This window comes from Caloramator sp. CAR-1 (assembly GCF_030546345.1).
Classification (GTDB): domain Bacteria; phylum Bacillota; class Clostridia; order Clostridiales; family Caloramatoraceae; genus Caloramator; species Caloramator australicus.
Genome location: NZ_JAUONW010000003.1, coordinates 1 through 52,051, shown reverse-complemented (window position 1 = coordinate 52,051; position 52,051 = coordinate 1). Strand labels below are relative to the sequence as shown.

Below are 52,051 nucleotides of genomic sequence, written 5' to 3'. Positions count from 1 at the left end.
GCCTTATCTTTACTTCTTTATCCACCTTCTCATGTTTCCTTATACCTATAACATCATCAAGTAAATATCTATATTCTCCGCTCTTTCTTGATTTGTAGTATGTTCTTGAATATTCTATTCCTCCTAGGAGCGTAATAATACTTTTCTTGTCTTTTCTTTCAACTATCCATTCCTTTTTTCTCTTATCATCTTCTTTAATCGCTTTATCTAATTCTTCTAAAAAGTCTTTTATTATATTCCTTCCAAGTTCATCAGTCGATTCTTTAACTACCTCAACAAGTTTTGTAAAATCCCATTCTTTTGACAGCATTTCTTCTACATTTTTTATTAATTTAGTAGTGAAATTTATTAAATGTTGTTGTATAATATCATGTTGTATAATATTATTCAAAAGAGACACCCCCTTATTGATTTGTGTTTTTTCCACTTTTTATTTTACCACAGGGGTTGTCTCTTTTAAATTTTTGTCCTTTTTCATCCTACAATAATTTTACACTATGACCTTTTTAATAATATAATATATGAGTTGGTTTTGAAATATCACTCAAAGCTTCTCCTGCATCATCTGCAAGTTTAGATTCAACTGCTATGTCTCCTATTGCGAGCATTCCAACTAATCTGCCATTTTCCACAACTGGTAATCTCCTTACTTGCTTCTCCGCCATTACCCTTGCAGCATCATGAATATCCATATTAGGATTTGCTGTTGTTACTCCAACCGTCATAACATCCTTTGCTAAAACTTCATTAGGATTTTTACCAAAAGCAATATCCCTAAGAACTATATCCCTATCTGTTACAATACCAACAACTTTGTCTCCGTCAAGAACTGGAACAGAACCAACATTTTTATCTTTCATGATTTTTGCTATTTCTACAACTGGTGTATTGGGTGTTACATAAGCTACATTGGTAGTCATAAAATCTTTAACCTTCATTTATTGCACCTCCTAAATTATAGTTTTCCCCATAGTTTGTTAATAATTCTTTTAAAATATTGTAAAATATATTGTAATTTTATATAATAACTATAAAAAGGCTTAAAGGAGACGTGATTATGAAACTAAAAATTAGACCTGAAAGTTTTCCCTACGCACTTATTCTTTTTATAGTTTTTGTTGTTTTTTATTTTATTAACAAACTTTTATCCATCCTGCCACTTTTATTGATATTATTCGTTTTATTCTTTTTTAGGGACCCTGAAAGAAATATAACTATAGATGAAAAATGTTTTCTATCGCCAGCTGATGGTAAAATAATCGAAATATCAGAAATTTATGAAGATCAGTTTTTTAAATCAAAAGCTATTAAAGTTAGCATATTTTTATCATTATTTAATATCCATGTTAATAGAAGCCCTATAACTGGCAAGGTAACATACAAAAGCTATAGACCTGGTAAATATCTTCCAGCATTTAAGAGCCATGCATCTGAAATTAACGAAAGAAATACAATTGGTATAGAAAACGAATACACAAAAGTTCTAGTTCATCAAATTACAGGATTTGTGGCAAGGCGTATAGTTTGTTGGAGCAATATAGGAGACTTTTTAAAGCAGGGTGAAAGATTTGGGCTCATAAAGTTTGGTTCCTGCACAGAAATCATTGTGCCAATTGATACTGAAATAAAAGTAAAAGTAGGTGACTCCGTAAAAGGAGGATTAACTGTTATAGGAGTGATAAAATGAACGTAAAAATAAACAAAAATATTATTCCCAACGTATTTACTTTTTTTAATTTAACATGTGGTATGTTATCAATTATTTTTACATTAAATTCCAACTTTAAAATAGCCGCATTAATGATCATCCTCGCTGCATTTATGGATAGATATGACGGACGTATAGCAAGGCGATTTGACGCTGTATCTCCTCTTGGTAAGGAGCTTGATTCCCTTTGTGATTTAATTTCCTTTGGTGTTGCACCTGCTGTTCTTTCATGGAGCAACTTTTTGATAAATTTTGGAATTATAGGATACATTATTTCAATAATATTCCCAATAGCTGGGGCATATAGATTGGCAAGGTTCAATGTAACACCCTTTAACAACTATTTTATTGGGGTCCCAATAACTTTCGCAGGTTTTTTTCTTGCAGTTGATAATCTAATTGCTATATCACTGCCTCACAATATTTTATCTGCAATTATCATGTTGCTTTTATCCTATCTTATGGTATGTAAAATCAAATTTAAAAAGTTCTAAGAGCCCATGGGCTCTTTCAGATTGTAGACAAACCCTAATTGGTATTCAGGCTTTACAAGAGCCCCGTGAATGGATTTCAAAAAGGCATCTCTCATGAGCTTTAGCAATTCTTGCTTTTCGACTTTTCAAAAGTCGTAATTCTGCACACGGACGTGCAGAGCCGAGTGGCCGACACGGATGTCGGCTCACGAGAGTAGGACTTTTGAAAACAAAGAAAAGCTTAGAATTGCTTAGCGAAATGAGCGAATGCCAGGGAAATCCTTCACGGGGCTTATCAAAAATAACTTTTTCAACAGTCTTTAAGAGCCCATGGGCTCTTTTTTGTGTCAAAATTATAGGTGCTGCATATTATGTTATTGTAGTTTATTTTAGGAGTGGTTTGATGAATCTTAAGGGGAGCAAAACAGAGCAAAATCTATTAAAAACATTTGCTGGTGAGGCAAGAGCAAGAAATAAATATTCCTTCTTTGCAGAAAAAGCAAAGGAAGAGGGGTATGAATTCATCGCATCCGTTTTTAACGAAACATCTGATAACGAAAAAGCCCATGCAAGAAGGGTTTTTAATGATTTTTTAAAGCTTAATAAGTCTACTTCAGAAAATTTACTTGAAGCCGCAATGGGAGAAGCTTATGAGAGTGAAAAAATGTATAAGGAATTTGAAACAATTGCACGCCAAGAAGGATTTAGTGAAATTGCTGATTTTTACAAGGAACTTGCTGAAACGGAAGAATATCATAGAGAAAGATTCAATACAATCCTTCAAAATTTAAAGAGCGGTAAAATATTCAAAAGGGATAAGGAAACAAAATGGCATTGCAGAAACTGCGGTTATATCCATGAGGGCTTAGAAGCACCTGAGCGCTGTCCTCTTTGCGGATTCCCAAGAAGCTATTTTGAAATTTATTGTGAAAACTTCAAATAGGAAGTGATTATATGAAAAGATGCATGATTGCATGGGTTCCAATCGAATTATTGCTAAACGATGAAGTAGATACTTTTGAAAGTTTAACAAGAAACTCACAAAAGGAAATTGAAGAAGATTTGTTTAAAGAAATAGATGAAGAATATATTGAAGAAGAGATTAATAAATGAAAATCATGTCCTTGTGTCTTTTGGGCACAAGGCATCTTTTACTAATTTAAGCGGTGATAATATGAAAAAAATAACTCTAATAATCTTATTAATTATTTTTATTTTTTCAATGTTAAATAATATATTCATTTTAAATCTCATAACTACATTTTGCTTTCTTATTATAGTAGCTATAAAGCTAAGCAGGGAAATTAATGTTCTATCCTATTGGTTTGGTGATAAGCTTGGTGGTTTTATAAGCTCAACTTCCGGAAATTTGCCAGAACTTTTTATTAGCATCTTTGCCCTAAAAAGCAATTTAATCGAACTTGTGAAAAGTGGACTACTAGGCTCTATAATTGGAAATATGTTATTAGTATTGGGACTAAGTATTTTATTTGGTGGAATCAAATATAACGAACAAATATTTAATAAAATAATTGCAAGGACAAACTTTTCTTTGTTGTTTTTGGCACTTTGCAGCCTAATCATCGCCTCTACAATTTCCTTTCAAGGGAAGCTAAACACTCATAAATCATGTATTTTTAGCTTTTATATAGCAATAATTTTGTTGCTCATATATGTATTAGGTCTTATATTTTCGTTAGTAACACATAAAAATCTTTTTTTGGTTCATTCCGACGAAAACAATAATGAGAATAACATTAAAAAAACAAATTTTATTTTAATTATCATTCTTCTAATAATAGCCTACACTTTAAGTGAACACCTAGTAAGTTTAATAAATACAGCAATTACAAAATTCAAAATTCCAGAAAAAATTATGGGGATAATTATAATGCCTTTAATAGGCAATGTTGCAGAATATATAACTGCTATATATGCTTCCCTTAAAAATAAAATTAATCTATCTATAGAAATATCAATAGGTTCAAGCATGCAGTTATTATTATTTACTCTTCCTACAATTATTATTATTGCGTTTTTATTGGGACTTCCTTTAACTTTAGTGTATAGCTTCTATGAGCTTATAATATTAATAATTTCCATAGGATTAGCATTTTTTGTATTCCAGGACGGAAAAAGCTATTGGCTGGAAGGTGCAATTTTATTAGCTTCTTACTTAATTATAATATTAGGATATTGGTTAATATAAAAGGCATGGAAATCCCATGCCTTTTACTGTTGCTTTTCAATTTTATCCTTTGGTGCACCACACTTTGGACATTTTGCAGGTTTACATCTTCCTTCCTTTGTTTCTCCACAAACAGTGCACTTAAATATTGCCATAAAAATCCCCCTTCATCTTTTGTTAAATAAATTTTACCATATCAAATCAATATTTGTAAATATTTATTCTCCAAAAATATTTTTCATTAACTTTTGACCGGTAGGCGTTGAAGCAATTCCACCCAAAGCTGTTTCCCTTAGTTCAAAGGGAAGTGACTTTCCAACTTTATACATTGCATCCACAACCTCATCAAAGGGTATAATGCTTTTTACACCGGCTAAAGCTAAATCAGCAGAAGTTAAGGCATTAACGGCACCAGAAGAATTTCTCAAATAACAAGGTGCCTCAACAAGCCCTGCCACCGGATCGCATACTAATCCTAAAATATTTTGAATAGCTATTGAAGCTGCATGTATAGCTTGTTCTGGAGTCCCTCCGGCCATTTCCACAACAGCTGCAGCCGCCATTGCAGCAGCTGAACCACATTCTGCCTGACATCCTCCCTCAGCACCTGATACTGTTGCATTTTTTGCAATTATTTGGCCTATTCCTGAAGCAGTAAAAAGGGCCTTTACCATTTCGTCTTCATTTTTTTCTAAAACCTCTGCTGCTGTTATCATAACTGCCGGCAAAATACCTGCAGAACCAGCTGTTGGAGCTGCAACTATCCTACCCATTGATGCATTGACTTCAGACACAGATAATGCTCTTGCCATAGCTTTATTTATTATATCTCCTGATATGGTTTTTCCTCTTCTATAATCTTCAACTTTTTTTGCGTTTCCACCGATGAGCCCGCTAATGGAATTAACTTCTTCATTTAATCCTTTATTTGCAGAATCCATCATAACCTTTAAAACGTTCCTCATTCCTTCAAATACTTCTTCTTTGGTTTTTCCTGTTCTTTCGCATTCAAAATCTAAAACTATTTCCCAAATTTTTTTATTTGATTCTTTAGTTAAGTTTAATAAATCCTTCCCTTTAGTATACATAAAATTATCCTCCTTATACCGGATTTATTGCTACGACATTAATCATATCTTTTATATTTTTAATTTTTTCTATTACTTCATCATCCAATTTGGCATCTAATTCTATAATTGCAGTTGTAATCTTTTGAGGATTTCTTGTAACCTTCATATTTGCTATATTAGCATCTACTTCTAATATAAATTTTGATATATCTGCTATCATACCCTTTCTGTCTTTATATTTAGTAATTATAGTTGGATATTCTCCAGTAAATTCTACTTTCTCACCATCAATCTCGGTTATTAATATATTTCCCCCACCAATTGATGAGCCCATTACTTCTATTGTTTTTTCATTATCCTTATAAAAAACAAATTTAACTGTATTAGGGTGTTGATCCCCTAAGTCAGTAGGAATAAAAATTATTTCTATCCCCTTTTCCTTTGCAATTTCTAAGGAGTTTCTTAGTCTTTCATCATAGGGTTCCATACCTAAAACTCCTGCAACAAGGGCTCTATCAGTTCCATGCCCTTTATATGTTTTTGCAAAGGAGCCATGAAGGTAAAATTCCACCTTTTTAAAATCCTCTCCTGCAATTTTACCTGCTACTTTGCCAAGTCTTGCTGCACCAGCTGTATGGGAACTTGATGGTCCAATCATTATAGGTCCTAATATGTCAAAAACACCGTAAAGTTTCATCTAAACACCCTTTCTATATTGTATTTTTAAATCCCTTTCCCTGAACTTCAGCTGCATCTATTATAGTAACAAATGCTCTAGGATCAATATCAAAAGTAATGGATTTAATTTTTACTAGTTGATTTAAAGTTATAATACAATATATTACTTTCTTATCATCGCCTGTATAAGCTCCTTCTCCATGCAAAAATGTTACACCTCTACCTAGTTCATTCAATATGTGTTTAGAAATTTCCTCGGTTTTATTCGTTATAATCATAACCATTTTCTTTCTATCAAATCCCTGTAGAATTGCTTCAAAAACCCTTGAGGATATAAACATTGAAATCAAAGTATAAAGTCCAGCTTCAATATTGTTAATTAAACTTCCAGCTAAAACTATAAAAAAATTTATTCCAAATGCAATAGACGAAATGTTTATTCCTAATTTCTTTTTTAATGCTACAGCAACAATGTCAGTACCTCCCATAGACCCTTTATTTTTTAGAACAATACCTAATCCTATACCATTCAGAACACCACCATATATAGAGGACAATAATATATCTTTAATAAAAAAAGTTTTATTTATTTCCCTCGTTAAAATTAAAAAGAGGGAAAGTAAAAATACGCCTAAAGCACTAAATAAAATAAAATCAAAATCAAGCTCCTTCATTCCATAAAGGAAAATAGGGATATTTAATGTTATGACTAAATATCCTGAAGGGATTCTTGTTAAGTATTGCACAATTATAGCAATGCCAGAAACTCCTCCACTTAATAGCCTGTGGGGAACTATAAAAGCATTTATCCCCACAGCTGAAACAAAACACCCAAAGGAAATAAACATGAATTTAATAAGAAAATTTATAGCTTTATTCTCTTTTATCCAATTTAAATTATTCTTCAAAACAGCTACCCCCAATAAATTCTCTTAAAATTGAATTTTTAGGTATTAAATCTTCAATATTATTATCTGCCTCAATAAAATATTCAAGGAATAACATAAGTCTGTAAGCTTCTAAATATGCAGGGCTATCCTTTGGAATTTCTTTTAAATGCTTATAAGCATACTTTTTTAATATTGGCATTTCATAAGCTAATGTAGAATTAAACATTACATCTGCTTCCTCTTGGAATGGGAAAATATTTTTTTCTTCACCCATTCTTACTTTAGGCCAAGACAAAATTGTATCTTCTGGACTCTTTCCTCTATATTTTGCATCTCTGACTATTCTTCTTAAAAGTCTAACGTCAGTTGTAGGAATTCTATTATGATCGTCTAAATTAAGTTGAGTTAAAGCGCTTATATAAATTTTAAATTTGTTCTCCCTAGGAATAGAATTAGTCAATAGCTCGTTTAATCCATGGATACCCTCTATTACTAAAATTGTTTTTGAATCTAGTTTTAATTTCTTCCCTGAGTTAACCCTTTTCCCAAGAACAAAATCAAACCTTGGAAGTTCAACCTCTTGACCCTCAAGGAGCATACTTAAATGCTTATTGAAAAGCCCTATATCTAATGCATAAATTGATTCAAAATCATAATCTCCATTTTCGTCCTTTGGAGTATCCTCTCGATTAACAAAATAATCATCTAACGATATTGGATAAGGTTTAAATCCATGTATTCTAAGTTGTATAGAAAGCCTTTTAGAAAAAGTAGTTTTTCCTGATGATGAGGGCCCTGCAATTAACACTAATTTAATTTTATCCCTATTTTCATATATTTTGTCTGCAATATAGGCAAGTTTTTTTTCGTGCAATGCTTCAGAAACTAAAACTATGTCTTTTATATCCCCATCGATTACCTTTTCATTCAAAGCTCCAACATCAGCAACATCCAAAATCTTAGCCCATTCCTCAGTTTCTCTAAAAATCTTGGCAAGCTTTGGCACATCTTTAAATTTTAATATCTCTTTTGGATTTTCTTCGTTTGGATAGGTTATTAAAATTCCAGGATCATAAAATTTAACATCAAACAACTTTAAATATCCAGTTGAAGGAACTAATGGGCCATAAAAGAAATCGTATAAATTATCAAGTTTTCTAAGTTCTATAAATTCTTTATTTATATTCTTAAAAAGTCTTATTTTATCACTCATTTTTAAGCCATTAAATATTTCCATGGCTCTCTTTTTATCAACTAATTCCTTTTCAAAAGGAATATTAAGGTCAACTAATTCCTTCATTCTTAACTTTATTTTTTCTACTATATCAGCATCTAATTTTTTGTCCAGATGAATCTCGCAATAAAGAGCTTTGTTTAATGAATGTTCTATCGTTACTCTAGAACCACTAAAGACATCTTGAGCAGCCTTTATAAGTAAAAAGGCTAAGCTCCTAACATAGGTTCTAACCCCTGCTGTTTCCTTTAAAGTAATAGGTCTTATTATAGCATCCTCATAAAGCGGGGTATTCAACTCCATATAACTTCCGTTTACAACTGCAAGAACTGCTTCAATATCCCTAAAATTTCCCCTAACAATATCTTCTACTGTAACACCTTTTGGGTATAATTTGCTTGTTTTGTTATCAAAACTTATTCTTATTTGTTGGAGCATATAATGCACCTTCCTTTAAAAAATTAGAGGATATCTTTATTATATTCAAATTTTATTCAATAGCTTCTAAATATTTCTTACAATTTGTTAATCTCCTAATCGTTGAATCTTTTCCAATTATCTCAAAGGTATCGAATAGTGGCGGTGAAACTTTTGACCCAGTTTCTGCAATTCTTAAAAGCATGAATAAAATTTTAGTTTTAGTTCCTATTCTATCGCAAAAATCGCGCATTCTCTTTTCCAACTCTTCAGCGTGCCAATTGTCCTCCATCTTTAATTCTTCAATAGTCTTTTCTAATAAAAATACCATATCTTTTACCTCTATCTTTTTAACATTTTCTTTTATTAAATTTATGTCATATTCTGAAGGTTCAACAAAAAACATTTTAAAAGCCTCTTTAACCTCATCTAATCTTTTTATTCTTTCCTGTTCTACCCTCATAATGCTAAATAATTTTTTATAGTTTTCTTCATTCATTTCAAAATAATCAGTTTCCATTAAAAAGGGGACCGAAAGATCTACAAGTTCCTTAATATCCTTCCTTCTTATATAAATTCCATTAAACCATTCTAATTTTTTAAAATCAAAAACAACATTAGAATTGTTAATTCTATCAAAGGAAAACTTATTTATCATATCTTCAATAGATAAAATTTCTTCTCCATCACCTGGATTCCACCCTAAAAGAGCAATAAAATTAAGAACAGCTTCCTTTAAATATCCCATTTCCTTATATTCTCCAATATATAAAGCTCCATCACGTTTAGATATCTTGCTTCTATCTTCATTTAAAAGTAAAGGCAGATGAACATATTGTGGTATTTCTGCATCTAATGCTTCCAAAATAAGAATTTGCAAAAATGTATTAGGAATATGCTCTTGACTTCTTAATACATGGGAAATTTTCATCTTCCAATCGTCTATTGCTGTGGCAAAATTATATGTAGGAAGTCCATCTGATTTTCTTATAACAAAATCTCCTATTAAATTTCCATCCCATTTTAATTCTCCTCGAACCCCATCGTTAAAGGATATTATTTTATTTGGAACTTTAAATCTAACCGTTGGTTTTAGTCCTGATTTTAATTTTCTATCTATTTCTTCCCTTGTAAGATCTCTACATTTTCCCGAATATTTAGGTGGCTGCTTTTTTGCAATTTGTTCTTTTCTTTCCATTTCAAGTTCTTCTTCTGTGCAAAAACAATAATATGCGTCCCCTTTATCTATTAAATAATCTATGTATTTTTGATATATTTCTATTCTTTCTGATTGTCTATATGGTCCATAAGGTCCTCCAACGTCAGGCCCTTCATCCCAATCAAGTCCTAGCCACTTTAGCCCCTCATATATCCCCTTTTCTGATTCTTCGCTATTTCTTCTCATATCGGTATCATCGATTCTCAATATAAAATTTCCGTTATTTTTTCTTGCGAATATATAGTTATATAGCGAATTTCTTGCAGTTCCAACGTGAAAATTTCCGGTTGGACTCGGTGCAATTCTAACTCTTATTTCCTTCATAATAACACCTTCCTATCTTAAATGTTTTAAATCGCTTTCTATTAATCTAGAAAGATATAAAAGTCCACCCTCAACAGTGTCTTTATGTGCGTTAATTAAAATTTCTTTTATTAATTCTTTATCTTCTGTGCAATATAGTGCATTATTGTATTCTATCATAGCCTTATCATATTCATTCTGTTTTACATAATTTTTAGCTAAATAAATTCTATATTCAGCATCATAAGGATCGTATTTTATTTCTTCTTCTAAATAAATCAAAATCTCCCTATGAACATCCTCAGGAATTTCTATAAAATCCTCCTCCCAATAGCTAAAACCTGTTAAATCTAATGAGGTTTTTAAGGCATTTTTAAAATAAGATTTATAATTTTTTCCACTCAAAAGATAATGTTTGCCTAAAATATAGTATGGAGCGGTATAATAAGGAACAGTTTGGATTACCTTTTCTAAATAACCTCTTGCATCTTTAAAATTATCAAACAAATAATGCCTTCCTAAATAACATAAACTCTGGATTGCTCTATTATCAAATTCAACCATTAATTTATGATAATCCAATTCACTTTGTAATTTCATAGCCTTATCAAAATCAAAACCATATTCATCTTTTAAAATTCTTGCTCTATATAGTATTTCATCAGAAGTTATCCCATAATCCTCATCATCTTGAATTAAATTAATGGACATAATATCATCTAACATACATTTAAATAAAAATGATTTAAAGGATGAAGCCAGTAAAATAAAATTTCTTGTTTCATGAAGCCATATTCCTATATAGTAATCATTAATTCCTGATCCGTATTTGTAAAAACAATAGTAATCTCCGTTGCCAATATCCCCAAAAGGAAGCAAATTAAAATTCATTTTACCTGGAATCCTTAACAAATTATTAACTATATTTTCAGTATACTCAAATCTACAACTTCCAAACTGAGTATCTCCACCGAATTTTTTAATAAATTCTTTATATTCATTTGGCAAAAAATAACCATATTTCATTTCAAATTTCTCAATTCTTGTCCTCATGTCCCAATTCCTTTCTTTAAGTTATGCTAAAAAAATTATACCCCTTCTTTAACAACATCTCAAGTAATTAAATTTTAATTAACTTGAAATAATAATAAACGAGGTGAACTTTATGATAGTTTTTATAAGAACTATTGTTTTGTATTTTTTTGTTGTGATTGTAATGCGAATTATGGGCAAAAGGCAAATAGGTGAACTTCAGCCCTTTGAACTTGTAATTGCTATTATGCTTTCGGAACTTGCAGCTATACCAATGCAAGAACCAGGAGTTCCTCTTTTAAATGGTATAATTCCTATACTTACCTTAATGATACTTGAAGTAACAATATCTTATATCTCTTTAAAATTTAGGCCCTTTAGAAAAATCGTTTGTGGAGAACCCAGCATTTTAATTAAGCATGGTAAAGTAGTTGAAGAAGAATTAAGAAGACAACGATTTAATTTAGATGATCTTTTAGAAGAGTTAAGATTGCTGAACTATTTTAATATAAGCGATATAGAATATGCAATATTAGAAACCAACGGAAAACTCAGCATAATTCCTAAACCCGACAAAGCTCCCTTAACTAAGAAAGATTTAAATATATTTTCTCCTCCAGAGAAATTACCAATAAGCTTAATACTTGACGGTGAACTTCAAAAAGTAAATCTTTTCATTGCAGGATATGATGAAAATTGGTTAAAGGAACAGCTGAAATTTTATAATATTGAAAAATATGAAGATGTTTTTATAGCCATGCTAGATACAAAGGGGCAATTATTTGTGCAAAGGAGGTAATGCTTTGAATTCAGGTAAAATTGTTCTTACAATAAATTTTATAACCCTTATCCTAATAATAATCCTTGGTATATATGAAATAAGAACCATCGAAAGGGATACTATCTCCTTTATGGAAAATCTAAATGATGTAAAAAAATCGGTTGAAGCTTCTAATTGGGATGATGCATATAAAAATATCGAAATTCTAAATAAAAACTGGGAAAGAAAAAAACAACTATGGTCTTTTTTTGTTAATCACAATGAAATAGATAATATAAGCATGTATTTAAAGCAAAGTATAGAATATATAAAGCATAGAGACAACATTGAGGCAATGGCTAGCCTTGCAATTTTAGAGCACTATCTAACTCATATATCAGAAATCGAAAAACTAAGAATAGAAAATATTATTTAATTCAAAAAACTTGAAATTATTATCTAATAGTATATAATAATAATTAGACATATTTTGTCCATATGGGACTCATTTTGTCCCATATATGTATATACATATTTATTTTTTTGTGTTATAATTTTTTTATGAATTTAATATATTAGTATAACACAAATATTAAGGAGGATTTTTTATGCCACTTGTAACAACTAAAGAAATGTTTAAAAAAGCCTATGAAGGCGGCTATGCAATTGGTGCTTTTAACATCAATAATATGGAAATCATTCAAGGCATTGTTGAAGCTGCAAAGGAAGAAAAAGCCCCAGTTATACTACAAGTTTCAGCCAGCGCCTTAAAGTATGCTAACCCTAAGTATCTTATTAAAATGGTGGAGGCCGCAGTTGAAGATTCTGGTCTTCCAATTGCTCTACACCTTGATCATGGTGAAAATTATGAAATCTGCAAAACCTGCATCGATCTTGGTTTTACTTCAGTAATGATTGATGCTTCCAAGTATCCTTTAGAAGAAAATATAAAAATCACAAAGCAAGTTGTAGAATATGCACATTCAAAGGGTGTAGTTGTTGAAGCTGAGCTTGGTAAATTAGCAGGAGTTGAAGACGAAGTAAAGGTTTCAGCAAGGGAGGCAACCTTTACTGATCCTGAAGAAGCTTATGAATTTGTTCATAAAACTGGTGTAGATTCCTTAGCAGTTGCTATTGGCACAAGCCATGGAGCGTATAAATTTAAGGGTGAAGCAAAACTTGACTTCGAAAGATTAGAAGAAATCCAAAAGAAACTTCCAGGTTTCCCACTAGTATTACATGGTGCTTCTGCTGTTATGCCTGAATTCGTTGAAAAATGTAATAGATATGGTGGAAAATTAGAAGGTGCTCAAGGTATCCCTGTTGAAATGTTAAGAAAAGCTGCTTCTATGGCTATATGCAAAATTAACATGGATACAGATTTAAGACTTGCCATGACTGCAACAATAAGAGAAGTATTTGCGACTAAACCTGAAGAATTTGACCCAAGAAAGTATTTAGGTGCTGCAAGAGAAGCTATAAAGCAAGTTGTAAAGGATAAAATAGTAAATGTATTAGGCTGTAGCAATACAATATAAAGCTGAGGGTTAGCCCTCAGCTTTATATTTAACTACCTTATTTTTACCAGTCCTTTTAGCTTCATAAAGCATCGCATCAGCCTGTTTTATTAGCTTTTCTGAATCAGTTAAAAAATTGTCCTTTGTTATTGTTCCTTGGCTCAATCCAATACTTACAGTCCATTTAAAGCCGCCCGTTTTGTCCTTTTCACATTCCCTTCTAATATTTTCTGCTAAAAAGGAGGAATCAACTAATTTCGTTATTATTATTAAAAATTCTTCCCCACCAAATCTAACAACAATACCATAATCGTTTATTGTATTCTTGCAAATATCTACTAATCTTTTCAAAATCACATCGCCCGTTAAATGTCCATATGTATCATTTATTAATTTAAAATTATCTATGTCAATAATAAAACAACTAATTATATAATTATCATGTCCTTTTGCATACATTTCTAAATATTCTCTTAAATATAGCCTATTATATGCTCCTGTAAGCATATCTTTAGTAGCTAAATCTTTAATTTTTTTATAAGCAATTTCCAGTTCTTTGTTTCTTTCCAATAATTCAAGCTGAAGTCGCCGTGTTCTTATCTGAACTTTAATTCTTGCAAGCAATTCAACTTCTGAAAAAGGCTTTTTGATATAATCATCTGCCCCCATATTCAATGCCCTTGAAACGGACTCTTCTTCTACTACTGAAGTTATTGCAATAATTGGAAGATAAGGATAAGCCCTTTTTATTTTTTGGGCAAAAGCATATCCATCAATTCCTGGTAAAATTAAATCTAGCAAAATCAAATCATAATCATACATTTTTTCCTGTAGAGCCTCTTCAGCAGAACTTGTCCACTTGACTTGGAATCCATATTTTATTAATATATCTTGTAGAACCTTACCATGAAAAGCCGAATCCTCTACTATTAATATCCTATTATGCATATTTGCCTCCTATTCGTTTGGTCAACTTTTCTTTTTACGATTCATACTTATATATTAATTTTATAATTTCAAATTTTAAAATTCAAGCTGTTTAAATCTTCATTGGAGGTGTTCTGATGGGGAGATTAAATGGCGTAAATATCATTAACTTTGATAACACCTTAATTTATGAAAGCGAATTAATTGCAAAGGCAGGAAAGGTGTTGGACTTTACAAATATATCCGGACTAAAATTGTTTTCATCCCTCGATAAGTTACAAAAATTAAGTAAAAAATTGCTTCCCACTATGAAAAGCATTAATTTCATAGGTTCTGGAGATTACCATCACATAACCTACTCTATCATATCAAATATTCCATATGAATTTTCCCTTATAGTTTTTGATAACCATTGTGATTGCAATGATATGCCTAATGGAACTATAAGCTGCGGTTCGTGGATAACTCAAGCATCTAAATTACCAAATATCTACAAAATTCTTGTTTTAGGAGTATCAAAGATTAACGCAAAATGCTTGAATAAGAATATTACTTTTCTTGAATACAATGAAAATTTTCTCAAAAAGGCTTTATCATTACTTAAAAGTTTTTCAATTTCAAAAGTATATATAAGCATAGATAAGGATGTATTAGACCCTAAATACGCTATTACAAATTGGGATCAGGGTAAAATGAAATTAAGCGAACTTTTATATATTTTAAATTATATTAAAGAAAAATATACCATTATTGGAATTGATGTTTCTGGTGAAAGCAAGCCCTACAATCCTTTATCCTTAATTCTACCAAGGGAAATTAAATTAAATCAAGAAGCAAACTTGAAAATACTAAACTCTATAATGATGAATTAATATAGGGCACCTTTTGGTGCCCTATATTATTCTGAAGGAACAATAACTTCAGAATTGTTATTAACATTATTATTACTACCAGGATTTATAATGCTTTCTTCAAGTTCTGTTTCATCTTCATTAATCGTGGGTGTTAAATCTTCCTTAGGAATGACTATTTTTATAACATTTCTAACCTTTCCCCTGTTATCTATCGGCTTGTCATTAAAATGAAAGTTATTAGCCATATATGAAGGCAAATTTGAAAATGCTATTCCTTGTGATGATAAAAACTTTTCTAAATAAACAACATTATTTTCTAAATTCGGAACAAGAACAGCCATTCCTTTTACCCTCATATTTTCAAACATTCCATCAGCGGGAATCCTTATAGTTTCTACAGGTGTATTACCAAATCTATATACAGTATATGCAAGGTTCATAAGCTTTCCAGTAGGAATATTTGTCTTTATATAATTTAAAGCAGTAGAAGCAAGATCTGGAATTTTAAATATGCTTACGCTTCTTGCTTTGTTAATCAAAATAGTTAAAACCCTTCTTTGTCTTTCCGTTCTTTCAAAATCTCCATTACCAACCTTTCTTATTCTACTATAGGATAGTGCCTGCTGTCCGTTTAGTTTTTGATATCCAGGTCCACTTAATAATGTTGCCTTTGAACCATTTACTTCTTTAATATACTTATTAATTTCCTTGACTTCATAATCCTTAACTTCAACATCTATACCGCCTAATTTATCAACTAAATCTTGAAAGGCCCTAAAATCGATGGACACATAATACTGAACATCAATATTAAAATCCTGCTGAAGGGTTTTCATTAAAAGTTCAGGCCCACCTAACGAATATGCAGCATTAATTCTGTTAAGTCCATGCCCCGGAATTGGGACATACATATCCCTCATAAAAGAAACAAGCTTTATTGTCTTTGCTTCGGTATTGATATTTGCTAATATGATTGAGTCTGTTCTTCCAATATCATTTTCACTACGTTTGTCCAAGCCAACTAACAATATATTAAAAATACCCTTCTCTTCATTATAATTAAGATTGGCACCTTGTCCATCGTTATGCTTAAAAAAATCTTTAGGAGATGGAACATAAATTTTTTTGTTTATATAATAAAATGATCCTAATGCAATACCTGCCATCACCGTTACAGCAATTAAAACAACAGCAAGAATTTTTTTCAACTTTACCACCTCAAAATTTTATAGATGCTGCATATTATTATCCCATAAAAAAAGAAATATTACAATTTATAACTAAAATTATTAACAAAAAATTTTATTTTATTATTACAGTAGAATATGGTTTTAAATTTATTTTTATTTTGTTATCTTCTATTCGAACAATTCCATCCCCTTTAAGCGTCTCACCTTTTAATTTATCATTTTGATCCAATTTCAATTCAGTATTTACTAAATTGCCCGTTAAATTATGGACTATAAATAACTTATCATTATTTATTGCTCTATAATAAGCCAATATCTCAGGTTGAGTTTCTATGATGGTTATGTCTCCCTTTGAAAGAATGTCATTACCTAATCTGAATTTAATCATGTCTCTATAAAAGTTTAACAATGACTTAGGATCATTATCCTGTTCTTCCACCGATGGTGCATAATCTCCAACATTATATTCTGAATCTATCCATTTAGTTTGACCAGGGACATATTCTTTCCCCCATTTAAAGGGTTCCCTTATATATTCATCAGGTTTTTCGCCCTTCATCCCTATCTCTTCCCCGTAATAAATAAATGGGTTACCAGGCATAGTCAATAATATGCTCGCTGCAAGCTTCATTTTATTTGCATCATTGATCTTACTCATTACTCTATCCATATCATGGTTAGTCAAGAAAGGTGCATCCACGTAATCTTTATAGGAGTTTTTATATTCATCATATATAAAAGGCAAATTATATTGTAATTTTGATGAATCTCCTTTTATAACTGCATCAATAATTCCTTCCGCAAGTTTAAAATTAAAGCAAGAATCCAAATATTTAAGATATGGTGCAATAGCCCTTTCACTACTCCAAACTTCACCGACTAAATATACATCTTTTTTTATACTCCTGCAGTAATCTCCAAATTCCTTCCACCAATTTAATGTATCCTGAACCCTATTAGGTGGATATATATGCATTGCTGCATCTAATCTAAAGCCATCTACACCCTTGTCAAGCCAATATTTGGCTATTTTCTTTATCTCTTTTCTGACTTTTTTATTATCAAAGTTTAAATCCGGCATCTCAGACCAAAAAATAGCATTGTAAAATCCGCTTCCTTTATTATACCACTGTTTTGTTCCAAGAGCCGAAGGTTCGTTCAATTTTGTATCCTGTGTGGCCCAAATGTAATAGTCCCTGTATTTGCTCTTTGGTGAGGAATCCGCATTTAAAAACCAAGGGTGTTTACTGCTGGTATGATTTACAACAAGATCTAATATAACTTTAATACCGAGTTCATGTGCTTTATTAATAAAATTTTCAAAGTCTTCATTTGTCCCATATTCAGGATTTATATTATAATAATCAGAAACATCATAACCATGATAGCTTGGGGATTTAAAAACAGGCATAAGCCAAATAGCATTAACTCCAAGTGATTTAATATATGGCAATTTTTGTATAAGTCCCTTTAAATCCCCTATCCCATCACCATCGCTATCATAAAAAGCCCTAACAAAAACTTCATAAAAAACCATTCCGTCTTGTTTTGTTCTTTCTACACTCTTTTTTGAACAGGATGAAAAATTTAATAATAAAACTATAATTAAAAATATTATCGATATTTTACCCCTAATCCCCTTCATTTTACCATCTTCTCCTCACATTATACAGATTAATTAGCCTTAACATCTCTTCATCGGGTGCTATATAAACAGCCCTCTTTCCACTAGCAAGAAATACATATATTTCTGATTTACAGTCAAAAGGAAAACAAAATATTTTTTTATAATCATCCGGAACTTTTATTTCATCAGCCCTGCCAAAAGCATCAAAATTTTTTACATCTTCATCTATTAATGTTTTGCGTTTTGATTTATTATAGATTGTGTCTATTTGAAGGTTACCATTAGTAAAAATATATTCGTATTCTTTATACTGTCTGTTTCTAAATATTCTAAAAACAAATCCCAATATTAATACTATTGCAGCTGCAATAAAATAAAGCATGCTAAACAAAAGAGCAGCTAAAAGAAAATAAAAAACTGCAAAAATAAAGGAGCAATACATTAATAAATTCAAAAACTTGTAAACAGCACTTTTTGATGTCGTTATTAATTGTTCATAAAATTTGTCCATAAAATTCCCCCTTTTAGTTGTCTTATGCAATATTTTACAATATAATCAAAATAAATTCAAAATGAAAAGGAGAGAAAATATGAAAGAAATAGAAGTAAAAGTTATTGATATCGATGTCAAACAAATAAAAGAGCTACTAATAAACCTTAATGCAAAAAAAATTAAAGAAGAATTTCAAGAAAATTATTTTTTTGATCTGCCCATCCAAAATGATGGATATATAAGAATAAGAAAAACAAAAAATCTAATTGATAATACTGAAAAAATAATTTTAACTTCCAAATTAATCATTTCAAAGAATTTAACAAGGCAAACAATTGAGAAGGATGTTGTAATTAATTCAGTAGAAGCCGGCATAAACTTTTTAAAAAGCATAGGCATTAATTTTTTGAAAAAAGCAACTAAGCACCGTGAAAGCTTTTTATTTAATAACTGCATTATAGATTTTGACACATGGAATAAAGAAGAATTCCCCTTTCCGTATATTGAAATTGAGTCGGAGGATGAAAGCTTCATTTTAGAAACAATAAAATTGCTTAAAATAGATCTATCTAATGTCACCTCAAAAACCCTCAATGAAATCAAAAAAGAAAAGGGATTAATTTAGCATCAACATAACTAAAGGAATAGTTAATGTTGATAAAATTGTAGTTAAAAAAACGCATCTTGATGCTAAATTGGTATCAGCTTGATATTTTTCCGCAAACAAAGCAGTATTAGCTGCTGCAGGCATAGCCATTATTAAAACAGGAATTCCTAATAAAAAACTTGAATAATTCAAAAGTTTTAATAAAGTTAATGTAATTAAGGGGACAACTATTAGTCGTAAAAATGTAATATAATAAAGCTTTTTATCATTAAAAAGCTTTTTGAATTCAACCTCTGCTAACATAGAACCAATAATTATCATCGATAATGGTGTTGTCGTTGAACCTACCATTTCTAAAGTTTTTTGAATTGCAAATGGTAGTTTAATTGAAAATATAAACAAAATTAGCCCTATTATAACTGAAATCAATCCTGGATTCAAAAAGGCCTTTTTAAAGTTTTGTTTTTCACCTTTGGAATTAAAGAGCATAACTCCTATTGTCCAAATAAATATATTGAAATTGATATTAAATATTGCAGCATAAAATATACCTATCTTCCCAAAAACGCTTTCAACGACTGGATACCCCATAAATCCACAATTAGAAAATATTATGGCAAACCTTAAAACGCTTTTTTCATTTTCATCGTATTTATAAAAAATATATTTGCTTATCAAGACCAATGATAAATGTAAAACTAAAGATATCATATATAATTTTGCTGCATTTAATAGCATTTCCTTTGAAAATTCATAATTAAAGGAGGATACTATCATAAAAGGCAATGTAATATTTAATATAAGCTCCGTAATGCCTTTATTTAAACTCTTTTCTATTATCCCTTTTCTTCTTGCTACATAGCCTACAATCATAATAAAAAATAACACCAAAACCTGATTAAAAATTCTGCTAATATCCATAATGTCCCTCCTAACAACCTTATATCTAAATTATATCAGCTTTAACAGCAAAAAAATATCCCCCAATTGGGGATATTTTGCCTACTTTATTTCAAAGCCATTTTTGGTGATAACATACTTTATTTTTTCATCTATCACCTGGTTTTCATCATAAAAGACATTAACTGTTCCACTTTGAAAATCCACATTTACGTCCTCAATACCTCTTATACCTTCAATAATACTTGCAACCTTCTTAGCAGACATCTCATCATGCATAGAAGGAATCCTTAAGTTTAATTCTTTCATCGCTGATCCCTCCTATAATTATTTTGTCCACATTTTTTTAAAATATCCTAATTGGATCAAAATTAATTATGTCTGCAGATGCACAAATATATTCTATTCCATCGACAAATCCATTAACACAAATGTGGCGTGCATCATAATGAATATGACCGTAAATGACTTTCTCTACCTTATATTCTTTTAAGACATCTATAAACTCCTGTGCAACACTTATTTTAGTTATTGGAGGATAATGCATAATAACTATTTTATTGTTATAACCTTTTGCACTTTCTAATGACAGTCTTAACCTTATAAGTTCTCTATTGTAAACCTTTTGATTTTTTTCGTCATCTTCATTTATGTTTATCCAGCCACGAGTTCCACATATAGCATAATCTTCGTAAGAATAAAAATTATTTTGTAAAAAAAACATATCTTCATATAAAGAATTAAGCTTAGAAATAGAACTCCACCAATAGTCATGATTTCCCTTTAACAAAACCTTTTTACCATTTAAATTATGAATGAATTCTAAGTCTAATAATGCCTCTTCGAATTTCATGGCCCATGATATATCACCAGGAATAAGGACAACATCATCTTCCATAACTTTTGAATTCCAATTATTTAAAATTTTTAAATGGTGATTTTCCCATACTTCCCCAAAAATATCCATTGGCTTATTTGATGAAAAAGATAAATGTAAGTCCGATAATGCGAATAACGCCATATCTTCACATCCCATCTTTATTTTTTTATTATTTTTCCGATAACATATAAAGGTGATAAACATGAAAATAATTAACATTAAGAGCCTTAACTATAAAACTTCGATTGAAAAAATTCAAATTGGAAAAACCTTATACGCAAAAATATTAACTAAAGATAACGGCATAGGATATTTGCAGCTACCTAACGGTCAAACTTTACAGGCAATTATACGAAACATATCAAATATAGAATCTAACAAGTTTATAAAATTTTATATTGAAAATATTGAAGATAACGTTCTTTTATTACGACCTTATAATGTTATTGAATCAAATAAAAATGATTATTTAGATATTCTAAACAAGCTTAATATCCCAAAAGAAATAGGCAAAGAAATAATCGAAACTTTAGTTAAATTTAATATTCCTGCAAATGATTTTTATATTTCATTAATTTATCAGTATATTAATTTTTTTAAATCTCTAAAAAAATTAGATAATGATAAAATTCTTTCCCTTATAAAAAAGTTTACCACAGAAAATATAACACATGCAGAGGAAACATACAAGAACATTAGCAATGTTTTGGATAAATTAAGGGAAGTAAATATAAATCATCTATGTTTTCTTATAGAAAATGATTTGGATATTAATATCGACAATGTATTTAATATTCTAGCTTTTATTGATGATATTGATTTAAACGAAGTAATCAATTCATCCGAAGAAAAATCAAAAAACAAAACCGTTGATTTTAGTTCTTTTATAAGTAAAATTAATTTGGAAAGCTCAAGCAATTGTTTAGAACAACTAAAAAGTTTAGTTGCTCTAAAAGAATTATTTGAAAAAATATGTTTAAATTATGACATTTACTACTTCAATTTCTATGATAATGATAATGTGTTAAAAAATTTACTAATTCAAAAAAAAGATAAATTTAAAAACAACATAGATAATAATGACTCCAAATTTTATTTGAGAATTTCCTCTGAAAAATTTGGGGATATAAATATATTTATAATCAATAATCTTCAAAATCTGTCAATAAAATTTTTTGTTAATAAAGAATATAAAGATATTTTTATAAATAACATTGATGATTTAGTAAATAAACTAAAGATTAAGGGGCATAAAAATACTATTATTAAAATAACTGAAAATAACAAACGAATATCAATAGTTGATTTAAATAATTTTTTTATTGATAATATAGTTGAATTGGATGTGAAGGTATGAAAAAGAAAGCAATAGCTCTAAAATACGAAAAAACATATAAAGCTCCTGAAATTGTTGCTCAAGGTTCTGGCTTTATAGCTGAAAAAATATTAGAATTAGCAAAAAAATCAAATGTCCCAGTAGTTGAAGATGAAAATTTAGCCGATGAATTATCAAAACTACCTTTAAATAAGCCTATCCCAGTTGAATTATATGAGGCTGTTGCTGAAATAATAGCATTTGTTTATAACCTTGAAAAAAAGCATACGAAAGGATGATATTATGCAGGAAATATTTTCTGGTCTTGAGGAATTTGGCTTTAATAATCTTAATGAAATAAAACTTTATGATGATGAAAAAAAAGATGAAAGTCAAATAAAAAAATCCGAAGAAATAAATGAAGAAAATTTCCTTTATGACAAAACCTATTCATGTCCAGTTTGTAATCGTTCCTTTAAAGCAAGAGCTGTAAAAATAGGAAAAATAAGATTATTAGGTAAAGATACGGATTTAATGCCCCTTTATGATAATATAAATCCTCTCTTTTATGATGTAGTAATTTGTCCTTATTGTGGTTATGGTGCAATGATAAGTTATTTCGATAAAATTAGAAGCTATCAGATAGAACTCATTTTAAAAAATATTACCCCAAAATTTAAACCTAAAGCTTATCCTAATATTTATAATGTTGATATTGCTATAGAAAGATATAAATATTCATTACTAAATTGTGCTGTAAAAAATTCAAAAAGCAGCGAAAAGGCATATAATTGTCTTAAATTAGCCTGGATGTATAGATTAAAAAAAGATTCTGAAAATGAATTAAGATTTCTTGAATTTGCATTAATTGGTTTTAAGGAAGCCTTTGAAAAGGAAAGTTTTCCAATTTGCAATTTGGATCAGCATACTCTAATGTATTTAATAGGAGAAATTGCAAGAAGACTAGGCAAAAATGATGAGGCATTATTATGGTTTGGAAAAGTTATTGTTTCAAGAAGCGTAAAACCACGCATAAAAGACATGGCAAGGGAGCAAAAGGAACTAATAAAGCAAGGCCAGCTTTAGCTGGCCAAATCTTTTAACAGTTCTATTATCTCCTTTTCAATAAGCTTTACATATTTCCCCTCTCGAAACTTTAGTATATACTGCTTTTTTTCATCATCCTTTAAATCTGTAAGTTTTTCTTTAAATTCCTTAGGAAATTCAATATAAAAGCTTCTTGGTTGGAAATCTTTGTCAAATAATAGAATAGTAGGAATTCTTGCCTCTCCCACCATATCCAAAAGCATTTTTTCATTACCATTTCTTTTAAATAAATAAACATTGATTTTTTTATTTATTTCCATTATTCTTTTTAATATAGGCAATGTTACTAAACAGTCGGGGCAATAACCTTCAGAAAAAACAATTAAGTTTACAGTTTCTTGTATTTTTTCAATAAAAGTAATATTATCTTCATCTAAAAAAATGTTATTATAAAAGTTAAATAATACGTTTTTCTGTTCCTCTGTCAAATCGTTTAAATATTCTTCAAAGCTTAATGCTTTAGTTAAATCCATACTACTCCCCCTTTCTAGCCTATAACAAAATCATAACACAGAATTGTCCATCTTTCCATAGCCTAGCTGTAATTATTAAGCTTTGAAAGTATTTATTTTACCATTTAAGGAAAAATAAATATGAGATATCCAAAGGAGTGAAAAGAATGGCAAGTTATGATTTTATATCATATACTATCGGCAACGAAATAAATCTTAATGAAATCGCCGGTCACTTCGGTATAAATAAAAAATTCAAATGGGAAGAACCTTTAATTCTAAGGGAAAGAAATCTTAAAGGTATATTAGCAAAACCCGATGATAAGCTCGTTTTTATATTTTCTTTTGGTAGCATTGTTTGTGTCAATATGGCCTTTCATGAGACACAAGATGTCATTAATTATCTAAAAAAAATAGACAAAAATCTAAGGAATAATCCTCCTTCCATGATTAAAGAGGACTTTAAATTGATCGTTAATCCCAATGCTAAATTCGAAGTTACCTACAACTCTATAATCATCAACAGAATCCAAGACTATCACTTTAATATAATAGCAACTATTTTAGCAAAATCCGTTGCTCTAGAAAAGATAGAAGAAGACATTGATATTCTTCTTGATAAAATTGAAGACATCGTGAATTTCTTAGAAAAGGGGAAATTGAATATAAGCGATGAAAACTTAGCAAAAATGTCAAGTAAAATTTTAAGATTCAAATATAACACTATATCATACATAATGCTACTTGATAAGCCTCAAATCGTATGGGAAAATGAAGATGCAGAAAAATTCTTTACCGAGCTTTCTGAGCTTTTTGAACTAAACGATAGATATGAAAAGATTAAACATAAAACTGAACTTCTACTAGATATAACAGAAATATTTTCAAGCTTAACTCAATCAAAACGAGGTGCAAAGCTTGAATGGATGGTCATAATATTATTTTTGATAGATATACTTTTATCAGTTTTAGAAAAATTACTATTTTAAAAGGGGCAATATTTGCCCCTTTCAGATTGTAGACAAACCTCCTTTTGGTGTTGAAATTTTGCAAGAGCCCCGTGAATGGATTTCAAAAAGGCATCTCTCATAAGCTTTAGCAATTCTTGCTTTTCGACTTTTCAAAAGTCCGTAATTCTGCACATGGACGTGCAGAGCCGAGTGGCCGACACGGATGTCGGCTCACGAGGGTAGGACTTTTGAAAACAAAGAAAAGCTTAGAATTGCTTAGCGAAATGAGCGAATGCCGGGGAAATCCTTCACGGGGCTTATCAAAAAATAACTTTTTCAACAGTCTGAAAGGGGCAATATTTGCCCCTTTTAAAACCTATATAAATAAATTAGTATCTGATTTTTCCGCTTCTGCTAAGAAGGAAGCTACTCCTCCAATTTCGATTCCATCGATCAATTCTTCCCTTTTTATTCCCATAACATCCATAGACATTGAACAAGCAACAAGTTTTACGCCGTTTTTCTTTGCCTGTTCAATAAGCTCCTCTAAAGATGCAATATTTTTCTTTTGCATAATACCTCTTATTAGTTTTGCTCCAATTCCGCCCATATTCATCTTTGATAAACCAAGTTTCTTGCTACCCTGAGGCATCATCTTTGCAAACATTCTTTCAATGAAGCTTTTATCAACTTTAGGAGCTACATCTTTTCTCAATATATTTAATCCCCAGAAGGTAAAGAACATCGTTACAGGTCTTCCCATAGCTGCTGCACCATTTGCAATAATGAATGAAGCTATAGCCTTATCTAAATCTCCGCTAAAAACTATTATGCTCTTTCCATTTCTCAATTCATTTGAAGAACAGCTTACAGCTTGTGCTTTCCCCTTTCTAATAAAGGCTACATAAGAGCCTTGCGTCCTATCAACCTTAATTAAGGTATTGCCTGTTCTTTCACACCATGCTTTAATATCGTTTGAAAAGGCTGGATCAGTAACATGAACTTCCAGAACTTCTCCTTCCTTTATCTTTTCAATTTCATTTTTAACCTTCATAATTGGGCCAGGGCATTGAAGTCCGCAAGCGTCGACCTTAATAACGTTTTCTTTTAATTCAGTTTTTTTTTCATCTTCCTCTATTTTTGTCATCTCATCGTTTAACTTTATACCTTCACCATATTTTTTCCTAGATGCTTGATAAATATCATATCCTCCACTTAAATTATAAACATCGTATCCATGTTGTAAAAGGATTCTATATGCTATATACCCTCTTAATCCTACTTTACAATATACAATTATCTTTTTATCCTTTGGCACTTCCTGTAATCTGCCTCTTAATTCGTCTACAGGAATATTTACTGCTCCTTCTATGTGACCTGTTTCATATTCAAGATCTGTTCTAACATCTACAATAAAATATTTATTTTTATCTAATTTATCAATTTCATCCCAATGGACGATTTTCATATCCCCCTTAAGAATATTTGCTGCAGTAAATCCCGCCATATTTACAGGATCCTTTGCTGAAGAATAGGGTGGAGCGTAAGCTAATTCTAATTCTTCTAAATCATAAACGGTTAAACCATGTCTTATTGCTGTAGCTATAACATCTATTCTTTTATCTACTCCGTCCCGTCCAACTACTTGAGCACCTAAAACTTTTCCATCTTCAGGTGAGAATAGCAACTTTATTGTCATTGTAAATGCACCTGGATAATAACCTGCATGGGATCCTGAATGAGTATAGGATTTTAAGTAAGGGATTCCCATTCTCTTTAATGTTTTTTCATTTGCTCCAGTTGAAGCAGCCGTCATATCAAAAACCTTTAAAATCGAAGTTCCTTGTGTTGCTGTATATTTTACATTTCTACCACAAATATTATCAGCTGCTATTCTTCCTTGCTTGTTTGCTGGTCCAGCTAGCGGAACTAATGTCCATACACCAGTTACTAAATCCTTTACTTCTATTGCATCCCCAACGGCATAAATATAAGGGTCGCTTGTTCTTAAATACTCATCAACCTTTATACCGCCTCTTTCTCCAATCTCAAGCCCAGCTTCCTTTGCAAGCTTAGTCTCTGGTCTTACACCTATTGCAAGTATTACCATATCTGCCTCTAGGGCCTTTCCACTTTTTAATGAAACTATTAGTCTTCCTTCACCTTCAAATTTTTCTACTCCATCCGAAGTTATAACCTCAACTCCATGATCATTCATTTCCTTTTCAAGTATCCTTGCCATTTCAATATCAAAAGGTCCTAATATTTGGTCCATGGCTTCAACAAGAGTAACTTCTAAACCTGCGTCTTTTAGATTTTCCGCCATCTCAACACCGATGAAACCTCCACCTATTACAACAGCCTTCTTCGGAGATTTTTCGTTTATATAGGATTTTATCCTATCAACATCAGCCATATTTCTTAATGTAAATATGTTGCTCTTTTCAACTCCTGGGATTGGTGGCACAAAGGGAGCAGCACCAGGTGAAAGAATTAAATAATCATACTTTTCCCTGTATGTTTTTCCCTCAGATACAACTTCAACTGCCTTTGTATCTCTAAATATTCTCGTTACTTCACTTCTTACTCTAATATCAATATTAAATCTTTTTTCCATTCCTTCTTCTGTTTGAACAAGCAAGTTTTGTCTTTCTTTTATAGTGCCTCCTATATAGTATGGCAATCCACAATTTGCAAAGGATATATAGTCTCCTCTCTCAAACATAATTATTTCAATATTTTCATCTAATCTCCTAAGTCTTGCTGCTGCACTAGCGCCTCCTGCTACTCCTCCAACTATTATAACTTTCTTATTCATTTTATCCTCTCCTTGTTAAAAATTTAATTTTTTAACATATAATAATTATATTATAATGATATAATAACCTTATACAATTGTCAATATACCTTACTATGGTAGTGTAATTTATAATAACTAGTTTGATTGAGAAAGCGTCCTTACTTGTGACTTTAGTCATGAGTAAGGACGCTCTAATAATAACATATATTATTTGTGTATCATAACTTATATTAGTTAAAAGTTTGTTTTGTGTAACAACATATGTTACAATAATTATGAGGTGAAAGTATGGAAAAAGCTTTTAAATTTAGGCTTTATCCTAATAAACAACAAATAGAGCTTATAAATAAAACCTTTGGTTGTGTTAGATTTGTATATAACTATTATCTTGCAAAACGAGAAGAAATATATAAAACTCAAGGTATAACATTTAATTATAAGGATTGCTCAGCTGACTTAACTAAACTTAAACAAACTAATACATGGCTAAAAGAAGCAGATAAGTTTGCACTTCAAAATTCGCTCAAAGACTTAGACAAAGCATTTAAGAATTTTTTTGAAGGTAGAGCAAATTATCCAAAGTTTAAGTCAAAGAAATGTAAATATCAAAGCTATAGAACAACATTTACAAATAACAACATTGAAATTAAAGGAAACAAAATCAAACTACCCAAATTAGGCTGGGTAAAGTTTGTAAAATCAATGGAAGTAGAGGGTAAAATACTAAATGCAACTATAAGTAGAACTCCAACAGGGAAATATTTTGTTTCAATTTGTTGTAGGATAGAAAAAACTATAGAAAAGTCTAAAACTAACAAAGTAATAGGTATAGATTTAGGAGTAAAGCATTTTCTGATAGATAGTGAAGGTAACAAAATATCCAATCCTAAATATCTTATAAAGTTAGAAAAAAGACTTATTAAGGAACAAAGGAAGCTTTCTAAAAAACAATTAGGTAGTAGTAACTATAAAAAACAAGCTAAGAAAGTAGCCAAAATACATGAGAAGATAAGAAACCAAAGGGAAGATTTTTTGCAAAAGCTGTCCTCTAAAATTATAAACGAAAACCAAGTTATAATTTTGGAGGACTTAAAGGTTAAGAATATGTTAAGAAATAACAAACTATCAAAGTCCATATCAGATGTAGCATGGTCAAAATTTGTAAACATGCTTGAATATAAAGCATTATGGTATGGAAGAACAATAGTAAAAATAGATATGTTTTATCCATCAAGTCAAATATGTAATGTATGTGGTTATAAAAATGAAGAAGTAAAAGACTTAAACGTAAGGGAGTGGGAATGTCCAATATGTAGAATAGTTCACGATAGAGATGTAAATGCAAGTAAAAATATATTAAAAGAAGGGAAAAGGATATTAGGTATAGCATAAGTAAAAACATTAGGGTAGGGACTACCCGAATTAACGCCTGTGGAGATAGTAGGTAAAAAGGTCAATGAAGCAGGAATCCCGCGACTTTAGTCGTGGGAGGTTCAAAAACTATTTTAAATTATGTATAATTTTATATATACTTTTTCCAAAGCGAGGTGTTGATATGCTAGACAATATTAAGGCAGTAATATTTGATCTTGATGGCACTTTAATAGATTCTCTATGGGTATGGAAGCAAGTAGATATAGAGTATCTTAAAAAACATGGCATTACTCCACCCCCTGACTTACAAAAACATATAGAGGGTTTAAGTTTTATTGATACTGCACTGTATTTTAAAGAAAATTTTGGTATTAAAGATTCTATAGAAGAAATTATGTCAGAATGGCATAAAATGGTATCTGAATACTATTCATCTGTAATTGAAGTTAAAAAGGGCGTCAAGGAATTTTTGGAATATCTTAAATCAAATAATATAAAGATAGGTATTGCCACCAGCAACTCCCATGAACTTGTTGAAAGAGTATTAAAGCGTAACAATATACTTAAATATTTTGAAGTAATCGTTACAACTGAAGAGGTTTCTAATTCAAAAACTGAGCCCCATGTTTTTCTTGAAGTTGCAAAACGTCTAAATGTTCAACCAGATGAGTGCCTTGTTTTTGAGGATACAATTTCTGGCGCTATTGGAGCAAAAAAGGCAGGAATGAAGGTAATAGGAGTGTTCGATGAATATGGAAGCTGCACACCTGAAGAATTTGAAGACTATGTTGAACATATTATCCATGATTTTGAATACATAATAAACAATTATTGTAAATAAAGCACGCCCTCAGCGTGCTTTTAAATTCTTACATATTTTTCTAAATACGGATTAATGCAAAATCTTTTCTTTAAATCCTCATATTTTTTCCATGCAAATTCATCCTTATCTTTAAGCTTTAAAGCTCTTATCAAGAGATTTTTAGGGGTTTCAAGGGGTGATATGTATTCTACAATTGATACTTTATATCCAGCAGCTTCTAAAAGTAATCCTCTTATTCCATCAGTTAATAAGTCAGAAAATCTTGCCTTTAAAATTCCATGTTTAAAAATTTCCCCTAAATCATCGAATTTTATCTGTTCAAGCAATTCCCGATGACAGCATGGAACAGCAAAAATTGCCTTTGCATTAAAATTAATAGCAGCTCCAAGTGCCATATCAGTTGCAATATCACAGGCATGAAGGCTTATTACAATATCTATTCTTCGATCTGGGTTATAATTTTTTATATTATCCTTTATAAACATCATATTTTTATATCCTAATTCCTTTGCAATCTTCTTAGAATTTTCAATAACAACCTCAGATGTATCAATGCCAATAAAGAAGCAATTCTTTTTCTTTTTTTCTTTGATATAGTAATTTAATACAAAGGTTAAATATGATTTTCCACAGGCACAATCAAGAACATTTATTGTATCATAATCCTGAAATTCATCGATATATGAATCAATTAGTTCCACAAAATGGTCGATTTGATTGTATTTCCTTATCATGTCGTTCTTTAGCTTCCCATCCTTTGTTAAAATACCTATTGCCTTTAATAAATCATCTGCTTCTCCAATTTTTATATAATAGCTTCTTTTTAAGTTTATTCCCGTCCTTTCATGCCCATCATAATCCTCTAATGCCTCTTCATCGATATTTTTAATTTTAACATTTTTATTATCGGCAGATAAAATAGTTGTTTTTCCTCTTTCTAATAATCTTAATTCTAATGAATCATATTTTATTGATTCGTCCGCTATGAAATTTCTTAAGTCATTTAATTTGATATTTAAATTTTGTCCATTATAACAAAGCATATTCTTATCAATATCGTAAACTCCCTTAAATTCTTTTCCTCCGGATTTGAATGTAAAATCTATTCCTTTGATGAAATCCGAGTTTTCCTCAGCTCTAATAATAATTGCCGAGAGCATAAATTTTATTTTTTCACATGTTTGTTTGTTCATTAGTATCACTCCCTGCATCTCTTTTTAATTTAAATAACGTTTAATAATTATAGCAAAAAATTATATGGGGGGGAATTCCCCCCATCTATATTAAACGGCCAAATATTCAACTTCAACATTAAATTCTTTGTCCTTAGGTGCACGTATACCAAGAATAAAGTTAATGCCGTATTTTTCCTCAGCAAATTTAAGAGTTTTAATAAAATGCTCAATTTGCTCAAAATTGTCCTTAAATATGTTGTTTACATTATCGATAAAAATCGTATCGATATCATAATCCTCTGAAATTATACCAAAGACAAAGCCAATAAAGGAATCGATGGAAGAAATGGGAAATTGAGAAGAATCAACTAGTCTTATATGAGAGTTTAAATCAAACATATGCTCTGAATTGTTGCTGATATAAACAATATGGCCCTTTGAATTTGAAACCATTTCATTTGCCAATGAAATGAGTTTCTTTGTCTTGCCGGCACCCTTTTCGCCGGTGATAACTTGAACCATTTTTATCACCTCATTTATTTTTATTGTTAAAATAATCATACTATATTCAGAAAATTTTTTCAATTTTTATTTTTCCGTAAATTTGACCTTCAAATCTATTATTTGTTTAAATTTTACTTTTATACGTAATTTTTATCAAAAAAATAGACCTTAGCAAAAATTGCTAAGGTCATTCACCATTAACAATATGAAATTGAATTCCCGGAAGCAAACTTTTAAGCTCTATTATAATACTATTATTTCGATAATCCAAAGGCGAAGAACCCAACACAATATCAGATACATTATTTGTTCTTGCGAATTCTGCAATAGTCTTTGCAATTAAATTTGATCTTAATACAATCATAGAAGCTCCATATTCCTTTGATATATCAAACAAATATTCTAGCGCATCATCTTGAAAGGGATTGTTTAAAAAATTATCGCCTTCTTTAGCTACGTGTATAACATAAAGTTCGGAATTTTCATTGTTTCTTTTTAACTCAGCACCTTTTTTAATAAGTCTTTCACAGGTTTTTTGTTGTGTAACACATACTAAAATATTTTGTATATTATTCACCAATAATTCCCCTTTCTGGGTATATTATTCTATATATATAATATCACATTTTACATTTTAAGGAAAGAACATTAATCCTCTTTTATAATTTCATCCAATTTTATTTTTCCCAAGGTTGATAACTTTAACCCTATTATATCTTTTTGGTATGCTACACCAGATTGTGGATGATATAAGAATATCCATGGAGCATCGTCAACTATTATTTTTTGAATTTCCTTATATATCTCTAAGCGCTTTTGAGGATTTATCATTTCTCTTGCTTCCTTCATTAATCTTACAACTTCTTTATTATCATATCCTGAAAAATTAGTAACATTATCTATATTAAACAAAGGCTCTAAATAATTATCAGGGTCTCCTGTATCCGCAATCCAACCGCTAATGAAAATATGACACTTTGCTATTGTTTGAGGTTTTAAATATTCTTCCCTTGGGACTTTATTTATCTCACACTTAAATCCAATCTTTTCAAGATCTTCTTTTATCATTTCGGCAATCATTTCGTAAGTGCTATTTCCTGTTCCTATTCTTGTTTGAATAATTATTGTTTCTCCTTTTAGGTTCTTACCCACCAACAGTTCTCTAGCTTTGGAAGGATTATAGCTATAGCCCATCAAATAGGAATTATCTATCATACCTGGCGGGATTGGTCCTTTCGATTCTTCCGCCATACCCTTCATCAAGGTATCTATTATTCGTTTTTTATCTATTGCATAATTTATAGCCTTTCTTACTTCTTTATCCGCTATAAGAGTAGATTTTGATCTTAAATTAAAACCTGCATAAGTAGTCGAAAGCATGTTTTGCATAATAATGTTCGATACATTATATTCTTTTAACTTTTCTAAAGTAGCTTTGTCTTCAAAATATATAAAATCGAACTTTTTATTTTTAAAGCCTTCAGCAATATCATTATCTTCAAATGAATATTCAACTATATCTACGTATGGGGCCCCTCCAAAATAATCCTTAAACGCCTTTAATAAACATCTTCCCTCGTCAATATAATCAATATAATATGGGCCACAGCCAACTATTTTCCCTTTGCTGAGCTCTTCAGTAGCAATAACAGCGCATGCGGTTTGAGCAAGGTTTAATAAGAATCCAGTATAAGGTGATTTAAGTTTTATTGACAATCTATACTTATCTAAAACCTTTATGCCCCTTACTTCCCTCGACATCCCTTTTTGATACTCATCACTACCTTCTATTAAAGATAAAAACCATGCATTTGGCGAATCTAACTCTGGACTTAAAAGCCTTTCAAAGGATTTCTTTACATCTTCAGCCGTAATTTCCCTTCCATTGTGGAACTTAGCACCTTTTCTTAAGTTGAAAACCCACGTTTTATTATCTTCCTCAACGTTCCAACTCTTTGCTATTCCAGGGAATACCTCAGTTGAATTACCTTGTATTAATAATCCCGCATGAACATTTGAAAGAATCCTTGCTGTTGCAGAATCAAAGGACATAGCAGGATCCAAATTATCAGGCTTTGCATGTAAATTAGTTTTTAAAATTACATCATTATAAAAGCTATCATTAACTCTTTTAACTAAAGAGTTACTAATTAATTTTAAATCCTTAGATGTTTCATAAAGTGCATCTATGGAATTTTTTGTATAACCTGCATTTAAAAGGGCATATTCTGTTTTTTTCATGAGGTTTTGTGAGTTTTCGTTTAATATATTTGTCGCTTCAATGACTTTTTCGAAACTTTCAACCTGCTTTGATATACCTTGATTTATTTCATCAGCAGCGGTAACTGTAGTTTTAACAGCTTCAATTATTTTATCGAATACCGACTTAGTATCATCAGCAATGCTAACCCCAAGATCAACCATTTCTTTACTTTTTATCATAGCATCTTTCGTTTTGTTGATAGTTTCATTTATTTCTCTTATTGTTTGGGATATCTTTTCTGCAGATTCACTACTTCTTTGTGCTAATTTTTTAACTTCAGACGCTACTACAGCAAATCCCCTACCTACTTCGCCAGCCCTTGCAGCTTCTATTGATGCATTAAGGGATAATAAATTCGTTTGTTCTGATATTTCTTTTATAATGTCAAGCATTTCATTTATTTTTACAGCTTTTTGACTTAATACATTAACTATACTTACTATCTCTTCCACTGAACTTTCTATTCCTCTTATTGCATTAACTGATTTGTCAACAGCTAATGAACCTTCCTTGGCTACGTCTAATGTTTCAAAGGCAGTTTCCTTAGACTGAGATGTGTTGGCAAAAACCTGCTGCGCAACTGCAGAATAACTATTTATCTCATCCAAGACATTGTTTAATGCTTCAAGATTATGTTCTACATTGCCATATATACCATTTATTGTATCTATAAGATTTTGAGTTGCAAATTCCATCTCTTCTATTCTATTTATCATTCTTTCCACTAATTTATCTTCATTTTTAAGTCCACGTTTTACATTTTCATCAAATAACTGCTTTTCTACTTTTTCATCTAATGTAACAGATATTTCATCCTTCTTGTTTTTTCGAAAAATGTTTATCATCTTCTCACCCTTTTCGTCAAAATTTCAGCAAATATTCAGCAAATATACTACAATAAGATTATATTATATCTATAAGAAATATTCAATTTTTTACACAAAATCGATGCAATATTTATTGAAAAAGATGCCGATGTATTATAACATAATTTATAATCAAGCATGTTGTCTACAAATAAGGCCATCAATTCATATAATAATATAAAAGATATAAAGGGTGACTAAAGTGGATTTTCAAAAACTTTTATCTCTAATTTCAAAGGAAGAAGGATTAAAATTAGATTTTAAAGAAAAATTAAATATCGATACCGAATCGGGCAAAAAAGAACTTGCAAAGGACATATGTGCAATTGCCAACTCAAAGGGTGGTCGAGGATATTTAATATTTGGTATAGAAGATAAAAGCAAAAAAATTATTGGTATTAACAAAGATTTATTTAGTGAAGAAAAAATACAACAAATAGTTTCTACGCGAATAGAGCCACCAGTTCCTGTATCAGTAGATAAAATAGATATCGCTGGAAAAACAATAGGTATCATAACTATCTACAATACAGAGCAAAAGCCATTTCAATTAAGGGAAACAGGGGCATTTTATATAAGAAGAGGCTCAACTACTGACTATATGAGAAAGGAAGAAATAGCCTCTATTTTGCATTATACAGGTCTCTTCCACATAGAACAAATTCCTATAATTAAAGCTAATTTAAAGGATATTGATCTTAACAAAGTCGATGACTTTTTTAAAATGGCTGGTATAAATCATTCTGTTGATAATCATCTTCTTATATCTGCTGGTTTTGCCATTAAAGAAAAAGATAATAATGAAATTCATCCTTCCCTTGGTGCTATGCTTCTCTTTGGTAAACATCCAGATATCTTCTTGCCACATGCCATTATACTTATTCATAACTATATAAATAATGAATTTCCTAAACTTCATATTTCAAAAGGAACGATAATCGACATGCTTGATGACGCAATCCAGTTTATAAATAAAGTTATACCTTATAATTCACTGGTAAAATCTGCTATCCAAGAACATATTGGTAAAGCAATTATTTACAGAGACTATTTTTGTATCAACAGGTTCATTGAAGTTTATATTAAGAATAACAAAATCGAAATAGTCAATCCCGGCGCTGCTTTAAAAGCAAACAATGATAAATATGTAAAACGCAATTTATGGTTATATTCTAAAATTATTACTCTTGATAAAGATAAGAAATTTTTTAATAAAGAATATAACAAACAAGAGTTTGAAAAACACTATTCTAAAATCAAATATTATAATATCCCCTCTGAAAACTTATATAAAGTAATAATTCCATTAGAAGATAAAATTTAAAACTGGATTGCTTATAAAAGCAACCCAGCAATTGCAGCATTTAAAAGTCCTACTAATGTTCCACCTATAAGAGCTTTAATCCCTAATTTAGCTATATCAGAACGTCTATCTGGTGCAAGCCCTCCAATACCGCCAATTTGTATAGCTATTGAACTAATATTGGCAAAACCACAAAGGGCATAAGTTAAGAGAGTTATTGTTCTTTGTTGTAAAATTCCACCCTTAATTAAGTTTGATAAATTAGCAAAGGCAAAAAATTCATTGATAACTATTTTTTGTCCTAATAGACTACCTGCATTAATAACATCTTTAAGCGGAACTCCAATTATAAATGTTACTGGAGCAAATAGTCTTCCTAAAATCCATTCAAGGCTAAAATCACGAATGCCTACTAAATAGCCAACTTTTGCAATGAGATAATTTATCAAATATATAAGTGCTATAAAGGCTATTAGCATCGCCCCTACGTTGAGACTCAGTTGTAACCCTTCCGATGCACCACGTGCTGCAGCATCAATTACATTTGCATCCACTTTTTCAAATTCAATATTTACTTTGCCTTTGGTTTTAGGTTCTTCAGTTTCAGGAAGCATTATTTTTGATATCATTAAACTTGCTGGTGCTGCCATTAAACTTGCAGCTATCAAATGGCCAGCATCAATCCCCATTGCTATATATCCAGCCATAACACCTCCAGCAACAGTTGCCATACCGCCAACCATAATAGTTAATAATTCTGATCTTGTCATATCATTTACATAAGGTTTTATCAAAAGTGGAGCTTCTGTTTGACCTAAAAATATATTAGCTGTATTTGACAGAGATTCAGCCCCTGAAGTTCCAAGAATTTTTAACATAATTTTAGCTAGAAAAGATACTACAGCCTGCATAATTCCTAAATAATATAAAATACTCATAAGTGCGGAGAAAAATATAATAGTAGGCAATATTTGAAGTGCAAATATAACTCCAAACTTATTTGAATCGATTAAATCCCCGAACAAAAATGTAGTTCCAAACTTTGTAAAATCCAAAAGTTTTGTAACTCCCCTACTTATTATATTAAAAATTCTTTGTCCAACAGACCACTTAAGAACTATAAGAGCAAAAATAAACTGGATAGTTATTCCCTTTGCAACTAAAACCCAATTAACTTTTTTCTTGTTCTCAGATAATAAAAATGCGATTCCTAGAATAACTGCTATTCCCAATAAGCTAATCAGTTTCTCCATAATAATCTCCTTTCATTTCTTATTATTGCAGCAAAATTAAATTTAATACAAAATGTCAAACAATGCAATATAAATGAAAATAGTTCTAAATTTAAAATAGTTTTAAATTGTATATTAATTAAAAACAATTAAACAAAACAAAAAAGCCATAATTTTAGACCTTTAGCAAGTCTAAAATATGGCTTTTAACTTATTTTAAAATTATTCAATTCCTGATTTTTTGTAAATCTCATTTATTTGCATCTCATGATGGGAGACTATTAAATTTAATTTATCCTCCATGTATTCATAATCATCTTTAAATTCAAATTTTATAAGCCAAGTTGGATTATACTCTTCAACCTCTTTAATCTCAAACCCAAAATTTTCAAATAATTCCATATCGTATAAATCAAATATTTCGTTATATTGTTCATCTGTTACATCCCTATCAGTTGATAAGTAGATATAACAAATATCATTTTCTACATAAGCCTTAGTAATGAATTGTAATCCCGTCTCAACTTCATAACTTCCAAGTTCTTCAGCCAAAATATTATTTTCCCTTTTATAAAGGACTAGTGCCCTTCCTTCCATAGGATCACTCCTTAAAATTTTAATCTTTCTAGAATGTAGTTCTTAACTTCATTTATTGGAATTCTAACCTGCTGCATTGTATCTCTATCTCTTATTGTAACCATATTATCACTAACTGAATCAAAGTCGTATGTTATGCAGAAGGGTGTTCCTATCTCATCTTGTCTTCTGTAACGCTTTCCTATGCTACCTGTCTCATCATAATCAATCATAAATTCCTTTGACAAATCTTCATAAACCTTTCTTGCACCATCAGCTAATTTTTTAGAAAGTGGAAGAACAGCAGCTTTAAATGGCGCAAGGGCTGGATGGAATCTTAAAACTGTTCTTACATCGCCATCTTCCAATGTTTCTTCATCATAAGCATCAATTAAGAAGGCAAGCAGAACCCTATCAGCTCCAACTGATGGTTCAATACAATATGGGACAATTTTCTCATTAGTTTCAGGATCAAAGTAAACCAAATCTTCACCTGAATGTTCTATGTGCTGCTTTAAGTCAAAATCAGTTCTGTCTGCAATGCCCCAAAGTTCTCCCCAGCCAAATGGGAATTTGTATTCTATATCAGTAGTAGCATTGCTGTAATGGGAAAGCTCTTCCTTCTCATGATCTCTTAATCTTATATTTTCTTCCTTAATTCCAAGGCTTAAAAGCCAATTTTTACAGAAGTTTTTCCAGTAATTAAACCATTCTAAATCCTCACCGGGCTTGCAGAAAAATTCAAGCTCCATTTGTTCAAATTCCCTTGTTCTAAATATAAAATTACCCGGTGTTATTTCATTTCTAAAGGATTTACCAATTTGGCCTATTCCAAATGGAAGCTTTTTTCTTGTAGTTCTTAATACGTTTTTAAAATTAACAAATATTCCCTGTGCAGTTTCAGGTCTTAAATAAACTAAAGCCTTTGAGTCTTCAGTTACTCCTTGATATGTTTTAAACATTAAATTAAACTGCCTTATATCTGTCCAATTGAAAGCTCCGCAGTCTGGGCACTTTATCTCATGTTCCCTTATGTAATCCATCATCTTTTCATTGCTCCATCCGCTAACATGGGGTTCTAAGCCGTTATTTGTCATATAATCCTCTATAAGTTTATCTGCCCTAAATCTTGATTTACAGCTTTTACAATCCATTAAAGGATCGCTAAATCCTCCAACATGTCCTGATGCTACCCAAACCTGTGGATTCATTAAAATAGCACAGTCAACACCAACATTATATGGGGATTCTTGAATAAACTTTTTCCACCATGCTTTTTTAATATTATTTTTAAGCTCAACTCCTAGAGGACCATAATCCCAAGTATTCGCAAGACCGCCATAGATCTCAGAACCAGGAAATATAAATCCCCTACTCTTACATAGTGCAACTATTTTATCCATAGTTTTCTCTACTGCCATATTATGCCCTCCTTTTAATAAATTCGCAATATAAAAAGCCCTTCATCCCGCAAGGGACGAAAGGCTTAGCTTCCGCGGTTCCACCCTAATTGGTCGTATGACCCACCTCGTTTTAATTACTCCAGGGCGCCCTTCGTTGAAACTCAATGCCAGTCTTCCACCCCCACCGGCTCGCTATGATTGAGGCTATCAACTACTCCTCCCCTTCATTGTATAAATATTTACTTTTAATTGTTATGATAACAAATTATAAAAATTTGTCAAGGTTTTCTACCGCATCCATTACATTTTGAACATCCTTTATTATACTTTGGATATCCTTTAATGACAAATCCTTCCTTTGGTTTAAAAATATAATCTATTTCTAGTTCATTATGATATTTATTCAGTTCTTCATCTATAACTAACTTAATTGGTCCAACGATTTTATGGATTTTTTCGTTATTATCCCCAAAAGCCAAACCATATTTTATAGAATTACACATAACTCTATCAATATAAATATTTATCACAGTGTCTTTATTATTATTTTTTGCGTTTTCTATCATTTTTTTCATCGCTATATCCGTAATTTTTATTAACACTTCTATCACCTTCCATAGTTTATATCTTTATTTTATACCTAAAGGATGTTATAATTCAAATAAATATTTATAGGAAGGTGATATTTTGCTAAGAATTTGGGGTAAAGTTATAAAAAATAATAAGATTATAATGCATGAAGAAGCTATAAATAATGAAAATATAAGTTATCAAGAGCAGCTTAAAAAATGTATAGCAGAAATAGCTCAAAAACTTGATATTCAAAAACCATATTGGCTTCCACATAATCTTGAAGAATTTAATAAACTTAAAAAAACAATTTTCACACAGGATAACTTTATAGAAGAAATCAATTTTGACAAGTTCGAAATAATCGTATTAGAGGAATAACCCCAAGGTATCCCTTGGGGCTATTATCTTCCTAATCTTTCTTCAAGTCTTTTTCTTTCCTCCTCATATCCTGGTTTTCCTAAAAGAGCAAACATGTTCTTTTTATAAGCCTCAACTCCAGGTTGATCGAAAGGATTTACTCCTAACATATAGCCGCTAATTCCACATGCCTTTTCAAACATATAAACAAGCTTTCCAAAATAATAGGGAGTTAACTCTGGAATATTTATTATTATATTCGGAACATTTCCATCTGTATGGGCAAGAACAGTTCCTTCAAAGGCCTTTTTATTAACAAAATCCATTGTTTTGCCAGCTAAGAAATTAAGACCGTCTATATTATCCTTATCTTCCTTAATCTCAACATCGTATCTTGGTTTTTCAACATTTAAAACTGTTTCAAATATATGTCTTAAACCATCTTGAATATACTGTCCCATAGAATGAAGATCTGTTGTAAAATCAACTGAAGCAGGATAAATTCCCTTTCCGTCCTTACCTTCACTTTCTCCAAAGAGCTGTTTCCACCATTCTGCAAAATAATGTAATCCTGGTTCATAGTTGGCCATTATTTCAACTGTCTTTCCCTTTCTATATAGAGCATTTCTTATTGCAGCATAAAGATAGGCTGGGTTATTAATGACATCTAAGTTTGAATATTCCTTCGTTCCGTCCAAGGCACCCTGCATCATTTCCCTTATATCAACTCCGCTTACCGCAATTGGAAGTAATCCAACCGCTGTTAAAACAGAATATCTTCCTCCTACATCATCTGGAATTATAAAGGTTTCATAGCCTTCCTCTTCGGCAAGTTTTCTAAGGGCACCCTTTGCTTTATCGGTTGTTGCGTATATTCTTTCCTTTGCACCTTCTTTGCCATATTTATTTTCCATATATTCTTTAAATATTCTAAAAGCAATTGCAGGCTCTGTAGTTGTTCCTGATTTTGATATTACATTAACAGATATTTCCTTACCTTCTAATACATCAAGTAAATCACGCATATACACAGGGCTTATGTTGTTTCCAACAAAATATATTTCAGGAGTTTTTCTTTTATTTTTAGGAAGGACATTATAGAAGGTATGATTTAACATCTCAATAGCTGCCCTAGCTCCTAAGTATGAACCACCTATTCCTATAACAACAAGGGCATCAGAATTTGTCTTTATCCTTTCTGCAGCATTAATAATCCTATCAAATTCTTCTTTATCATAATCTTTAGGTAACGTAACCCAACCTAAAAAGTCACTTCCAGAACCAGTTTTATTATGTAACTTCTCATGTGCATCCCTTATTTGCCCCTCTAAACCTTTAATCTCTTCCATGTTAACAAAACCTAAAACTTTCGAATAGTCTAGAGTTATGTTTGCCATAATTATTACCTCCATTAGCAAAATTTATATTAAATTTTATAACATTACCTTCAATAATTCAACGACAAATTGTCCAATATTCTTTGTTGATATACAATAAATCGATATATTACCTTTAGTATGAACTCTACTTATCTAGTTTTATACTTAATAAAATTAGAGCTAATAGTAAAGTCTATTAGCTCCTTTCATATTTTCCTTTAAGCTCTCTAAAAAATTTAAGGTGCAATTTTTCATCTTCTATAATTCTGTTCAATAACTCCACAATGTATTTATCCTTTATTAATATCTTATGATTCTCGTATTGTTTAATGGCATCAAGCTCAGACTGTATATCTATATCTATCATCTTATTAATATTTGTTGAGTAGTCAATAAGTTTTGAATTCCAAGGATAATAAAGCCCCATATGCGGGATAGCATACATCGGTTTTAAGCCTAATAATTTAATTGTTTCTCCAAGAAGTTCTAAGTGTTTCATTTCAATAACCGCTATCCCTGCCACCGCTTCAGCATAATCCTCATATTTTCCATCAGATATTAAATGTTGATAAACATAAAGTAATGTTGCAGAAAGTTCGCTAACAAGGCCTGAATAGTCAAGCAGCAGTAAATTTGCATAATTAATACTTTTCTTTTCAACCTTAGGTTCTGGATAATTGATATTAACAGAAAATTTTGCTGCCTTTTTTACATCCCCCGGCATATTATCCTCTAAAAAGAGTATTACAATTAAATAATATGAAACCAAAAGAAATTTGCTACAAAAATTTTATTCTAAATTATTTGGCACTAAATATTTAAGTATATCAATTGCGGCCTTTATATCCCTTTTATCAGCCATTTCACTATGGGAATGAACATATCTTGTAGGAATTGATATTACTCCTGTTGGAACTCCCGTTTTAGTAGTAAAAATTTCTGCAGCATCTGTTGTTCCCATCTCTAATATTTCAAATTGATATTTAACATTATTTTCCTCTGCAACCCTAACAAGAAGATCTTTTACCTTAGGATGAACTATAAATGCCCTATCCATTATTTTTATTGCTGCACCTTCTCCTAATTTAACAGCCATTTTATTACAATTCGGTGTGTCTCCAGTTGCAGTAACATCAACAGCTATAGCAAGATCAGGCTCAATTCTAAAGGCAGAAACCTTAGCTCCCCTTAACCCAACCTCCTCTTGAGTTGTAAATACAAAATAAATATCATTTTCACTATCCTTAATCTGTTTTGCTACTTCTAATAAAACATAGCACCCTAATCTGTCGTCAAAGGCAGCACCAACTACTCTGTCGCCAAAATCTTGAAAATCCGACTTAAATACTCCAAAGTCCCCTATTTGAACCTTTTGGCTTGCCTCATCTCTTGTAGATGCTCCAATATCTATGTAAAGTTCCTTAAGTGTAAGTTCCTTAATATCTGCCTTTTGTTCCTTTGATATAATTCCTTCAACTCCATTTTTAAATATAACCCTCTTATATAAAAGGGAATATGGATTTAATCCTCCTATGTTAGAAAATCTCAAAAATCCATTTTCATCAATAAAGGTTACCATAATTCCGATTTGGTCCATATGGGCAGCAAGCATAACCTTCTTACTTCCCTTACCCTTTTTCATAGCAATGACATTGCCTAAAGCATCCTTTTGAACCTCATCAACATAATCCTTTATTTGCTCTATTATAAAATCAGCAACCAAATCTTCTCTTCCCGATGGGCCATATATTGAAACTAAATCCCTTAATAATTCCATCATAACTCCTCCTCTTCTAGACTTTCTAAAACTTTTTTAGTTAATTTTAAAGTATTTTCATAGTCTTCCTTATGAATCATGCTTATGGGTGAGTGTATATATCTTGTAGGAACAGAGATGCTTGCAGTTTTACAGCCAGTTTTTGCTTTATGAATAGCGCCTGCATCATTTCCGCCCACCGTTCCTCTTCTCAGTTGATAGGGTATTTTATTTTCTTCTGCTACTTTAATAATCAACTTAAGAAGTTTTTCATTAGCAATGGATGAGGAATCCATAACCGATAATGCCGGTCCCTTTCCTGTTTCTGTTACAAAATCCTTTTCATCCTTTACAAAATCAGCACAGGTCGTTCCTTCAATAGCAAGAGCAATCTCTGGTTCTATGCTGTATGCTGCAACCGTGGCCCCTCTGAGCCCTACTTCCTCCTGAACAGTAAATACACAATATAAATCTAAGTTATAATTCTCCTTTAATACATCAATTAAAACAGCACATCCTACTCTATCATCTAAAGCCTTTGCCTTTATGTATCTTCCCATATCTACATATTCACTTTCAAAGGTAGTATAATCACCAAGCTTAACATGCTTTAAAACCTCTTCCTTGCTTGTTGCACCAATATCGATAAACAAATCCTTTATATTTACTGGATTTGACCTTTCCCCTTCGTTTTGAAGGTGAATCGGTTTATATCCTATGATACCCTTTATTTTGCTTCTTCCAAATACAACCCTTTTTGATATTAAAATTCTAGGGTCTATTCCACCAACGGGTGAAAACTTAATTCTACCATCATCCTTAATTCCTGTTACAATAAATCCTACTTCATCCATATGGGCAGCAAGCATAACCCTTTTACCGTTACCCCTCTTATGAACTATTAAATTACCAAGCTTATCTATAAATACTTCTCCAAGATCCTTAACTTCTTCCTTAATAACTTCCCTTACTTCCTTTTCATAACCTGAAACACCAAAGGCATCTGTTAATTTTTTAAGCATAAATATCACCCCAATTCTTCAAAGAAGAAATAAACAAAGCTAATAGTCTTCCAGCTCTAACGATATCTTTATAATTTACAATTTCCGTAGATGTGTGCATATACTTTATAGGAACAGAAACTAAAAGAGTTGGAACACCTTCTCTTGTCACCTGAAGATTCCAAGTTTCTGTCCCTGTTCCTCCTGGTGCAACATCAATGGTATATGGTATACCATATTCATCAGCAAGTTTAATAAGTTTTTCAGAGAGCTCTGGGTGAATATTGGGTCCTATAGTAATTTCAACTCCCTTCCCACATTCAAGCTGAATATCAGGATTTGCATATTTATCTCCAAAGGTTACATCAACAACTATTCCAATATCAGGATTTACTTCATAGGTAGTTGTTTTAATCCCTAAAAGACCCCTTTCCTCTTGAGTTGTAGCTGCAAAATAAACATCAGCAGTATGTTTTATTTTATTCAATTCTTTGGCACATTCATAAAGTGCCATTATACCAACACGATTATCAAGGGCTTTTCCTGTAATGAAATCACCTAAAAGTTCCAACGACTCTTTCTTTATTGTAATGTAATCTCCAATTTTTACTAATTCTTTTAATTCATCCTTTGTCATCCCACAATCTATTACCATCTCATCCATTTTAATTGCCTTTTTTCTATCCTTTTCAGTTAAAACATGTGGTGGTTTTGCTCCAATTACTCCATATACATCCCTTAAGCCATGAATTATAACCTCTTGGGCAGGTAAAGTCTTTGAATCTACTCCACCAACATTTGTAAAAGAAACAAATCCACGTTCATCGATATCTGTAACCATAAGGCCTATTTCATCTACATGGGCAGTTATTAATATTTTTAATCTATCCTCCCCTTCTCCCCTTTTAATAGCTATAAAGTCTCCCATTTTCCCCTTTTTAATTTCATTTACATAGGGTTTAAATATACATTCCAAATCATCCTGCAATAAATATTCACTACCTGAAACCGCATTTAGATCACTTAATTTCTTTAATATCTCCTTTCCTTCCATCTTATCCCTCCTTTTCATTCACATTACTAATTTTAAACTATTTTAGTAGAAAGTTAAAGAATTTTCTAAAATATTTTTCATTTGACACTTATACCCCGTATAAGTATAATAAGTAATAGCTTATGTTACGAAGTTTTAACAAAAATAGTTGCTAAAGGGAGGGAAGTATATGAAAAAGAAAAGTCATCAGCACTGGTCATGGATAATATTAGCATCCTTCGTGATACTTGGTTATTTTTATCCTGTAATAGGGCTTTCAGGAATAATATGTATGATAATGCCTCCATTTCATGCTTTTTTAGGTAGAGGTAAAATTCATTGTTCCCATTATTGTCCTCGGGGTTCTTTATTAGGTAAATTTTTAAAATATGTATCGTTAAATAATCCACTTCCTAATGTTATGCGAACAAAAGGTGTAAAAAATATATTGTTACTCCTTATGCTTTCACTCTTAAGCCTATCTTTGTTCCATTCAAAGGGAAACATCCTCAAAATTTCCTTTTCAATTTATAGATTTATGACTCTTTCCCTTTTAGTAGGTATAACTCTTGGAACAATATTTAAGCCAAGAAGCTGGTGCCAGATTTGTCCAATGGGACACTTAAGCGACCTTGTAGATAAAGCAGTAAAAAATGGATTCCAAATATCAAAAAAATTAGAGGGAACAAATTAGTTCCCTCTTATATTTTTCCTCCTTTAACTCCTAAACTAGCCTTTTTAAGCAATGGAGTATCAAATACGTATATATTTTTATTATACTCTTGATTTCTCAAAATTGCATATTCTATGAGTTTATTAATTAAATCTTTAAACTTTAGCCCTGTTGGTTCCCAAAGATAGAAGGATATAGACCCTGGCATAGTATTTATTTCGTTTACATAAACCTTCATAGTGTCCTTTTCAACAAGAAAATCAATTCTTGAAATTCCTGAGCAGTCTAAAATTTTAAATACCTTTATAGCAAGGTCTTGAATTTCTTTAGTTTTATCTTCTGGAATTGGTGCAGGAATTCTCCTTGCTGCACTTTTCATACCTGAGTTTTTATTTCCCCTTAAATATTTATCCTCAAAACTCAAGAATTCCTGCCAAGATACAGGCTCCTCTAAAACTGATGCATTATATTCATTATCAAAGCCAATTACAGAGCAATTAATCTCCATTGGATTTTCAACAGCCTCTTCAATTATAATCTTTCTATCATAGTTTATTGCAATTTCTATTGCATTTATTAGCTCATCTCTATTTTTCGCCTTTGAAATACCTATACTTGAACCTAAATTTGCTGGTTTTACAAACATAGGATATTTTAGTTTATCTTCAAGATAATTTAAAACCCTTTCGCTGTCATTTACATAATCCCTTCTTAAAAACCATGTATAATTAACTATTGGAATATCGTTGGCTTTGAAAATATCCTTCATTATGATTTTATCCATTCCAACCGCAGAACCTAAAACTCCGCTTCCAACATAAGGAATATTACAAAGCTCTAAAAGGCCTTGCATTGTTCCATCTTCACCATGTGATCCATGTAATGCTGGAAAAACAACATCTATTTTTATTGGTTTGGGTGTTTTTTTAAACAAACCCTTTTCAGGATAAAACTTTAAATAAGGATTATAAGGAATAGGCTCAAGATAAACTTTTTTGGCCTTGCTAAGAAGAACATCTAAATTCTTATAATTTTTTATATCTAATAACTCATCCCCAGTATACCATTCGCCTTGTTTTGTAATAAAAAGCGGAACAACATTATATTTTTCCTTGTCGATATTTTCAGCCACCTGAAGGCCTGTTATAACAGAAACTTCATGTTCAACGCTTCTTCCTCCAAACATTATTAAAACATTTTTCTTAATCATCTCTATCCTCCTTAATTTTCATTATAATTATCAGGCAGATCGTTCTCAAATAATACGATATCTCCAACAACTACTATTTTACTTAATTCTTTTGTTGCTTCATCAAGACTATTTACAATGATAATCCTATCCTCTGGGAAGTTTTCCTCCTTTAAGCCATCAACTATAGGAATACTTCTTTTTCTTCCAACTAATATAGCATAGTCACAGGTTTTTGCAATTCTTTGGCCAAATTTTTTGTTTTCTTCATACTCAACTTCTCCAAGTTCAATCATTCCAGGAGTTACAATAATTTTTTTGCCTCCATCCATTTCAGAAAGTGCTTCAATGGCTAAGGCTGAACCTTCAGGATTTGAATTAAAGGCATCATCTATTACTGTAACTCCATTGTTAGTATCGAGGATTTGAAGCCTATGTGGAACCGGCTCTATTTTTTCAATCCCCCTCTTTATTTCTTCCTCAGAAAGACCAAGCTTTAGGGCGATTGCGACTCCTGCTAAAATATTATTAACATTATGTTTTCCTAAGAGTTTTGTTCTACATTCAAATTGCACTATTTTACCATCAACATCTCCATGAACAGTAAACTTTAAACCTTCCCTAGTATTTTTTATGTCTGTTGCATATACATTTATGCCTTCTTTTTTATTTGTTCCATATACATAGGTTTCTATATTTCTCCTTTTGGAAAGTTCAAAACAAATATCGTTATCTCCATTAAAGAAGGCGACACCATCATCTGGCAAGGATTCTATTAGTGCATATTTTGTCTTTTTAATGTTTTCCTGTGATCCCATTGTTTCAAGATGCTGAAGGCCAACGGCAGTTAATACTCCCATTTTAGGATAAACTATATCGCAAAGCTCCTTTATATCTCCAACATATCTTGCTCCCATTTCACATACAAAAATTTCATGTTCATCCCTTAATTGTTCCCTAACTACCTTTGTAATTCCCATTGGAGTATTATAACTTTCAGGCGTCATTAGGGTATTATATTTTTCCGAAAGAATTGTTTTTATAAAATATTTAGTGCTTGTTTTTCCGTAGCTTCCTGTGATGCCGATAACTAAAAGGTCCTTTCTCCTTTTAATTATTTCCCTTGCCTCGTTTATAAAGCCCTGCTGGATTTTCTTTTCAATAGGCAGCATTATTTTTAAGGAAATCAGCATCAAATAAGAAATAAAAACCTGTATTAAAATCAATCCATTTATAAAGGCCAATGGTGACTTAAATAAAGCATAAGATATTATAACAAGCAATAAATTTAGAAATAATGCACAACCAAATAATCTTTTAGCTCTATATGTAAAATTAAGAGGTTTTTTTGCCTTTTTTCTTCTATTATAATGGGTGTAAATATTTATTGAAGCCAAAGCAATCCAAAGAATTAATAATGCATAAGAAGTATAATCTTTTGGAAAAAGATTTGAAATGAAAAGTAAAAATAAAAATATAAAGTTTCTTTTAAAATTATCCCTATCATACTTATTAAGCCAATTTAAAAATTCATTTGGTTTGTATCCTACAAGCTGAGCCATATGAAGGTAAAACCTATTATAGTAAACCGAAACAAAGGCAAAAAAGATTATAGCTAAAACATAAACTAACATGCTCAAATCACTCACTTCCTTCCAAAAATTTTGAAACTATTATATTAAAATCATTCAACTTATCAAGATATGCGAAATGTCCTGCACCCTCAAAAACAATTAGACCTGCATCTGGTATTTCTTTTTCCATGATTTTTGCCATGTAAAGAGGAGTGTCCTGATCCTTTTCGCCCCAAATAAGAAGGGTTGGGGCTTTAATCTTAGGTAAAAATCCTCTTAAATCCTCATTGACAACTTTTACAAAAGTTTCCCTTAATGGACCAGAATTTTTATAATCCTTTGAACCGTATTTTTTATAAAACTTTTCAATAGCTTCTTTTTTGCCACCATTTAATAATAAATATAATTTTTTAAATAGCTTAAATTTATAAACTTTAAAATAATATTTCAAGGTTCTTTTTGGAATTATCCCAGCGCTGTCTACAAGAACTACCTTTTCTACTTTTTCAGGATAAAGAGCTGAGAACATAATTGAAACCCTACCACCAAAGGAATGCCCAATTAATGAAGCCTTTTCTATATTAAGCTTATCAAATAATTTATTTAACATATCGGTATAGTCACCAACTCCCCAAGCTTTGGACGGCAAAGAGGATTGACCAAAGCCTGGAAAATCTATCGCATATACTTCAAATTTACTTGCAAGATAATTAAAAACTGGCAAAAAGCTATCTGCTCTTCCTCCCCAGCCGTGAAGAAGAACTACTTTTTTACCACTACCAGCTTTTTTATAATAAATATCTAAATTGTCTATTTTTATAAACATAAGTCCACCTCTTTATGCTTACTTAATTCATACTACATTATACTACAATTTTAATATATTTAAAATTACAAGTTAAGCTAAATAAGTAATTTTGGAATATTTTTAAATTTAATAACAAGATAATATATTTGAATAATTTATCCTAATTATAAAAAAATAAAAATAGAAAGGATGATTACTATGAGAATTTTTAATCTTGTTGCCCTTGCTATTGTTATATTAGGCGGAATTAATTGGGGATTAATTGCTCTATCTGGGTTTGACCCTTTGCTCCCAATCTTAGGCGGCTATACATCGCCCTTTGCAAGAATGTTTTATGGAATTGTCGGATTATCATCTCTATGGGTATTTTATGCATATCTTATGACTCCTGGGAGTGACGGAATAGAGGATAAATAAATTATGGACTGCCTCAAAATAAAGAGACAGTCCATTTTAAATTTTATATTGCTCAAATTTTTTACCTTTATAAAGGTATGCATTCGTTGGACAAGTATGTAGGCATTTTTGACATGATATGCAGCTATCTTCAAAATAAAAACTGTTATCTTTGAACTTAATATTTTTAGTCGGACAATTCTTTACACATTTTAAACATTTCACACAAAGCTTCATATCAACTGTAAGATTTCTTCTTGCCCACCCCTTAGAAAATCTATAAAAAAACTTATACTCTATTTTGGCAAGGTTTAATCTTATTTTGCTTACTTTATTTATGTATATTTCATCCATTAAAAATTTCTGAACTAAACTTTTAACTTTTTCCTCCGCTCTTTCTTTTGCTTTTTTTATTTCCTCCTTAGTTGGTTTTTCAAAGGCTACAACATAATAATTATTAGGCATAGTAATAAAATCCTGAACTGTAATCCTATAACCCTTTTTAATAAGAATTTCTGATAACTGATCAGGTCCAGATCCTTTATTGGCAGCTTGAGTTGAAAATATAAGACACTTTTTATTGTCTTCTTTTAAGTTTTTAGCAACCCAGTCTATATAAATTTTGGGGAAAACTTCAGCATGTATTGGTGCTCCAAATACATAAAAGTCATACTCCTCATTTAGTGTTCTTTTCTTTGATACGTCAATTAAAACACAACCAACTCCTCCATTTTCAAAATGCTTTTTAAAAAGTTTTGATACATATTCAGTATTTCCTGTTCCTGAAAAATAAATTATTGCTGCCTGCAATTTTGTCCCTCCAACTTTCTTATTAATTTTGTGATTTTACATACTTAATAATTTCTACATCATGCATAATAACTACCAATCCTTCAGTTATCATAGGATCGATAACCTTTATAAATTCATTTATCTTTTCTTCTTTATCTATGATTTCAATAACAATAGGCAAATCGTGGGATAATACTTCTGTTAAAGCCGAATGAACCCTGCTATTTGCACCAAAACCTTCTATTCCCCTTACTATTGTAGCGCCTGCAAGACCAAACTCCTTTGCCTTTTTGAGAATAATATGATATAAAGCCTCACCATGCCATCTATCTGATTCCCCTATAAATATTTTTAAAAGTTTTCCCTTACCTTCTAACTTCATATACTCCCCTCCTAAATAATAGCATTACATAAAATTTTCCCAACTACAACCCCTATTAAGCTTAATAAAACATTTAAAACAATATTTATTATACCCCAAATATATGCTCCAGAGTTTAAAAGGTTTATCGTTTCGTAACTAAAGGTTGAAAATGTTGTAAGCCCACCCAAGATACCTGTTGTTAAAAAAAGTCTAAGGTCTGGCGATATTATATCTGTCGACAAACTCAATTCCATTATAAATCCTATTAATAATCCACCTAAAATATTCACTATCAATGTTCCCATTGGAATATCCAAATTGAAAGTTTTTGATGCCCCCATCGAAATTAAATATCTCAGTGATGCACCTATAAATCCTCCTAAACCTACATAAATTACCTTAAGCATCATGACCACCTCCAAAAAGATAAAAAATCTCCTACAAAAGTAGGAGTTATCAGCACAAGGCAATTAAGGTGAACCCCATCACCTATAATTTCACAATTTCGATTATAAGAATTACTGCAATTTAAGTCAATTATATTTTTTAATTTGATAGTGTCAAGATATTGTAGGTTAATTTTTTATAGACAACCCCCTAAAATGTTTAAAATCAAGACTTTCGTAAACTTTTAAACTTTAAATTATATTTTCATATTTAATTGATTTTAATATCTTATACATCGGTGTTACTTTTCCAATGTTTAATATTGTTATATTATTTATTCCTTCTCGTGAAGAATTATTTATTCTTTTAATTGTTTCTTTTATCTTCTTTTTATTTAATCTAAATGTTTCAACATCTTCCTTGTATATACTTATTTCCCTTAAATTACCTCCATTCCTGCTAAATACCCTTAGCTTTGCCATTATCTTTAATCCCTCTTTACTCCATCCTAATGGCCTACTGCTTAATCTCGCTGATAATACATGGCTTATATGCCCTTCTGCACTGCATCCTATTACATCCTCGTCCTCTTTATATATTACTATCCCTTCCCAGTTATTTAATATATATCTCCTTGCTTCTTTTGCTCTCTCCTTTTC

General features: G+C 30.9%; 58 protein-coding genes and 1 riboswitch. Of the genes, 20 read left to right on the top strand and 38 right to left on the bottom strand.

The features are described 5' to 3' along the window. Both Q3V94_RS00410 and Q3V94_RS00405 read right to left on the bottom strand, forming a co-directional pair. A partial coding sequence (locus tag Q3V94_RS00410) for a UPF0236 family transposase-like protein (RefSeq protein WP_303524543.1) occupies nucleotides 1-391 on the bottom strand: 391 nt, incomplete at its 3' end. 115 nt (nucleotides 392-506) lie between these two features. Continuing rightward, nucleotides 507-938, bottom strand: a complete 432-nt coding sequence (locus Q3V94_RS00405; protein ID WP_274767484.1) for a CBS domain-containing protein — start codon at nucleotides 936-938, stop codon at nucleotides 507-509. Between the two features lie 119 nt (nucleotides 939-1,057). Between Q3V94_RS00405 and Q3V94_RS00400 the strand changes: the two genes are divergently transcribed. From Q3V94_RS00400 to cax, 5 genes are all read left to right on the top strand, one after another. Then, nucleotides 1,058-1,687: a phosphatidylserine decarboxylase family protein gene (locus Q3V94_RS00400; protein WP_274767483.1), complete on the top strand. Its 630-nt coding sequence runs from the start codon at nucleotides 1,058-1,060 to the stop codon at nucleotides 1,685-1,687. Further along, a complete protein-coding gene (pssA, locus tag Q3V94_RS00395; protein WP_008908067.1) occupies nucleotides 1,684-2,202 on the top strand; it encodes a CDP-diacylglycerol--serine O-phosphatidyltransferase in 519 nt (172 codons plus the stop codon). The genes Q3V94_RS00400 and pssA overlap by 4 nt, the downstream gene beginning before the upstream one ends. A gap of 382 nt (nucleotides 2,203-2,584) precedes the next feature. Then, nucleotides 2,585-3,124, top strand: a complete 540-nt coding sequence (gene rbr / locus Q3V94_RS00390; protein ID WP_274767482.1) for a rubrerythrin — start codon at nucleotides 2,585-2,587, stop codon at nucleotides 3,122-3,124. 11 nt (nucleotides 3,125-3,135) lie between these two features. After that, on the top strand, nucleotides 3,136-3,294 hold the full coding sequence (locus Q3V94_RS00385; RefSeq protein ID WP_274767481.1) for a hypothetical protein: 159 nt from the start codon (nucleotides 3,136-3,138) through the stop codon (nucleotides 3,292-3,294). Nucleotides 3,295-3,355: 61 nt separating this feature from the next. Next, nucleotides 3,356-4,390 carry a calcium/proton exchanger gene (cax, locus tag Q3V94_RS00380; protein WP_303524538.1) on the top strand — a complete coding sequence of 345 codons (1,035 nt, stop codon included), beginning with the start codon at nucleotides 3,356-3,358 and terminating at the stop codon, nucleotides 4,388-4,390. A 23-nt stretch (nucleotides 4,391-4,413) separates the two neighbouring features. Here cax and Q3V94_RS00375 read toward each other — a convergent pair whose 3' ends face one another. The 7 genes from Q3V94_RS00375 to Q3V94_RS00345 form a co-directional block, all read right to left on the bottom strand. Next, a complete protein-coding gene (locus Q3V94_RS00375; protein WP_156792030.1) occupies nucleotides 4,414-4,524 on the bottom strand; it encodes an RCKP-type rubredoxin-like domain-containing protein in 111 nt (36 codons plus the stop codon). Nucleotides 4,525-4,587: 63 nt separating this feature from the next. Next, on the bottom strand, nucleotides 4,588-5,457 hold the full coding sequence (gene sdaAA, locus Q3V94_RS00370; protein WP_303524534.1) for an L-serine ammonia-lyase, iron-sulfur-dependent, subunit alpha: 870 nt from the start codon (nucleotides 5,455-5,457) through the stop codon (nucleotides 4,588-4,590). A 13-nt stretch (nucleotides 5,458-5,470) separates the two neighbouring features. After that, the gene (gene sdaAB / locus Q3V94_RS00365; protein WP_303524533.1) at nucleotides 5,471-6,136 is read right to left on the bottom strand and encodes an L-serine ammonia-lyase, iron-sulfur-dependent subunit beta; all 666 of its coding nucleotides are present in this window, start codon (nucleotides 6,134-6,136) and stop codon (nucleotides 5,471-5,473) included. 13 nt (nucleotides 6,137-6,149) lie between these two features. Then, nucleotides 6,150-7,025 (bottom strand): YitT family protein, encoded by an 876-nt coding sequence (locus Q3V94_RS00360; protein WP_303524532.1) that lies wholly within the window; start codon nucleotides 7,023-7,025, stop codon nucleotides 6,150-6,152. Then, complete coding sequence (locus tag Q3V94_RS00355) at nucleotides 7,015-8,679, bottom strand: nucleoside kinase (RefSeq protein ID WP_303524531.1); 1,665 nt, start codon at nucleotides 8,677-8,679, stop codon at nucleotides 7,015-7,017. The genes Q3V94_RS00360 and Q3V94_RS00355 overlap by 11 nt, the downstream gene beginning before the upstream one ends. Nucleotides 8,680-8,731: 52 nt before the next feature. Continuing rightward, on the bottom strand, nucleotides 8,732-10,201 hold the full coding sequence (gltX, locus tag Q3V94_RS00350) for a glutamate--tRNA ligase (protein WP_303524529.1): 1,470 nt from the start codon (nucleotides 10,199-10,201) through the stop codon (nucleotides 8,732-8,734). Nucleotides 10,202-10,213: 12 nt separating this feature from the next. After that, a complete protein-coding gene (locus Q3V94_RS00345; RefSeq protein ID WP_274767474.1) occupies nucleotides 10,214-11,233 on the bottom strand; it encodes an SMI1/KNR4 family protein in 1,020 nt (339 codons plus the stop codon). Nucleotides 11,234-11,345: 112 nt separating this feature from the next. Between Q3V94_RS00345 and Q3V94_RS00340 the strand changes: the two genes are divergently transcribed. From Q3V94_RS00340 to fba, 3 genes are all read left to right on the top strand, one after another. Beyond that, the gene (locus Q3V94_RS00340; protein WP_303524527.1) at nucleotides 11,346-12,011 is read left to right on the top strand and encodes a DUF421 domain-containing protein; all 666 of its coding nucleotides are present in this window, start codon (nucleotides 11,346-11,348) and stop codon (nucleotides 12,009-12,011) included. A gap of 4 nt (nucleotides 12,012-12,015) precedes the next feature. Next, nucleotides 12,016-12,408 carry a DUF4363 family protein gene (locus tag Q3V94_RS00335; protein ID WP_303524525.1) on the top strand — a complete coding sequence of 131 codons (393 nt, stop codon included), beginning with the start codon at nucleotides 12,016-12,018 and terminating at the stop codon, nucleotides 12,406-12,408. A 172-nt stretch (nucleotides 12,409-12,580) separates the two neighbouring features. Further along, the gene (fba, locus tag Q3V94_RS00330) at nucleotides 12,581-13,510 is read left to right on the top strand and encodes a class II fructose-1,6-bisphosphate aldolase (RefSeq protein ID WP_274767472.1); all 930 of its coding nucleotides are present in this window, start codon (nucleotides 12,581-12,583) and stop codon (nucleotides 13,508-13,510) included. A gap of 9 nt (nucleotides 13,511-13,519) precedes the next feature. Here fba and Q3V94_RS00325 read toward each other — a convergent pair whose 3' ends face one another. Beyond that, nucleotides 13,520-14,437: a diguanylate cyclase gene (locus Q3V94_RS00325; protein ID WP_303524522.1), complete on the bottom strand. Its 918-nt coding sequence runs from the start codon at nucleotides 14,435-14,437 to the stop codon at nucleotides 13,520-13,522. Between the two features lie 116 nt (nucleotides 14,438-14,553). Here Q3V94_RS00325 and Q3V94_RS00320 point away from each other — a divergent pair, with 116 nt between their 5' ends. Further along, nucleotides 14,554-15,288 carry an arginase family protein gene (locus tag Q3V94_RS00320; protein ID WP_303524521.1) on the top strand — a complete coding sequence of 245 codons (735 nt, stop codon included), beginning with the start codon at nucleotides 14,554-14,556 and terminating at the stop codon, nucleotides 15,286-15,288. 26 nt (nucleotides 15,289-15,314) lie between these two features. On the opposite strand, the gene Q3V94_RS00315 is transcribed toward Q3V94_RS00320, so the two are convergent. The 3 genes from Q3V94_RS00315 to Q3V94_RS00305 all read right to left on the bottom strand — a co-directional run bounded on the left by Q3V94_RS00315 (nucleotide 15,315) and on the right by Q3V94_RS00305 (nucleotide 18,598). Beyond that, nucleotides 15,315-16,478: an LCP family protein gene (locus tag Q3V94_RS00315; RefSeq protein WP_303524519.1), complete on the bottom strand. Its 1,164-nt coding sequence runs from the start codon at nucleotides 16,476-16,478 to the stop codon at nucleotides 15,315-15,317. Nucleotides 16,479-16,572: 94 nt separating this feature from the next. Continuing rightward, nucleotides 16,573-18,105, bottom strand: a complete 1,533-nt coding sequence (locus Q3V94_RS00310) for an alpha-amylase family glycosyl hydrolase (protein ID WP_303524518.1) — start codon at nucleotides 18,103-18,105, stop codon at nucleotides 16,573-16,575. Between the two features lies 1 nt (nucleotide 18,106). Beyond that, entirely contained in the window at nucleotides 18,107-18,598 is a 492-nt protein-coding gene (locus Q3V94_RS00305; RefSeq protein WP_303524517.1) for a DUF6106 family protein, read from the bottom strand. Nucleotides 18,599-18,659: 61 nt separating this feature from the next. On the opposite strand from Q3V94_RS00305, the gene Q3V94_RS00300 reads away from it, so the two are divergent. Then, complete coding sequence (locus Q3V94_RS00300) at nucleotides 18,660-19,205, top strand: class IV adenylate cyclase (protein WP_303524516.1); 546 nt, start codon at nucleotides 18,660-18,662, stop codon at nucleotides 19,203-19,205. Here Q3V94_RS00300 and Q3V94_RS00295 read toward each other — a convergent pair. The 3 genes from Q3V94_RS00295 to Q3V94_RS00285 form a co-directional block, all read right to left on the bottom strand. Continuing rightward, nucleotides 19,197-20,108, bottom strand: a complete 912-nt coding sequence (locus Q3V94_RS00295) for an AEC family transporter (protein WP_303524515.1) — start codon at nucleotides 20,106-20,108, stop codon at nucleotides 19,197-19,199. The two genes, Q3V94_RS00300 and Q3V94_RS00295, sit on opposite strands and share 9 nt — an antisense overlap. An 81-nt stretch (nucleotides 20,109-20,189) precedes the next feature. Further along, nucleotides 20,190-20,396, bottom strand: coding sequence for a heavy-metal-associated domain-containing protein (locus tag Q3V94_RS00290; protein WP_008908348.1), 207 nt, complete (start codon nucleotides 20,394-20,396; stop codon nucleotides 20,190-20,192). 37 nt (nucleotides 20,397-20,433) lie between these two features. Further along, the gene (locus Q3V94_RS00285) at nucleotides 20,434-21,108 is read right to left on the bottom strand and encodes a metallophosphoesterase (protein ID WP_008908349.1); all 675 of its coding nucleotides are present in this window, start codon (nucleotides 21,106-21,108) and stop codon (nucleotides 20,434-20,436) included. Between the two features lie 61 nt (nucleotides 21,109-21,169). Here Q3V94_RS00285 and Q3V94_RS00280 point away from each other — a divergent pair, with 61 nt between their 5' ends. From Q3V94_RS00280 to Q3V94_RS00270, 3 genes are read left to right on the top strand one after another with little or no spacing between them, the layout of a single operon-like run. Beyond that, nucleotides 21,170-22,324: a hypothetical protein gene (locus Q3V94_RS00280; protein ID WP_303524513.1), complete on the top strand. Its 1,155-nt coding sequence runs from the start codon at nucleotides 21,170-21,172 to the stop codon at nucleotides 22,322-22,324. After that, nucleotides 22,321-22,581, top strand: coding sequence for an EscU/YscU/HrcU family type III secretion system export apparatus switch protein (locus Q3V94_RS00275; protein ID WP_008908351.1), 261 nt, complete (start codon nucleotides 22,321-22,323; stop codon nucleotides 22,579-22,581). The genes Q3V94_RS00280 and Q3V94_RS00275 overlap by 4 nt, the downstream gene beginning before the upstream one ends. A gap of 4 nt (nucleotides 22,582-22,585) precedes the next feature. Next, complete coding sequence (locus tag Q3V94_RS00270; RefSeq protein WP_303524512.1) at nucleotides 22,586-23,368, top strand: DUF2225 domain-containing protein; 783 nt, start codon at nucleotides 22,586-22,588, stop codon at nucleotides 23,366-23,368. On the opposite strand, the gene Q3V94_RS00265 is transcribed toward Q3V94_RS00270, so the two are convergent. Beyond that, nucleotides 23,365-23,862 (bottom strand): thioredoxin family protein, encoded by a 498-nt coding sequence (locus Q3V94_RS00265; protein WP_303524510.1) that lies wholly within the window; start codon nucleotides 23,860-23,862, stop codon nucleotides 23,365-23,367. The genes Q3V94_RS00270 and Q3V94_RS00265 overlap by 4 nt on opposite strands. A 146-nt stretch (nucleotides 23,863-24,008) precedes the next feature. Between Q3V94_RS00265 and Q3V94_RS00260 the strand changes: the two genes are divergently transcribed. After that, entirely contained in the window at nucleotides 24,009-24,830 is an 822-nt protein-coding gene (locus Q3V94_RS00260) for an RMD1 family protein (protein ID WP_303524508.1), read from the top strand. A 337-nt stretch (nucleotides 24,831-25,167) separates the two neighbouring features. Here Q3V94_RS00260 and Q3V94_RS00255 read toward each other — a convergent pair whose 3' ends face one another. Beyond that, the gene (locus Q3V94_RS00255) at nucleotides 25,168-27,609 is read right to left on the bottom strand and encodes an FAD-dependent oxidoreductase (RefSeq protein ID WP_303524506.1); all 2,442 of its coding nucleotides are present in this window, start codon (nucleotides 27,607-27,609) and stop codon (nucleotides 25,168-25,170) included. Between the two features lie 270 nt (nucleotides 27,610-27,879). Here Q3V94_RS00255 and tnpB point away from each other — a divergent pair, with 270 nt between their 5' ends. Further along, nucleotides 27,880-28,983, top strand: a complete 1,104-nt coding sequence (gene tnpB, locus Q3V94_RS00250; RefSeq protein ID WP_303524504.1) for an IS200/IS605 family element RNA-guided endonuclease TnpB — start codon at nucleotides 27,880-27,882, stop codon at nucleotides 28,981-28,983. Nucleotides 28,984-29,146: 163 nt separating this feature from the next. Further along, nucleotides 29,147-29,806 carry an HAD family phosphatase gene (locus Q3V94_RS00245; RefSeq protein ID WP_303524503.1) on the top strand — a complete coding sequence of 220 codons (660 nt, stop codon included), beginning with the start codon at nucleotides 29,147-29,149 and terminating at the stop codon, nucleotides 29,804-29,806. A gap of 20 nt (nucleotides 29,807-29,826) precedes the next feature. Here Q3V94_RS00245 and Q3V94_RS00240 read toward each other — a convergent pair whose 3' ends face one another. The 4 genes from Q3V94_RS00240 to Q3V94_RS00225 all read right to left on the bottom strand — a co-directional run bounded on the left by Q3V94_RS00240 (nucleotide 29,827) and on the right by Q3V94_RS00225 (nucleotide 34,575). Continuing rightward, entirely contained in the window at nucleotides 29,827-30,981 is a 1,155-nt protein-coding gene (locus tag Q3V94_RS00240; RefSeq protein WP_303524502.1) for an SAM-dependent methyltransferase, read from the bottom strand. Between the two features lie 90 nt (nucleotides 30,982-31,071). After that, nucleotides 31,072-31,485, bottom strand: a complete 414-nt coding sequence (locus Q3V94_RS00235; protein WP_008908988.1) for a hypothetical protein — start codon at nucleotides 31,483-31,485, stop codon at nucleotides 31,072-31,074. 169 nt (nucleotides 31,486-31,654) lie between these two features. Further along, nucleotides 31,655-32,044: a universal stress protein gene (locus Q3V94_RS00230; RefSeq protein WP_303524501.1), complete on the bottom strand. Its 390-nt coding sequence runs from the start codon at nucleotides 32,042-32,044 to the stop codon at nucleotides 31,655-31,657. A gap of 71 nt (nucleotides 32,045-32,115) precedes the next feature. Beyond that, nucleotides 32,116-34,575 (bottom strand): ABC transporter substrate-binding protein, encoded by a 2,460-nt coding sequence (locus Q3V94_RS00225; protein ID WP_303524499.1) that lies wholly within the window; start codon nucleotides 34,573-34,575, stop codon nucleotides 32,116-32,118. Nucleotides 34,576-34,798: 223 nt separating this feature from the next. On the opposite strand from Q3V94_RS00225, the gene Q3V94_RS00220 reads away from it, so the two are divergent. Continuing rightward, nucleotides 34,799-35,920, top strand: coding sequence for a helix-turn-helix domain-containing protein (locus Q3V94_RS00220; RefSeq protein ID WP_303524498.1), 1,122 nt, complete (start codon nucleotides 34,799-34,801; stop codon nucleotides 35,918-35,920). 11 nt (nucleotides 35,921-35,931) lie between these two features. Here the strand turns inward: Q3V94_RS00220 and Q3V94_RS00215 are convergent, their stop codons facing one another. The 4 genes from Q3V94_RS00215 to Q3V94_RS00200 form a co-directional block, all read right to left on the bottom strand. Then, nucleotides 35,932-37,152 (bottom strand): NupC/NupG family nucleoside CNT transporter, encoded by a 1,221-nt coding sequence (locus tag Q3V94_RS00215; RefSeq protein WP_008908984.1) that lies wholly within the window; start codon nucleotides 37,150-37,152, stop codon nucleotides 35,932-35,934. A 201-nt stretch (nucleotides 37,153-37,353) separates the two neighbouring features. After that, on the bottom strand, nucleotides 37,354-37,728 hold the full coding sequence (locus Q3V94_RS00210; RefSeq protein WP_303524496.1) for a DUF6762 family protein: 375 nt from the start codon (nucleotides 37,726-37,728) through the stop codon (nucleotides 37,354-37,356). A gap of 11 nt (nucleotides 37,729-37,739) precedes the next feature. Beyond that, nucleotides 37,740-39,128, bottom strand: a complete 1,389-nt coding sequence (locus tag Q3V94_RS00205; RefSeq protein WP_008908982.1) for a glycine--tRNA ligase — start codon at nucleotides 39,126-39,128, stop codon at nucleotides 37,740-37,742. Between the two features lie 260 nt (nucleotides 39,129-39,388). Continuing rightward, the gene (locus Q3V94_RS00200; RefSeq protein ID WP_192811203.1) at nucleotides 39,389-39,721 is read right to left on the bottom strand and encodes a hypothetical protein; all 333 of its coding nucleotides are present in this window, start codon (nucleotides 39,719-39,721) and stop codon (nucleotides 39,389-39,391) included. A gap of 76 nt (nucleotides 39,722-39,797) precedes the next feature. Between Q3V94_RS00200 and Q3V94_RS00195 the strand changes: the two genes are divergently transcribed. Beyond that, on the top strand, nucleotides 39,798-40,061 hold the full coding sequence (locus tag Q3V94_RS00195; protein ID WP_303524492.1) for a hypothetical protein: 264 nt from the start codon (nucleotides 39,798-39,800) through the stop codon (nucleotides 40,059-40,061). A gap of 23 nt (nucleotides 40,062-40,084) precedes the next feature. Here the strand turns inward: Q3V94_RS00195 and Q3V94_RS00190 are convergent, their stop codons facing one another. From Q3V94_RS00190 to Q3V94_RS00170, 5 genes are all read right to left on the bottom strand, one after another. After that, nucleotides 40,085-41,437 carry a glucose-6-phosphate isomerase gene (locus Q3V94_RS00190; protein ID WP_303524490.1) on the bottom strand — a complete coding sequence of 451 codons (1,353 nt, stop codon included), beginning with the start codon at nucleotides 41,435-41,437 and terminating at the stop codon, nucleotides 40,085-40,087. 178 nt (nucleotides 41,438-41,615) lie between these two features. Continuing rightward, nucleotides 41,616-42,143 carry a ferritin family protein gene (locus tag Q3V94_RS00185; protein ID WP_303524489.1) on the bottom strand — a complete coding sequence of 176 codons (528 nt, stop codon included), beginning with the start codon at nucleotides 42,141-42,143 and terminating at the stop codon, nucleotides 41,616-41,618. A gap of 66 nt (nucleotides 42,144-42,209) precedes the next feature. Next, nucleotides 42,210-43,196, bottom strand: coding sequence for a M42 family metallopeptidase (locus Q3V94_RS00180; RefSeq protein ID WP_303524488.1), 987 nt, complete (start codon nucleotides 43,194-43,196; stop codon nucleotides 42,210-42,212). After that, nucleotides 43,196-44,197 carry a M42 family metallopeptidase gene (locus Q3V94_RS00175; RefSeq protein ID WP_274767449.1) on the bottom strand — a complete coding sequence of 334 codons (1,002 nt, stop codon included), beginning with the start codon at nucleotides 44,195-44,197 and terminating at the stop codon, nucleotides 43,196-43,198. Before Q3V94_RS00175 ends, Q3V94_RS00180 begins: the two co-directional genes overlap by 1 nt. Further along, complete coding sequence (locus Q3V94_RS00170) at nucleotides 44,190-45,230, bottom strand: M28 family peptidase (protein WP_274767448.1); 1,041 nt, start codon at nucleotides 45,228-45,230, stop codon at nucleotides 44,190-44,192. Before Q3V94_RS00170 ends, Q3V94_RS00175 begins: the two co-directional genes overlap by 8 nt. Nucleotides 45,231-45,399: 169 nt before the next feature. Between Q3V94_RS00170 and Q3V94_RS00165 the strand changes: the two genes are divergently transcribed. Beyond that, nucleotides 45,400-45,903: a 4Fe-4S binding protein gene (locus Q3V94_RS00165; RefSeq protein ID WP_303524487.1), complete on the top strand. Its 504-nt coding sequence runs from the start codon at nucleotides 45,400-45,402 to the stop codon at nucleotides 45,901-45,903. Nucleotides 45,904-45,910: 7 nt separating this feature from the next. Here the strand turns inward: Q3V94_RS00165 and Q3V94_RS00160 are convergent, their stop codons facing one another. Genes Q3V94_RS00160 through Q3V94_RS00150 form a run of 3 tightly spaced genes read right to left on the bottom strand, consistent with a single transcriptional unit; the run spans nucleotide 45,911 to nucleotide 49,471 of the window. Next, nucleotides 45,911-47,092 (bottom strand): D-alanine--D-alanine ligase family protein, encoded by a 1,182-nt coding sequence (locus tag Q3V94_RS00160; RefSeq protein ID WP_303524486.1) that lies wholly within the window; start codon nucleotides 47,090-47,092, stop codon nucleotides 45,911-45,913. Between the two features lie 11 nt (nucleotides 47,093-47,103). Further along, on the bottom strand, nucleotides 47,104-48,705 hold the full coding sequence (murF, locus tag Q3V94_RS00155) for a UDP-N-acetylmuramoyl-tripeptide--D-alanyl-D-alanine ligase (RefSeq protein ID WP_303524545.1): 1,602 nt from the start codon (nucleotides 48,703-48,705) through the stop codon (nucleotides 47,104-47,106). Nucleotides 48,706-48,712: 7 nt separating this feature from the next. Continuing rightward, the gene (locus Q3V94_RS00150) at nucleotides 48,713-49,471 is read right to left on the bottom strand and encodes an alpha/beta fold hydrolase (protein ID WP_303524485.1); all 759 of its coding nucleotides are present in this window, start codon (nucleotides 49,469-49,471) and stop codon (nucleotides 48,713-48,715) included. Between the two features lie 180 nt (nucleotides 49,472-49,651). Here Q3V94_RS00150 and Q3V94_RS00145 point away from each other — a divergent pair, with 180 nt between their 5' ends. Then, nucleotides 49,652-49,870: a DUF378 domain-containing protein gene (locus tag Q3V94_RS00145; RefSeq protein ID WP_274767441.1), complete on the top strand. Its 219-nt coding sequence runs from the start codon at nucleotides 49,652-49,654 to the stop codon at nucleotides 49,868-49,870. A gap of 36 nt (nucleotides 49,871-49,906) precedes the next feature. Here Q3V94_RS00145 and Q3V94_RS00140 read toward each other — a convergent pair whose 3' ends face one another. The 4 genes from Q3V94_RS00140 to Q3V94_RS00125 all read right to left on the bottom strand — a co-directional run. Continuing rightward, on the bottom strand, nucleotides 49,907-50,659 hold the full coding sequence (locus Q3V94_RS00140; RefSeq protein WP_303524484.1) for an EFR1 family ferrodoxin: 753 nt from the start codon (nucleotides 50,657-50,659) through the stop codon (nucleotides 49,907-49,909). A 22-nt stretch (nucleotides 50,660-50,681) separates the two neighbouring features. Beyond that, the gene (locus Q3V94_RS00135; RefSeq protein ID WP_274767440.1) at nucleotides 50,682-51,023 is read right to left on the bottom strand and encodes a DUF190 domain-containing protein; all 342 of its coding nucleotides are present in this window, start codon (nucleotides 51,021-51,023) and stop codon (nucleotides 50,682-50,684) included. An 11-nt stretch (nucleotides 51,024-51,034) separates the two neighbouring features. Then, nucleotides 51,035-51,412: a fluoride efflux transporter CrcB gene (gene crcB / locus Q3V94_RS00130; RefSeq protein ID WP_008908967.1), complete on the bottom strand. Its 378-nt coding sequence runs from the start codon at nucleotides 51,410-51,412 to the stop codon at nucleotides 51,035-51,037. A 33-nt stretch (nucleotides 51,413-51,445) separates the two neighbouring features. Further along, nucleotides 51,446-51,504: riboswitch (Fluoride riboswitch) on the bottom strand. A 139-nt stretch (nucleotides 51,505-51,643) separates the two neighbouring features. Then, nucleotides 51,644-52,051: UPF0236 family transposase-like protein (locus tag Q3V94_RS00125; protein WP_303524479.1), on the bottom strand; the 408-nt coding region annotated here is incomplete at its 5' end.

What these genes read in the sequence shown, in the direction of transcription:
- Q3V94_RS00405 (WP_274767484.1), bottom strand. Translation starts at nt 938, where the DNA reads ATGAAGGTTAAAGATTTTATGACTACCAATGTAGCTTATGTAACACCC.
- Q3V94_RS00400 (WP_274767483.1), top strand. Translation starts at nt 1,058, where the DNA reads ATGAAACTAAAAATTAGACCTGAAAGTTTTCCCTACGCACTTATTCTT.
- pssA (WP_008908067.1), top strand. Translation starts at nt 1,684, where the DNA reads ATGAACGTAAAAATAAACAAAAATATTATTCCCAACGTATTTACTTTT.
- rbr (WP_274767482.1), top strand. Translation starts at nt 2,585, where the DNA reads ATGAATCTTAAGGGGAGCAAAACAGAGCAAAATCTATTAAAAACATTT.
- Q3V94_RS00385 (WP_274767481.1), top strand. Translation starts at nt 3,136, where the DNA reads ATGAAAAGATGCATGATTGCATGGGTTCCAATCGAATTATTGCTAAAC.
- cax (WP_303524538.1), top strand. Translation starts at nt 3,356, where the DNA reads ATGAAAAAAATAACTCTAATAATCTTATTAATTATTTTTATTTTTTCA.
- Q3V94_RS00375 (WP_156792030.1), bottom strand. Translation starts at nt 4,524, where the DNA reads ATGGCAATATTTAAGTGCACTGTTTGTGGAGAAACAAAGGAAGGAAGA.
- sdaAA (WP_303524534.1), bottom strand. Translation starts at nt 5,457, where the DNA reads ATGTATACTAAAGGGAAGGATTTATTAAACTTAACTAAAGAATCAAAT.
- sdaAB (WP_303524533.1), bottom strand. Translation starts at nt 6,136, where the DNA reads ATGAAACTTTACGGTGTTTTTGACATATTAGGACCTATAATGATTGGA.
- Q3V94_RS00355 (WP_303524531.1), bottom strand. Translation starts at nt 8,679, where the DNA reads ATGCTCCAACAAATAAGAATAAGTTTTGATAACAAAACAAGCAAATTA.
- gltX (WP_303524529.1), bottom strand. Translation starts at nt 10,201, where the DNA reads ATGAAGGAAATAAGAGTTAGAATTGCACCGAGTCCAACCGGAAATTTT.
- Q3V94_RS00345 (WP_274767474.1), bottom strand. Translation starts at nt 11,233, where the DNA reads ATGAGGACAAGAATTGAGAAATTTGAAATGAAATATGGTTATTTTTTG.
- Q3V94_RS00340 (WP_303524527.1), top strand. Translation starts at nt 11,346, where the DNA reads ATGATAGTTTTTATAAGAACTATTGTTTTGTATTTTTTTGTTGTGATT.
- fba (WP_274767472.1), top strand. Translation starts at nt 12,581, where the DNA reads ATGCCACTTGTAACAACTAAAGAAATGTTTAAAAAAGCCTATGAAGGC.
- Q3V94_RS00325 (WP_303524522.1), bottom strand. Translation starts at nt 14,437, where the DNA reads ATGCATAATAGGATATTAATAGTAGAGGATTCGGCTTTTCATGGTAAG.
- Q3V94_RS00320 (WP_303524521.1), top strand. Translation starts at nt 14,554, where the DNA reads ATGGGGAGATTAAATGGCGTAAATATCATTAACTTTGATAACACCTTA.
- Q3V94_RS00310 (WP_303524518.1), bottom strand. Translation starts at nt 18,105, where the DNA reads ATGAAGGGGATTAGGGGTAAAATATCGATAATATTTTTAATTATAGTT.
- Q3V94_RS00305 (WP_303524517.1), bottom strand. Translation starts at nt 18,598, where the DNA reads ATGGACAAATTTTATGAACAATTAATAACGACATCAAAAAGTGCTGTT.
- Q3V94_RS00300 (WP_303524516.1), top strand. Translation starts at nt 18,660, where the DNA reads ATGAAAAGGAGAGAAAATATGAAAGAAATAGAAGTAAAAGTTATTGAT.
- Q3V94_RS00295 (WP_303524515.1), bottom strand. Translation starts at nt 20,108, where the DNA reads ATGGATATTAGCAGAATTTTTAATCAGGTTTTGGTGTTATTTTTTATT.
- Q3V94_RS00290 (WP_008908348.1), bottom strand. Translation starts at nt 20,396, where the DNA reads ATGAAAGAATTAAACTTAAGGATTCCTTCTATGCATGATGAGATGTCT.
- Q3V94_RS00285 (WP_008908349.1), bottom strand. Translation starts at nt 21,108, where the DNA reads ATGGCGTTATTCGCATTATCGGACTTACATTTATCTTTTTCATCAAAT.
- Q3V94_RS00280 (WP_303524513.1), top strand. Translation starts at nt 21,170, where the DNA reads ATGAAAATAATTAACATTAAGAGCCTTAACTATAAAACTTCGATTGAA.
- Q3V94_RS00275 (WP_008908351.1), top strand. Translation starts at nt 22,321, where the DNA reads ATGAAAAAGAAAGCAATAGCTCTAAAATACGAAAAAACATATAAAGCT.
- Q3V94_RS00270 (WP_303524512.1), top strand. Translation starts at nt 22,586, where the DNA reads ATGCAGGAAATATTTTCTGGTCTTGAGGAATTTGGCTTTAATAATCTT.
- Q3V94_RS00265 (WP_303524510.1), bottom strand. Translation starts at nt 23,862, where the DNA reads ATGGATTTAACTAAAGCATTAAGCTTTGAAGAATATTTAAACGATTTG.
- Q3V94_RS00260 (WP_303524508.1), top strand. Translation starts at nt 24,009, where the DNA reads ATGGCAAGTTATGATTTTATATCATATACTATCGGCAACGAAATAAAT.
- Q3V94_RS00255 (WP_303524506.1), bottom strand. Translation starts at nt 27,609, where the DNA reads ATGAATAAGAAAGTTATAATAGTTGGAGGAGTAGCAGGAGGCGCTAGT.
- tnpB (WP_303524504.1), top strand. Translation starts at nt 27,880, where the DNA reads ATGGAAAAAGCTTTTAAATTTAGGCTTTATCCTAATAAACAACAAATA.
- Q3V94_RS00245 (WP_303524503.1), top strand. Translation starts at nt 29,147, where the DNA reads ATGCTAGACAATATTAAGGCAGTAATATTTGATCTTGATGGCACTTTA.
- Q3V94_RS00240 (WP_303524502.1), bottom strand. Translation starts at nt 30,981, where the DNA reads ATGAACAAACAAACATGTGAAAAAATAAAATTTATGCTCTCGGCAATT.
- Q3V94_RS00235 (WP_008908988.1), bottom strand. Translation starts at nt 31,485, where the DNA reads ATGGTTCAAGTTATCACCGGCGAAAAGGGTGCCGGCAAGACAAAGAAA.
- Q3V94_RS00225 (WP_303524499.1), bottom strand. Translation starts at nt 34,575, where the DNA reads ATGATAAACATTTTTCGAAAAAACAAGAAGGATGAAATATCTGTTACA.
- Q3V94_RS00215 (WP_008908984.1), bottom strand. Translation starts at nt 37,152, where the DNA reads ATGGAGAAACTGATTAGCTTATTGGGAATAGCAGTTATTCTAGGAATC.
- Q3V94_RS00210 (WP_303524496.1), bottom strand. Translation starts at nt 37,728, where the DNA reads ATGGAAGGAAGGGCACTAGTCCTTTATAAAAGGGAAAATAATATTTTG.
- Q3V94_RS00205 (WP_008908982.1), bottom strand. Translation starts at nt 39,128, where the DNA reads ATGGCAGTAGAGAAAACTATGGATAAAATAGTTGCACTATGTAAGAGT.
- Q3V94_RS00190 (WP_303524490.1), bottom strand. Translation starts at nt 41,437, where the DNA reads ATGGCAAACATAACTCTAGACTATTCGAAAGTTTTAGGTTTTGTTAAC.
- Q3V94_RS00185 (WP_303524489.1), bottom strand. Translation starts at nt 42,143, where the DNA reads ATGCCGGGGGATGTAAAAAAGGCAGCAAAATTTTCTGTTAATATCAAT.
- Q3V94_RS00180 (WP_303524488.1), bottom strand. Translation starts at nt 43,196, where the DNA reads ATGGAATTATTAAGGGATTTAGTTTCAATATATGGCCCATCGGGAAGA.
- Q3V94_RS00175 (WP_274767449.1), bottom strand. Translation starts at nt 44,197, where the DNA reads ATGCTTAAAAAATTAACAGATGCCTTTGGTGTTTCAGGTTATGAAAAG.
- Q3V94_RS00170 (WP_274767448.1), bottom strand. Translation starts at nt 45,230, where the DNA reads ATGGAAGGAAAGGAGATATTAAAGAAATTAAGTGATCTAAATGCGGTT.
- Q3V94_RS00165 (WP_303524487.1), top strand. Translation starts at nt 45,400, where the DNA reads ATGAAAAAGAAAAGTCATCAGCACTGGTCATGGATAATATTAGCATCC.
- Q3V94_RS00160 (WP_303524486.1), bottom strand. Translation starts at nt 47,092, where the DNA reads ATGATTAAGAAAAATGTTTTAATAATGTTTGGAGGAAGAAGCGTTGAA.
- murF (WP_303524545.1), bottom strand. Translation starts at nt 48,705, where the DNA reads ATGTTAGTTTATGTTTTAGCTATAATCTTTTTTGCCTTTGTTTCGGTT.
- Q3V94_RS00150 (WP_303524485.1), bottom strand. Translation starts at nt 49,471, where the DNA reads ATGTTTATAAAAATAGACAATTTAGATATTTATTATAAAAAAGCTGGT.
- Q3V94_RS00145 (WP_274767441.1), top strand. Translation starts at nt 49,652, where the DNA reads ATGAGAATTTTTAATCTTGTTGCCCTTGCTATTGTTATATTAGGCGGA.
- Q3V94_RS00135 (WP_274767440.1), bottom strand. Translation starts at nt 51,023, where the DNA reads ATGAAGTTAGAAGGTAAGGGAAAACTTTTAAAAATATTTATAGGGGAA.
- crcB (WP_008908967.1), bottom strand. Translation starts at nt 51,412, where the DNA reads ATGCTTAAGGTAATTTATGTAGGTTTAGGAGGATTTATAGGTGCATCA.